General features: G+C 46.0%; 54 protein-coding genes (2 of these 54 cut by a window edge). 27 read left to right on the forward strand and 27 right to left on the reverse strand.

Annotated features, from left to right (window positions below):
* The 12 genes from QMA41_RS08045 to pstS form a co-directional block, all read right to left on the reverse strand.
* Positions 1 to 439: the beginning of an OmpG porin family protein gene (locus tag QMA41_RS08045; RefSeq protein WP_064486493.1), read on the reverse strand. It extends 572 nt beyond the left edge of the window; only the first 439 of its 1,011 coding nucleotides appear in the window; the start codon lies at positions 437 to 439; the stop codon falls past the left edge of the window.
* A 181-nt stretch (positions 440 to 620) separates the two neighbouring features.
* On the reverse strand, positions 621 to 1,754 hold the full coding sequence (gene ugpC, locus QMA41_RS08050) for a sn-glycerol-3-phosphate ABC transporter ATP-binding protein UgpC (RefSeq protein WP_281629328.1): 1,134 nt from the start codon (positions 1,752 to 1,754) through the stop codon (positions 621 to 623).
* 54 nt (positions 1,755 to 1,808) lie between these two features.
* On the reverse strand, positions 1,809 to 2,441 hold the full coding sequence (gene pgmB, locus QMA41_RS08055) for a beta-phosphoglucomutase (RefSeq protein ID WP_006961324.1): 633 nt from the start codon (positions 2,439 to 2,441) through the stop codon (positions 1,809 to 1,811).
* Positions 2,434 to 4,776 carry a glycosyl hydrolase family 65 protein gene (locus QMA41_RS08060; protein WP_006961325.1) on the reverse strand — a complete coding sequence of 781 codons (2,343 nt, stop codon included), beginning with the start codon at positions 4,774 to 4,776 and terminating at the stop codon, positions 2,434 to 2,436. Before QMA41_RS08060 ends, pgmB begins: the two co-directional genes overlap by 8 nt.
* A gap of 18 nt (positions 4,777 to 4,794) precedes the next feature.
* On the reverse strand, positions 4,795 to 6,213 hold the full coding sequence (locus QMA41_RS08065) for a carbohydrate ABC transporter permease (protein ID WP_281629329.1): 1,419 nt from the start codon (positions 6,211 to 6,213) through the stop codon (positions 4,795 to 4,797).
* On the reverse strand, positions 6,206 to 7,300 hold the full coding sequence (locus QMA41_RS08070; RefSeq protein WP_006961327.1) for a sugar ABC transporter permease: 1,095 nt from the start codon (positions 7,298 to 7,300) through the stop codon (positions 6,206 to 6,208). The genes QMA41_RS08065 and QMA41_RS08070 overlap by 8 nt, the downstream gene beginning before the upstream one ends.
* Before the next feature lie 11 nt (positions 7,301 to 7,311).
* Entirely contained in the window at positions 7,312 to 8,550 is a 1,239-nt protein-coding gene (locus QMA41_RS08075) for an extracellular solute-binding protein (protein ID WP_006961328.1), read from the reverse strand.
* A 163-nt stretch (positions 8,551 to 8,713) separates the two neighbouring features.
* Positions 8,714 to 9,691 (reverse strand): LacI family DNA-binding transcriptional regulator, encoded by a 978-nt coding sequence (locus QMA41_RS08080; protein WP_021457422.1) that lies wholly within the window; start codon positions 9,689 to 9,691, stop codon positions 8,714 to 8,716.
* Positions 9,692 to 9,891: 200 nt separating this feature from the next.
* A complete protein-coding gene (gene pstB, locus QMA41_RS08085) occupies positions 9,892 to 10,698 on the reverse strand; it encodes a phosphate ABC transporter ATP-binding protein PstB (protein ID WP_281629330.1) in 807 nt (268 codons plus the stop codon).
* A gap of 35 nt (positions 10,699 to 10,733) precedes the next feature.
* Positions 10,734 to 11,570, reverse strand: coding sequence for a phosphate ABC transporter permease PstA (gene pstA, locus QMA41_RS08090; RefSeq protein WP_281629331.1), 837 nt, complete (start codon positions 11,568 to 11,570; stop codon positions 10,734 to 10,736).
* Positions 11,570 to 12,496 carry a phosphate ABC transporter permease subunit PstC gene (gene pstC / locus QMA41_RS08095; protein ID WP_281629332.1) on the reverse strand — a complete coding sequence of 309 codons (927 nt, stop codon included), beginning with the start codon at positions 12,494 to 12,496 and terminating at the stop codon, positions 11,570 to 11,572. The genes pstA and pstC overlap by 1 nt, the downstream gene beginning before the upstream one ends.
* A gap of 47 nt (positions 12,497 to 12,543) precedes the next feature.
* Positions 12,544 to 13,587 carry a phosphate ABC transporter substrate-binding protein PstS gene (pstS, locus tag QMA41_RS08100; RefSeq protein ID WP_171347016.1) on the reverse strand — a complete coding sequence of 348 codons (1,044 nt, stop codon included), beginning with the start codon at positions 13,585 to 13,587 and terminating at the stop codon, positions 12,544 to 12,546.
* Positions 13,588 to 13,946: 359 nt separating this feature from the next.
* Here pstS and QMA41_RS08105 point away from each other — a divergent pair, with 359 nt between their 5' ends.
* The 3 genes from QMA41_RS08105 (at position 13,947) to QMA41_RS08115 (ending at position 18,280) form a co-directional block, all read left to right on the forward strand.
* On the forward strand, positions 13,947 to 15,341 hold the full coding sequence (locus QMA41_RS08105; RefSeq protein ID WP_281629333.1) for a HAMP domain-containing sensor histidine kinase: 1,395 nt from the start codon (positions 13,947 to 13,949) through the stop codon (positions 15,339 to 15,341).
* Positions 15,338 to 15,970 (forward strand): response regulator, encoded by a 633-nt coding sequence (locus QMA41_RS08110; RefSeq protein ID WP_281629334.1) that lies wholly within the window; start codon positions 15,338 to 15,340, stop codon positions 15,968 to 15,970. Before QMA41_RS08105 ends, QMA41_RS08110 begins: the two co-directional genes overlap by 4 nt.
* A 372-nt stretch (positions 15,971 to 16,342) precedes the next feature.
* Positions 16,343 to 18,280, forward strand: a complete 1,938-nt coding sequence (locus tag QMA41_RS08115; protein WP_281629335.1) for an endonuclease/exonuclease/phosphatase family protein — start codon at positions 16,343 to 16,345, stop codon at positions 18,278 to 18,280.
* A 46-nt stretch (positions 18,281 to 18,326) separates the two neighbouring features.
* Here QMA41_RS08115 and QMA41_RS08120 read toward each other — a convergent pair whose 3' ends face one another.
* Positions 18,327 to 18,980, reverse strand: coding sequence for an ankyrin repeat domain-containing protein (locus QMA41_RS08120; protein WP_281629336.1), 654 nt, complete (start codon positions 18,978 to 18,980; stop codon positions 18,327 to 18,329).
* Between the two features lie 307 nt (positions 18,981 to 19,287).
* Here QMA41_RS08120 and QMA41_RS08125 point away from each other — a divergent pair, with 307 nt between their 5' ends.
* On the forward strand, positions 19,288 to 20,163 hold the full coding sequence (locus tag QMA41_RS08125) for a LysR family transcriptional regulator (RefSeq protein ID WP_281629337.1): 876 nt from the start codon (positions 19,288 to 19,290) through the stop codon (positions 20,161 to 20,163).
* On the opposite strand, the gene QMA41_RS08130 is transcribed toward QMA41_RS08125, so the two are convergent.
* Positions 20,160 to 20,567, reverse strand: coding sequence for a hypothetical protein (locus QMA41_RS08130; protein ID WP_021457018.1), 408 nt, complete (start codon positions 20,565 to 20,567; stop codon positions 20,160 to 20,162). The genes QMA41_RS08125 and QMA41_RS08130 overlap by 4 nt on opposite strands.
* A 50-nt stretch (positions 20,568 to 20,617) precedes the next feature.
* Positions 20,618 to 22,291, reverse strand: a complete 1,674-nt coding sequence (locus QMA41_RS08135; protein ID WP_281629338.1) for an amidohydrolase — start codon at positions 22,289 to 22,291, stop codon at positions 20,618 to 20,620.
* A 231-nt stretch (positions 22,292 to 22,522) separates the two neighbouring features.
* Between QMA41_RS08135 and QMA41_RS08140 the strand changes: the two genes are divergently transcribed.
* The 5 genes from QMA41_RS08140 (at position 22,523) to QMA41_RS08160 (ending at position 26,567) form a co-directional block, all read left to right on the forward strand.
* Positions 22,523 to 23,980 (forward strand): sensor domain-containing diguanylate cyclase, encoded by a 1,458-nt coding sequence (locus QMA41_RS08140; RefSeq protein WP_281629339.1) that lies wholly within the window; start codon positions 22,523 to 22,525, stop codon positions 23,978 to 23,980.
* 38 nt (positions 23,981 to 24,018) lie between these two features.
* Complete coding sequence (locus QMA41_RS08145) at positions 24,019 to 24,489, forward strand: OsmC family protein (protein ID WP_281629340.1); 471 nt, start codon at positions 24,019 to 24,021, stop codon at positions 24,487 to 24,489.
* A gap of 121 nt (positions 24,490 to 24,610) precedes the next feature.
* Positions 24,611 to 25,807, forward strand: a complete 1,197-nt coding sequence (locus QMA41_RS08150) for a DEAD/DEAH box helicase (protein ID WP_281629341.1) — start codon at positions 24,611 to 24,613, stop codon at positions 25,805 to 25,807.
* Positions 25,804 to 26,127: a N(4)-acetylcytidine aminohydrolase gene (yqfB, locus tag QMA41_RS08155; RefSeq protein WP_281629342.1), complete on the forward strand. Its 324-nt coding sequence runs from the start codon at positions 25,804 to 25,806 to the stop codon at positions 26,125 to 26,127. Before QMA41_RS08150 ends, yqfB begins: the two co-directional genes overlap by 4 nt.
* Positions 26,127 to 26,567, forward strand: coding sequence for a GNAT family N-acetyltransferase (locus tag QMA41_RS08160; RefSeq protein WP_281629725.1), 441 nt, complete (start codon positions 26,127 to 26,129; stop codon positions 26,565 to 26,567). The genes yqfB and QMA41_RS08160 overlap by 1 nt, the downstream gene beginning before the upstream one ends.
* On the opposite strand, the gene QMA41_RS08165 is transcribed toward QMA41_RS08160, so the two are convergent.
* On the reverse strand, positions 26,560 to 27,324 hold the full coding sequence (locus QMA41_RS08165) for a transporter substrate-binding domain-containing protein (protein ID WP_006961345.1): 765 nt from the start codon (positions 27,322 to 27,324) through the stop codon (positions 26,560 to 26,562). The genes QMA41_RS08160 and QMA41_RS08165 overlap by 8 nt on opposite strands.
* A gap of 186 nt (positions 27,325 to 27,510) precedes the next feature.
* Here QMA41_RS08165 and QMA41_RS08170 point away from each other — a divergent pair, with 186 nt between their 5' ends.
* From QMA41_RS08170 to katG, 6 genes are all read left to right on the forward strand, one after another.
* Entirely contained in the window at positions 27,511 to 29,229 is a 1,719-nt protein-coding gene (locus QMA41_RS08170; protein ID WP_172856159.1) for a diguanylate cyclase, read from the forward strand.
* Positions 29,230 to 29,361: 132 nt separating this feature from the next.
* A complete protein-coding gene (locus QMA41_RS08175; RefSeq protein ID WP_019275285.1) occupies positions 29,362 to 29,946 on the forward strand; it encodes a TetR/AcrR family transcriptional regulator in 585 nt (194 codons plus the stop codon).
* 81 nt (positions 29,947 to 30,027) lie between these two features.
* Positions 30,028 to 31,059, forward strand: a complete 1,032-nt coding sequence (locus QMA41_RS08180; RefSeq protein ID WP_277685267.1) for an NADP-dependent oxidoreductase — start codon at positions 30,028 to 30,030, stop codon at positions 31,057 to 31,059.
* A 12-nt stretch (positions 31,060 to 31,071) separates the two neighbouring features.
* Complete coding sequence (locus tag QMA41_RS08185; protein ID WP_281629343.1) at positions 31,072 to 31,689, forward strand: glutathione S-transferase; 618 nt, start codon at positions 31,072 to 31,074, stop codon at positions 31,687 to 31,689.
* A gap of 187 nt (positions 31,690 to 31,876) precedes the next feature.
* Positions 31,877 to 32,002, forward strand: a complete 126-nt coding sequence (locus QMA41_RS08190) for a hypothetical protein (protein ID WP_269148055.1) — start codon at positions 31,877 to 31,879, stop codon at positions 32,000 to 32,002.
* An 11-nt stretch (positions 32,003 to 32,013) separates the two neighbouring features.
* On the forward strand, positions 32,014 to 34,191 hold the full coding sequence (gene katG, locus QMA41_RS08195) for a catalase/peroxidase HPI (RefSeq protein WP_281629344.1): 2,178 nt from the start codon (positions 32,014 to 32,016) through the stop codon (positions 34,189 to 34,191).
* A 346-nt stretch (positions 34,192 to 34,537) separates the two neighbouring features.
* Here katG and QMA41_RS08200 read toward each other — a convergent pair whose 3' ends face one another.
* The 4 genes from QMA41_RS08200 to QMA41_RS08215 form a co-directional block, all read right to left on the reverse strand.
* Positions 34,538 to 35,416, reverse strand: a complete 879-nt coding sequence (locus QMA41_RS08200; RefSeq protein WP_064486512.1) for an NAD(P)-dependent oxidoreductase — start codon at positions 35,414 to 35,416, stop codon at positions 34,538 to 34,540.
* A gap of 131 nt (positions 35,417 to 35,547) precedes the next feature.
* A complete protein-coding gene (locus QMA41_RS08205; protein ID WP_019275279.1) occupies positions 35,548 to 37,008 on the reverse strand; it encodes a hypothetical protein in 1,461 nt (486 codons plus the stop codon).
* 200 nt (positions 37,009 to 37,208) lie between these two features.
* Entirely contained in the window at positions 37,209 to 38,795 is a 1,587-nt protein-coding gene (locus QMA41_RS08210) for a hypothetical protein (RefSeq protein WP_281629345.1), read from the reverse strand.
* Between the two features lie 187 nt (positions 38,796 to 38,982).
* Positions 38,983 to 40,641, reverse strand: a complete 1,659-nt coding sequence (locus tag QMA41_RS08215) for an ABC transporter substrate-binding protein (protein WP_281629346.1) — start codon at positions 40,639 to 40,641, stop codon at positions 38,983 to 38,985.
* 258 nt (positions 40,642 to 40,899) lie between these two features.
* Here QMA41_RS08215 and QMA41_RS08220 point away from each other — a divergent pair, with 258 nt between their 5' ends.
* Complete coding sequence (locus tag QMA41_RS08220; protein WP_281629347.1) at positions 40,900 to 42,297, forward strand: alpha-amylase family protein; 1,398 nt, start codon at positions 40,900 to 40,902, stop codon at positions 42,295 to 42,297.
* 63 nt (positions 42,298 to 42,360) lie between these two features.
* On the opposite strand, the gene QMA41_RS08225 is transcribed toward QMA41_RS08220, so the two are convergent.
* A complete protein-coding gene (locus QMA41_RS08225; RefSeq protein WP_281629348.1) occupies positions 42,361 to 42,939 on the reverse strand; it encodes a hypothetical protein in 579 nt (192 codons plus the stop codon).
* 207 nt (positions 42,940 to 43,146) lie between these two features.
* On the opposite strand from QMA41_RS08225, the gene QMA41_RS08230 reads away from it, so the two are divergent.
* The 4 genes from QMA41_RS08230 (at position 43,147) to QMA41_RS08245 (ending at position 46,776) form a co-directional block, all read left to right on the forward strand.
* Positions 43,147 to 43,794 (forward strand): HAD family phosphatase, encoded by a 648-nt coding sequence (locus QMA41_RS08230; protein WP_281629349.1) that lies wholly within the window; start codon positions 43,147 to 43,149, stop codon positions 43,792 to 43,794.
* Between the two features lie 315 nt (positions 43,795 to 44,109).
* A complete protein-coding gene (yghU, locus tag QMA41_RS08235) occupies positions 44,110 to 44,967 on the forward strand; it encodes a glutathione-dependent disulfide-bond oxidoreductase (RefSeq protein WP_043010023.1) in 858 nt (285 codons plus the stop codon).
* A 286-nt stretch (positions 44,968 to 45,253) separates the two neighbouring features.
* Entirely contained in the window at positions 45,254 to 45,643 is a 390-nt protein-coding gene (locus QMA41_RS08240) for a VOC family protein (RefSeq protein ID WP_040121820.1), read from the forward strand.
* A 152-nt stretch (positions 45,644 to 45,795) separates the two neighbouring features.
* Positions 45,796 to 46,776, forward strand: a complete 981-nt coding sequence (locus tag QMA41_RS08245) for a rhodanese-related sulfurtransferase (protein ID WP_019275205.1) — start codon at positions 45,796 to 45,798, stop codon at positions 46,774 to 46,776.
* A gap of 115 nt (positions 46,777 to 46,891) precedes the next feature.
* Here QMA41_RS08245 and QMA41_RS08250 read toward each other — a convergent pair whose 3' ends face one another.
* Positions 46,892 to 47,839: an endonuclease/exonuclease/phosphatase family protein gene (locus tag QMA41_RS08250; RefSeq protein WP_281629350.1), complete on the reverse strand. Its 948-nt coding sequence runs from the start codon at positions 47,837 to 47,839 to the stop codon at positions 46,892 to 46,894.
* Positions 47,840 to 47,939: 100 nt separating this feature from the next.
* Positions 47,940 to 48,326, reverse strand: a complete 387-nt coding sequence (locus QMA41_RS08255; protein WP_064486521.1) for a helix-turn-helix domain-containing protein — start codon at positions 48,324 to 48,326, stop codon at positions 47,940 to 47,942.
* Between the two features lie 89 nt (positions 48,327 to 48,415).
* Here QMA41_RS08255 and QMA41_RS08260 point away from each other — a divergent pair, with 89 nt between their 5' ends.
* The 3 genes from QMA41_RS08260 to QMA41_RS08270 all read left to right on the forward strand — a co-directional run bounded on the left by QMA41_RS08260 (position 48,416) and on the right by QMA41_RS08270 (position 50,842).
* On the forward strand, positions 48,416 to 48,898 hold the full coding sequence (locus QMA41_RS08260) for a DUF2938 domain-containing protein (protein ID WP_281629351.1): 483 nt from the start codon (positions 48,416 to 48,418) through the stop codon (positions 48,896 to 48,898).
* 145 nt (positions 48,899 to 49,043) lie between these two features.
* Complete coding sequence (locus QMA41_RS08265) at positions 49,044 to 49,424, forward strand: hypothetical protein (RefSeq protein WP_006961363.1); 381 nt, start codon at positions 49,044 to 49,046, stop codon at positions 49,422 to 49,424.
* 17 nt (positions 49,425 to 49,441) lie between these two features.
* Positions 49,442 to 50,842: a class II fumarate hydratase gene (locus QMA41_RS08270; RefSeq protein ID WP_198561991.1), complete on the forward strand. Its 1,401-nt coding sequence runs from the start codon at positions 49,442 to 49,444 to the stop codon at positions 50,840 to 50,842.
* Between the two features lie 37 nt (positions 50,843 to 50,879).
* On the opposite strand, the gene QMA41_RS08275 is transcribed toward QMA41_RS08270, so the two are convergent.
* Both QMA41_RS08275 and QMA41_RS08280 read right to left on the reverse strand, forming a co-directional pair.
* The gene (locus QMA41_RS08275; RefSeq protein ID WP_021456993.1) at positions 50,880 to 51,029 is read right to left on the reverse strand and encodes a hypothetical protein; all 150 of its coding nucleotides are present in this window, start codon (positions 51,027 to 51,029) and stop codon (positions 50,880 to 50,882) included.
* 89 nt (positions 51,030 to 51,118) lie between these two features.
* On the reverse strand, positions 51,119 to 51,469 hold the full coding sequence (locus QMA41_RS08280; RefSeq protein ID WP_021456992.1) for a hypothetical protein: 351 nt from the start codon (positions 51,467 to 51,469) through the stop codon (positions 51,119 to 51,121).
* 184 nt (positions 51,470 to 51,653) lie between these two features.
* Between QMA41_RS08280 and QMA41_RS08285 the strand changes: the two genes are divergently transcribed.
* The 3 genes from QMA41_RS08285 to QMA41_RS08295 are packed head-to-tail and all read left to right on the forward strand — an operon-like array spanning position 51,654 to position 54,630.
* Positions 51,654 to 52,604: an HlyD family efflux transporter periplasmic adaptor subunit gene (locus QMA41_RS08285; protein WP_281629352.1), complete on the forward strand. Its 951-nt coding sequence runs from the start codon at positions 51,654 to 51,656 to the stop codon at positions 52,602 to 52,604.
* A 5-nt stretch (positions 52,605 to 52,609) separates the two neighbouring features.
* Entirely contained in the window at positions 52,610 to 53,533 is a 924-nt protein-coding gene (locus QMA41_RS08290) for an ABC transporter ATP-binding protein (RefSeq protein ID WP_281629353.1), read from the forward strand.
* Positions 53,530 to 54,630, forward strand: coding sequence for an ABC transporter permease (locus QMA41_RS08295; protein ID WP_281629354.1), 1,101 nt, complete (start codon positions 53,530 to 53,532; stop codon positions 54,628 to 54,630). Before QMA41_RS08290 ends, QMA41_RS08295 begins: the two co-directional genes overlap by 4 nt.
* Before the next feature lie 37 nt (positions 54,631 to 54,667).
* Here QMA41_RS08295 and QMA41_RS08300 read toward each other — a convergent pair whose 3' ends face one another.
* Positions 54,668 to 55,036 (reverse strand): glyoxalase, encoded by a 369-nt coding sequence (locus QMA41_RS08300; RefSeq protein WP_040121828.1) that lies wholly within the window; start codon positions 55,034 to 55,036, stop codon positions 54,668 to 54,670.
* A gap of 79 nt (positions 55,037 to 55,115) precedes the next feature.
* Positions 55,116 to 56,048 carry an endonuclease/exonuclease/phosphatase family protein gene (locus tag QMA41_RS08305; RefSeq protein WP_006961371.1) on the reverse strand — a complete coding sequence of 311 codons (933 nt, stop codon included), beginning with the start codon at positions 56,046 to 56,048 and terminating at the stop codon, positions 55,116 to 55,118.
* Between the two features lie 269 nt (positions 56,049 to 56,317).
* Between QMA41_RS08305 and QMA41_RS08310 the strand changes: the two genes are divergently transcribed.
* Positions 56,318 to 57,671, forward strand: the 5' portion of a protein-coding gene (locus tag QMA41_RS08310; RefSeq protein ID WP_171339524.1) for an ATP-binding protein. The gene runs 587 nt beyond the window's last position; the window shows 1,354 of its 1,941 coding nt (coding positions 1-1,354); its start codon is at positions 56,318 to 56,320; its stop codon lies off the right edge, out of view.

A 57,671-nucleotide genomic window follows, 5' to 3' on the forward strand; every position in this document is an offset into this window, starting at 1 on the left:
CAATGGCGTAAGATTTATTCAGGTATATCTCTGTAATGTCATTCACTCCATCATGATCGGCACTAAACAGCTCTCCTGAGTAGTTAAACTCTCGAGCCATGTAGAAGCCAAAATCCACACCTGCCCAGTCTTCGTGGCGGAAGTTACCGTTCGCCAGTGAGTATTTGACTTTACCGCCATTGTTCAGCACTTCGCCGTTTTTGACTTCTTTCCACTGCTCGATTTCAACGTTGGTGCCAATCGTACCGTGCAGTTTGCTGTCTTCACGTGGCTCAGCATTCAATGCTGTTAACAACTCAGCTTTCGAATACTCGTTCTCTAGCGCGCTCAGCTTGGCTTTCAGCTCAGCTTCTTCAGGATTAATTTTTTCATTGGCGATTGCCACGCCAGAAAGTGTGAGTGCAAGAAGTACAGAGGATGCCACTACTGTCTTTTTCATGAGGTATACCTTATTATCTCAGTGTTACTGTCTGTCCCGCGCCAACGGGATAGTTTTTTGATGCCTGCGCCAACAGGCATTAAGTGCACATTCAAATCAGTCGAAAGCTGAATTTTGAATGCAGTAATCCAGAGCCCGCCGCCAAGCGGGCTTTTTTATTGTTGTTATGATTTAGGGGTAACTAGCTGGCTTGCTTAATTTGCGGTGGAAGCGTTATCAGGTCATCAATGGTTTTACCACGCTTAAACGCCAGCCCTTTGCTATCGAAAAGATGACACTTCTCAGCAGGAATTCGGATATTTAGCCTTTGACCGATTTCAACGTGAACAGTCCCCGGCACACGCACCAAGACTTCCTGACCGCCACGAACTAGTGTGGTGTAAAGCAGCGACTCTGTTCCCAGACGTTCTAGACCTTCAACAATAACACCTACTCCCTTCTCATCGAGGTGGATATCTTCTGGTCTGATTCCCAAAGTCATTAGCGCGCCCTGTGTTGCAGCAGTCGCGTCAACATCGGCTTCAAATGTGTAATCACCCACTTCTACCCTTGCCTGATCGCCAGTCGCCTCAACCAATGTTGCGGGCAGCAAGTTCATTTTCGGTGATCCGATGAAACCGGCGACAAACAGAGTTTGTGGGAAGTAGTACAGCTCCAGAGGCGAGCCGACTTGCTCTACCACTCCGGCACGAAGGACAACTATTTTATCCGCTAGCGTCATCGCTTCTACTTGATCGTGCGTGACATAAATAACCGTCGACTTCAGTTTCTGGTGATATTCCGCCAACTGTAGACGCATGCGAACACGCAGCGAAGCATCTAAGTTTGATAGCGGTTCATCAAGCAGGAACAGCTTAGGGTTGCGCACGATCGCTCGGCCAATCGCCACACGTTGACGTTGACCACCCGATAGTTGGCTAGGTTTCTGCTTCAGCAGGTTAGTCAGTTCCAGCATTTCCGCTACCTGGCGAACTGCTGAATCAATGTCTTCTTTGCTTTTCTTTGCCAGTTTCAGGCCGAAAGCAATATTTTCGTAGACCGTCATATGCGGATAAAGCGCATAAGATTGGAACACCATGCCGATGCCACGGTCTGTAGGCGAAAGGTTGTTCACCACTTCACCATCCAAGCACATCTCTCCTGATGAAATCTCCTCCAAGCCAGCCACCATACGTAGCATGGTTGACTTACCACACCCTGATGGGCCAACGAATACCGTGAACTCTCCGTCTTCAATGGTCAGGTTGGCATCCTTGATGATGTGTGCACCATCAGGATAGATTTTATTGATGTTCTTCAGTTCTAAACGTGCCATTGTTCTACCTACGTCTTTAATGAGGGCGAGCAAGCTCGCCCAATGTTATTGTTGCTACAGGATTTCAGCCAAAGTCAGCTTGGCAGTATCATCGAAGCGCCATGTCGCGTGACCAACTCGGTCGTTAGGACCAATACCGACAACACGCATTCCCGCTTCTTTTGCCGCGTCTACACCTGCTTCTGCATCTTCAACCACGATGCACTCGTCAGCGTTTACACCAACTTGACCCGCCGCATGGATGAACACGTCCGGTGCTGGTTTAGAGCGCTGCACTGACCAGCCGTCACCAATCGCATCAAACAGAGGCGTTAGGCCAAGGCGATGTAGGATAGGACGTGCGTTCTTACTTGCTGACGCCAACGCGACTTTGATGCCACGTGCATTTAACTCAAGTAGAAATTGCTCAATACCTGGTAGAACGTCTTTTGCAGAAATCGTATTCAGCAGATCCACGTAGTAATCGTTCTTACGCTTCATCAGCTCTGCAAACTTCTCTTCGCTGATCTCTTTACCGTTCAGGATGATGTTCAGAGACGCCTGGCGAGATACACCACGCAGCTGTTCGTTGATTTCGCGGTCGAAGTAGTAACCTTCTTCGTTCGCCATACGTTGCCACGCTTGGTAGTGCAGTTCTGCGGTATCTGTAATGACGCCATCTAGGTCGAAAATGAATGCCTTACACATTGAAAGTCACCTCTGTTGAATCGATAACACGTGGCTCGCCTGCAACTTCGATGTTTAGCGCTTGGCCGTTGAATTCAGGGCGTTCAATACGAACTTGCTCTTGATCTACCGTTACTTCCAAACGCTCACCTTTCCAGTAGATTGGGAAGTTCAGGCTGTCCCACTCTTTTGGAAGGTTAGGGTTAATACGCAGGTTGCCACCTAGCATACGTACGCCACCGAAACCGTAAACTACACACTGCCACATGCCGCCGATAGACGCCGCGTGAATACCGTGATCCGAGCTCTTCATGTTCTGGCCGATATCGATAGATGCAGCCTGTTGGAACAGATCGTAAGACAGCTCTGGGTTACCCACATCTGACGCCAATACCGAGTGCGTAGACAAGCTTAGCGATGAATCGTGTAGCGTCTTCGGCTCGTAGTAGTTCCAGTTCGCTAGCTTAGTTTCAAGGTCGAACTTATCTTCTTGCTGAAGGAACAGCACCATAATGTCCGCCTGCTTAGAAACCTGCATCTCGTTAACCTGCTCTAGATTGTAGTCCTGGAACAGACCACCAACGAATGGCTGCTCTTTGTACTTGGTCAGGTCAATTATTTCTTTCTGCAGGTAAGTGTCATCCTGTGGAATAACCTTATCTTCTTCACGTGGCTGTGGCAGGTAGATGTTGTCTACGCGCTCTAGCCACATCTTGCGAGCTTCAATTAGGTTTAGCTTGTCAGAAAGCTTAGCCAGTAGTTCTGGGTTAGACGTTTCTAGATCTTCGTAGTAACGAATCGCCAGCTTGATGTTCTCTACTGCCATGTAGTTAGTGAACGCATTGTTGTCGATGTGTTCTTTGTACTCATCAGGACCGATAACATTGCAGATACCCCACATGTCGCGATCTTCTAGCCACTCTAGACGGCTAGTCCAGAACGTTGCTGTGTCGAACATGATCTCGTAGCCCATGTCGTCCATGAACTTCTGGTCACCTGTGATTTGGTAGTACTGCCACAATGCGTAAGTGATGTCACATGTGATGTGCTGCTCGATAAAGCCAGACCAGATCTTGGTCGACTTGCCCGTGATGATGTCTACTGCGCCCCATACTGGCGTTACTTCTTCACCCGTTAGTGCTGATTCCCATGGGAACTGTGCACCGATGTAGCCGTTGTCTTTTGCTTTCTTACGAGCACCATCTAGTGTTTTGAAACGGTATTCTAGTAGGCTGCGCGCCACTTCTGGCATGGTGTAGATGAAGAACGGAAGCATGAAGACTTCTGTATCCCAGAATGAGTGGCCTTTGTAGCCTTCGCCAGAGAGACCTTTCGCGCCGATACCGAAACGAGAGTCATGCATTGGAGTAAAGATGTTCAATTGGTATTGCGCAAAACGGATCGCAAGTTGGTCGAAATCGCTACCACCAATTTGAATGCTCATGCCTGCCCAACGCTTATCCCACTCTGCTGCGCTCTCTTCTAAAAGCTCATCAAAGCTGCGGTCTGCATTGTTTTTAAGGTTAGTCAACGCATGGTCACGCAGAGCCTGAAGTTCGTATCCTTCAACGTCGAACTGCTTATCGCGAGACGTATGCACCACACCAACTTTCTCTGTACCGAACGTTTCGCCCGCTTTCAGATCGTGGTGGATGTTTAGCCATACTTTACGGCGGTCCATTTGCAGACCTGGGTCAATCTCAGTTTCCTGACCATCCACAAGGTAGCGGTGAGATGTTAGGAATACAAAGTCTACTTTGCTTTCTGTAGTGTGCTGCAGAAGCTCGATAAAACGCTTGTCGTAAATACGCTTTTCACCTTCGTGGAAGTGCTGTGCGCCTGAGTTAGAAAGCTGCGCGTCCACACCAGAGCGGATTTCGATTTTCGCATCGCTGTTCAAAGCTTTAACTTGAACGTCGAATGCCATTAGATGAAGGTTTGCTTGCGAGAAGAAACGGCGGAAGCGCATTTCGAAGCTCTTGCCTTCTGTGTTTGTCCAAGTGAATTCACGGATTAACTCACCGTTTTTCACGTTTAGACGACGAGAGTAGTTGCTTACCTCGCCTGTTTCTAGGTGGAAGCGACGGCCATCAATGAAGATTTCAATCGCACTCATGTCTGCAGAGTTTGGCAGCTCGGTCACTTCGTCTGCGTCAAACTTGTTGTAAGTACCCGCAACAAAAAGGTTGCGAACCTGTCCCACGTATTTTTCTTCCGTTGCACTACGCGCGCCCATGTAGCCATTTCCTTGGCTCATTACTACTTCACATTTACCTTGGAAAGCTGAGTCAAAAGCCGTCTCTTCAACGATCCAGTTTTTTAGTTCGCCTTGACCAGCGTTGTAGTTCATAAACATCTTAAATATCCCCGAAATTTAACCTTTAACAGCGGAAGAAATGTCGTTACCCACGAAGTAACGTTGGAAAACCATAAATACAATTAGTACTGGGATTGTTGACAGGAAAGCCCCCGCCAAGATCAGGTTCCAGTCACCTGCTACGCCATAGGCGTTACGTAAACTCAATAGACCAACGGGAAGCGTGAATGCATCAGCTGGGCTGTTGATCACCACCAGTGGCCAGAAGAAGTCGTTCCACGCACCTTGGAAACCAAGGATGGTCACCGACAAGATGGCTGGCTTCGCCAGTGGCATAAATACCTTCCAAAGAATCACAGCAGGGCTTGCGCCATCTACGATTGCCGCTTCTTCCAGTTCTTTCGGAATATTCTCGAAGAACTGTTTCATTATCAGAACCTGACCCGAAGCAACGACCGCTGTAATGACCGCCCATGACGTATTCAATAAGCCGATATCTTTATAAATTAGGTAGTTAGAGATGAAGGTTACTTGTCCCGGAATCATCATGCTGAACAACATGAAGGCAAACACAGCACGGGCACCAGTGAACTTCAATCGAGCTAAGGCATAACCAGCAGTACATGCAAAGAACAAGGTCAGAATTACCTTACCAATCGCAATGAAGAACGAGTTGATGGTCCAGCTCATGAACAGGCTCTTACCGGTTTCTAAGCTGACTGACTCGGTGTACACGCGAACGTAAGACTTAAACACGTAACCAATCACACCCGGTGCTGCGTTATCCCAAGCCGCTACACGGCCACGACGTTCCATCTTGCTTGGCGCTAGCGTGCTATCAATCAGCACTTGGCCGCGCGGCGCTTCTACTGTTAGCGGTAGCGTTGCAATCTCAGGACCTTGCCCTTGATACTTGATGGAAAATGCCCACGTTTGGCTGTGGCCTTGCTTAGTAAGTTCACGGCGACCACGCTTTTCTACAAACGTCACGTTGTCATTGGTGTCTACCAGTACTGGCTCGCTGACTTGTGCGTAATCAGCAGCAAAGTCGGTCACGATAGCCGCAGCCATACCTGTACCAGGGCGACGACGTGGCACTTCAATTTCAGGTATTTTCAGTTCCTTACCGTCTTCCACCGCGTAAGTCACGGTGAAGTTCACTTCTGCTCCCGGAGCGAAACCACCGAACATTGGCGCATCGTTACCTTCCTTACCGAGCTGGTAAGCTGCGCCCCAGTTGCTTGGTTGAACCTGAGCAAAGTTGAACTTAAATGGTTGCTCCAACGGGTCATCTTTCAGACTCGCCAAGAACGCCACCACGAAGGTCCCTAACATCACTGTAGTCACGAGTAGTAAGGCACTGTAAACCCAAGCTACTTTCGCCCAGCGACGACGCGCTTGAAACTTTGAAATCTCTTCCATAGATGCCATAGGTTTTGCATCCTCATGGTTGATTGCTGACATTTGGTTAGCCATCTGCTTTCTCCTTCACTCCAAAGATTTTCTGCAGATAAACCACTGCCAGCGTGATAAACGCCAATACCAATGCCGCTGCGCTTGCCATACCAATTTGCGGAGTGCCACCTGGTGGGAACGCATTGTGATATACGTAGTACGCCAGAGTAATGCGAGACTCTAATGGTGCTGCCGAGCCAAGCAGTGCCACTTGGTCAAACATCTGCAACGTACCAATGATTGAGAAAGTCACGACAACAAATGTCACTGGTGCAAGCTGAGGAATAGTAATGTTCCAGTGCTGCTGCCATTTGTTTGCACCATCAATATGAGCCGCTTCATAAAGCTCACCCGGAATGCCTTGTAAACCGGCTAAGAACAACAACATGAAAGTTGGAATCGTGGTGTAAATGTTCTGAATGACAATTGCCCACAGAGTCAAAGGCATTGGACCGACGTTATCACGAGTGTTGAGCCAGTTGACCTCAACCACGTCTTTCGTCACTTCAATCCAACCCACTGCACTCGCCACAAAAGTCGCTACGCCCGCAATGATGAAGGAAAGTATCGCCCATGCAGGGTCAAACCAACCGACAGGCAGACCTTTCATCCGGTCTTTCGTCACCAAAACAAACTGAGTCACAATGGCCACAAGCGCAAAGCAGCTCAGGTGCGGGTAGTGATTGACAACATCCGTCACAAAGCCATTTAAGTAACCGTTCTTTTGGTAGAACCAAATGAAGATCAAGGTGACAGCGGCACTCGACAAAATACTCGGTAAGTAAAATGCCGTTCTAAAGAAGCTTTTGGCACGAATTTTTGAGTTGACTAAAATTGCTAAGCCGAGTGCTAAGACAGTTTGCACACACGTTACAATCAGAGAAAACCAAACGGTGTTAGCCAAAGAAAGTAAAAACAGATCATCGGTCAGCAGTGCTTTGAAGTTTGCCAGACCAACCCAGATTGCATCGCTGAACAAGTCGTACTCAGTAAAACTGAAGTAAACCGTTCTAACCAACGCATAAAGAAAGAACACCACCAAAGTCAGTACAAATGGCCCAGCAAGGAGCCATCCATAAACTTGTTGGCGTAAACGTAAAGAGTTCATCACTCGCCCCGTTACTTCGCTGTCAGTGCATCGTATTTCGCTTGTGCCATTTTGATCGCTTCTTTTTGCGTCATCTGACCAAGCAACACTGAATTCAATGCTTCGTTAATCGGAGTCATCCATGCCGTGCCGTAATTTCCAAATGCGAATGGCTCTACATTTCCTTCAAGAGCACCATCAAACACTTGTTTTGCAAGTTCATTTTCTGCTTTCTGCTGCGCGAAGAACTCTGATTTACCAAGAGCTTCACGACTTGGCAGAGCAAGGCCTGAATCCAATACCCATTCCTGCGCTTTCTGGCTCGTCAAAATTTCTACCGCTTTTTGCGTTGCTTCGACGTTCTTACCATCTGCGTTAACGCCCCAAGCGACAGTGAACAATAAGTTGCCGCGTTCACCACTCACTGGATCTTTTGGCATCAAGGTCGTGCCGTAAGGCAGGTTCGGTGCCTTATCGCGTAAGTAGCCACTTATCCAGTTACCTTCTAACGCAATAGCCGTTTCTTCGGTACCGAAGCAACCACCACCCCAACCCTGACCAAGGTCCGTTGCCAGAATGCCCACTTTGTCTTCTGTTACTAATCCAGTGTAGAAGTTAAATGCACGTTCGAAGTTTTCATCCAGAATGGTTTTGCCTTCTTCATTGAATGGCTTCCAACCAGTTGAGAGTGCAAAAGGCGCAAAACGGGCATAATCAGGCATGACACAAATGCCTGATACCTCATCCGCTAAAGCATCTTTCACATCAAGAAGTTTTTTACGTAAGTCTTCCCATGAATCTTTATTCGTTGGATAAGCAACTTCCGCATCATCAAAGATGTCTTTGTTGTATTGCAGCGCAATGGTGTTGAAATCTTTAGCGACGCCGTACTGCTTGCCTTCGAGAGTAAACGCGGAGTTTAGGCTTGGAATAATGTTAGTACTGACTTTGTCGAGTTGTGGCGCATTAACAGCAACCTTACCCGAGCCAACTAACGCGTTGGCCATTACAACATCGATGTAGAAAGCATCTGGCGCGGTTCCTGCGGAAAGAGAGTTAGTGATAAACTGAGAGAAATCACCTTCCACTGCTTGATACTTAACAGTAAGCCCTGCTTTCTTAAAATCTTCGGTCAGAACTTCGTTCACTAACTTGTTCAGAACCACAACATCGTTACCACCCCATCCGGCGATGGTCACTTCTGTATTTGCGACTACTTTTGCAGAAAGGCCAGCAGCAAGTAGGGATACTGCTAATATTGTTTTTTTCATCGTGCCCTCAAATCTCGTTTCTTTAAATCTGAGAGTATTATGCGCATTTTACGTAAGCGCTTACGTTAAGTTGATCACATTACGCTTTCATGACGTTTAAGAATAAAAAAAGCATGACTTAAGTCATGCTTTTTGAGTGTTCTGTTAATTATTTGATCTATTTTTACGTCGTTTTACCCAATTTTAAGCCTACAGGAACGATAGAACCTACAGGTTGCTCTCGCAAAATCGCTTGTTCTAGCATGCTCGCTACGCGTTCAGCAATTTTATCCGTATCTTGAACAACGGTTGTCAGCTCCTTCGAGATCCCCGGTAACCCGTCGTAACCAACTACGGAAAAATCTTCAGGAATCGAGTAACCACGGTCTTTTAATGCCGCAATCACGCCCAAAGCGGTTTCATCACACTCACATACAAAACCTTGATAGCCTTCAAGCTGTTTACGTTCCATTTGCGTAAAGAAGCGATACGCCGCGATTTCTCCCAACGGTTCTGCACCAGTCCGTAGCTCTCTGACAGGTAAAGCGTTGCTTGCCATGACGGACATGTAACCTTGATGTCTGAACTGATAACCATCGCCATAAGTGGTTGGTGTGACAAAGCAAATATCGGTCAGACCTTTATCTACAAGGTGTTGTGTCGCTTCTCGACCACCATTGAAGTCATCAGGTGCAACCCAAAACGAACCTTCACTCATCCCAATACAAACGAAGGGTAATTCCATTTTCTTACACGCTTCAATTCTCGGGTCGTCATTGGTAATACCAAGGAGCACCGCTCCGCCAACCTGTTCAAGCTCCACTTCGCCAAAGCTGACTGGTAAAAGATTCCGACCTGAATTACGAATAGCCGCCGACAAAGATGGCCAAAGCATTCCGAGGTAACGAGACGCGTAAAAGTCATGTGGTCCCAGAGAAATAGCAATTGTATTCTTGTGGCTTCCGGTAAGTTCTCGCGCCGAGGTACTAGGGACGTAACCCAATTCTTTACATATCTCGAGTATTTTCTTTCTCGTTTTCTCGCTAATCCCGGGCTTATTATTCAAAGCCCTACTAACAGAAGCTATTGATACACCAGCGATTTTCGCCGCTTCATGTATCGTAGCCTTCTTGAGCTCTGCATCTGTTTTTGGTGCACTCACGGCGCTCTCCTACCACAAAACGTAAAATTTACGTTCATTATCTGCACCCCAACGAAAATATCAAGAATGATTTACGTAATTTAAGCTTGTTGTCATAGAAATAATCAATACACTCACTTATTAAACTTGGGTCTTAATGCAATTAAAAAGCCCGCTTCAATAGAAGCGGGCTTGAGTCTTAGCGACGTTTTCAGGGCAAATTAACCAAAGTCACCTGAGATGTAGCGTTTCGTGCGGTCTTTTTCCGGAGCGTGGAAAATCTTATCGGTTTTACCAAACTCCTCCAGCTTACCCAGATACATAAAGCCGGTGTAATCAGAGATACGCATAGCTTGCTGCATATTGTGCGTAACGATAACAATGGTGTACTTCTCACGTAGCTCAGTGATGAGTGTTTCAATCGCAGCGGTGGCGATTGGGTCGAGAGCGGAAGTAGGCTCATCCATCAGAATAACTTCTGGCTCCAACGCAATCGTACGTGCGATACACAAGCGTTGCTGCTGGCCACCAGACAAGCCATGCGCATCAGCGTCCAGCTTGTCCTTCACTTCTTCCCATAAATGAGCACGCTTGAGTGCTTTTTCTACACGCTGTTTAATTTCATCTTTAGAAAAACAGCCCTGAATCTTCAGGCCAAACGCCATGTTCTCATAGATAGACATTGGGAATGGCGTCGGTTTCTGGAAGACCATACCGACTTTAGAGCGCAATTCATTTACATCGGTGTCTTTGAAGATGCTCTTACCATCCAGCAAAATTTCCCCTTCCACGTACTGATTGCCGTAGAGGTTGTAGATACGGTTCATGGTACGTAGTAGCGTCGATTTACCGCAACCCGATGGGCCAATCAGCGCCGTCACACGGTTTTTGAAAATCGGCATAGAAACCGATTTCAACGCTGCGTCTAGGCCTTTGTTGTAGAAGAAGTTTAAATTTTGGATATCCATGCGATGTGTCGGGTTCGACACTGTTTCAAGAGATACCGAGTTATCAACCATTGTATTCATAGACGATCCGTTAAGCGTGTTGAGTGTTGCCGTGTTCATGCTTTTCTCGCTTTCAGTAACTGCGGCAACGACGTCGCCAATACATTAACTACCAAGATAAATGTTGTGATGATCAGTGCGCCTGCCCACGCCAGTTCTTGCCACGAGGCAAATGGGCTCATCGCAAACTGATAGATGGTAACCGGGAGGTTCGCCATCGGTTTGCCCATGTCTGTCGTCATGAAGCTGCTGTTTAGCGCAGTAAAGAGTAATGGCGCTGTTTCACCAGAGATACGTGCCACCGAAAGTAGTATCGCGGTAATAATACCTGGTGCTGCTGCACGGTAACTCAACTGAGTGATCACTCGCCACTTCGGCGCCCCCACCCCACTACCCGCTTCTTTTAGCGTTGGCGGAACCAATCTCAGCATTTCTTCTGTTGAAGCAACAATCACTGGCAATGCCAACACAGCCAGCGCAATCGCGCCCGCCCAGCAGGAATAACCGCCAGTCGGTACCACAATAATCGCGTAAACAAACAGGCCAACCAGAATCGACGGTGCACTCATCAACATGCCGTTGAGAAAACGCAGTGATTCGGCAATCTTGTTGTCTGGTTGTGCTTCTGCAAGCCATGTCCCTGCCAGAATACCGATTGGCGTAGCGATCAGGATGCCTAATCCTGTGAGCATCAAGCTACCAATAATAGCGTTTTTAAGCCCACCCTCACTACCTGGCCCAGGAGTCAGCTCCGTAAACGTCATGATGTTTAGCCCTTTAACACCTTCACCAACGAGCGTGTAAAGAATGCTGGCTAAAACGAAGACGCCAAACGCTGCCGACAACGCACAGAACGCCAGAAACAGTTGGTTCTTGAATTTTCTGAAATTCATTATGAGTTCCTCAGAAGACGACGAGCAAAGCCCATAACAATGAAGGTAATGATAAACAGAACGACACCGAGACCAATCAATGATGCAATATGAATCGGGTCTGTTGCTTCATTGAACTGCTGAGCAATCGTTGATGAGATTGAACTTGCTGGCATGAAGAACGAGAACTCAATACGGCTCGCTCCACCAATTACAAACGCGACCGCCATGGTCTCACCCAGTGCTCGGCCCAAACCAAGAATGCCAGCACTGACCGTTGCATTCTTCACTTTCGGGATAAGTACTTTAGTAATGACCTCGAACGGTGTTGCACCCGTTCCGTAGGCGGCTTCGCGTAGGACATCCGGAATCGATCTCAATGCATCTCGCGTCAGAGACGTCATGATTGGTAAGATCATAAACGACAGAATGATCCCCGCCGCTAAAAGACCAATACCAATCGGTGGTCCATTAAACCATTGGCCAATCAATGGAATGTCCACCAGATGCGTGCCAGCCCAAAGTTGGAAACCCTCAGAGAACCAAGGAACAAACACGAACAAGCCCCACATACCGTAGATAATACTTGGTACAGCTGCGAGCAGTTCAATAGCTTTGCTGACCGGTTGGCTTACCCATTTTGGTGCCAGCTCGGCAAGAAAGATTGCAGTACCTAGTGCAATAGGCGTTGCGATAACAATAGCGATGAATGAAGTGACCAGCGTGCCGTAAATCGCCGACGCTGCACCGAATTGACCCCCAATAGGGTCCCAAATATCTCTGAAAACAAATCCCGGACCGAATTCTTTAAATGCAGGCCAACCACCTTCAATTAGAGAAAGAACAATCCCCGTCAGAGTAATAAAAATCAATAAAGCGCTGGCAAAACTCAGTTTGCTGAAAATTGAGTCGCCATCGACTTTATTTTTTAACGTTAATGCTGTCATAACAATTTAATCAGCCCCACCAGTCGAGCTGGTGAGGCATAAGTTCATTAGCGAATGATCGTTTTACCATCAGATTTCAGACCTTGTTTCCAAGTGTCGTTCACCATGTTCACAACCTTGGTTGGCATCGGGATGTAATCGAGTTCTTCCGCAGCTTTACCTTGTGTGTAGCTCCATTCAAAGAACTTAACGATTTCTTTCGCTTTGCCTGCATCAGCCTGATCTTTGTGCATTAGGATGAAAGTCGCAGCAGTCATTGGCCATGAGTGTGCACCCGGCTGGTTGTTCAATAGCAAGTGGTAACCCGGAGCATTATCCCAATCCGCGTTTGCAGCCGCTGATTGGAAGTTTTCCATCGTTGGCATTAGGAAATCACCGTCGTGCGCTTGCATCTGGGTGTAAGCAAGATTGTTTTGCTTGGCAAACGCATACTCAACGTAACCAATTGCACCACGCGTACGGTTTACGAAGTTCGCAACCCCTGCATTACCGTTGCCGCCGATAGTGGTCGCTTTACTTGGCCATGTAATGTCTTTACCAACACCAATTTGCTCGTGCCACTCAGGGCTAACTTGGTCAAGGTACTCAGTAAAGTTGAAGGTTGTGCCTGAACCATCTGAACGGTGAACCACATAGATAGGTTGGCTTGGTAGCTCAACGCCTTCATTGATGGCTGCAATCGCTGGGTCATTCCAGTTCTTGATGTTACCTAGGTAGATGTCTGCCAGCACTTTACCTGTTAGCTTAACTTCACCGGCATCGATGCCAGGGATGTTAACAACAGGAACGATAGCCCCCATTACCATTGGAAATTGAATCATTCCTTCTTTGTTCAGCTCTTCGATAGTCAGAGGGGCATCCGTCGCGCCAAAGTCGACGGTTTTTGCTGTGATCTGACGGATACCGCCGCCTGAACCAATCGCCTGATAGTTGATCTGAACGCCCGTTTCCTTTTGGTACTGCTCAGCCCACTTAGCGTAGATAGGGTGAGGGAATGTCGCACCAGCGCCGTTAATCGTCGTGTTGGCAGCTACGCCAAAGGATGCGGCCGCCAGTACTGAAGTCACTAGAGCTGATTTGATGAATTTCACAATATATCTCCGATATAAATAAGCAAAAGGTAGGGCTAATTAAAATGAATTCTAATTAGCCCGTATTAGTTTTAGTGTTCAAGTAAAACTAAAAATATTGAAATAATTTCAACAGTCGATCGATGCTGACCAATCAACAAAGCGGAGATTAGAAATACAATATGACAGATTTATTAAAAAACGATGTCAACCGACTAGGCGTGAATAACAATTATAGAAATCAAATATAATCTGATAAGAAAACTTCACAGAATATTCTTAGGTAAATTCCAAATGTAATAAAATATATACTCAATGCTATTTATAAAATACTTAGATTAAGCATTGATGAAGGGTTCATGCTCAATTAAGATTAACCAATGGACATGTTGCTCATCTTCAAGATCTACCTGCTATACGGGTTGGCTTTTTTTGCCATCTTCTTTGCGATCCTGTTTCGCAATCTTAAAAAGAGCCGTATTGCTATTGCCTCTGCGCTTCCTACACTGGCACTGTTCGGCCTAATCCACGGTTTTCACGAATGGTCGGAATTGTACCTAGTCCTGTATGAGTACGATTTTCCCCTCACCCGCGATTTACACATCTTTATTGTGTTTAAACTATGGGTTTCTTACATCGCCTTGGGCGCTTTTGCGTGGAAGATGCTCGACCTTACCCGCTGGCGTCATACTCGCATACTCAAAGGGGGCACGCTTGCGGTCGTTACTCTGTTCGTGTTCAGCCTGTTTTATCGCTACGGTCAAAATGAATTTGCTGCTTATCTCAACAACACTGCGAACCAGATACGTTGGGTATTCGGCTTAGGCGCCGGTGCCTTATCCGGTTTTGCCATGATGAGCTACGCCAACATACTGGAAAAAGAAGGCCATGGCGCCTCGCCGCCATTCAAGCTTACGGGCCTAGCTCTCATCTTGTATGGTTTCAGCGCTGGTTTACTGACTGTCGATTATGGTCTGTGGGTACTGATATTGCGTACCGCTTGTGCACTCGCCATTTTGGTCACGCTTTGGTCCGCATTACGGGTGTTTGATGATGAGAAAAACAAGCAAATCGAAGCCGCAATTCAACAAACCCAGCAGGATGCCAAACTTAAAGAATTGGGCGAACTCACCTCTGCGGTTGCCCATGAAATAAAAACCCCGCTCAGTAGCGCAATGATGAGCTGCGATTTACTCGAGAATAGCTTGCCTGAAGGTGACACTTATAAACGGCACATCACGCGTATTCGTCAAGGCTTGGAACGTTCAGCGGAGATCAGTCACGAAGTATTGAACTACGCTCACCATAAGCCAATTGAACGTGAAAGCGTGTGTGTAGCAAACGTCATTCAGTCTGCGTTATCACTGAATCAATATCGACTGCAAGGCTTTCAGGTAGGGTTGAACCTCGATGAAGCACTGAGTGTCACTGGCGATGCAGGGCAACTGGAAGAAGTGATTACCAATATAATCAGTAACGCAATTGACGCCAGCCAAACTCACAAGCAGCTCTATATCGAAACGTATCAAGATAAGCTCGTCGCCATACTTTCCATCTCTGACTGGGGTACTGGCATGCCTCAGGAAAAGCTAGAGCAAGCTAAAACCCCTTTCTTTACTACGAAACCAAGAGGAGAAGGGACTGGGATGGGGCTCGCCATTAGCAACCAAATCATACTACAACATGGTGGAGAGCTACTGCTCAGGAACTCTAAAAAGAGTGACCAGATCACCGGCCTCACTGTGGAAATTCGCTTACCTAGGAATATCGAATGACATTGAAACTCCTACTCGCCGAAGATGACCAAGAACTGAGAGAAGTGTTGATTGAAGCACTGACTCTCGAGGCTTTTGAAGTCACGGCTTTCGATAACGCAGAAGATGCTTTAGACGCCGCCTCAGAAAGCCATTTTGACTTGGCGCTATTTGACGTTGTGATGCCCGGTATGACAGGAGTTGAAGCGCTAACCGCATTGCGCCGTCTTCACCCTAATATCGGCATTGTGATTACCACCGCCTTTGCCACAGTAGATGTCGCAGTAGACGCCATGAAAAAAGGCGCGGATGAGTTTCTGACTAAGCCGTTTAATTTGCCGACATTATCGGTAACATTAAAACGTGTCCACGCCGAACGTTCTCCGAAGACACCTAAGCAAGAGCGCAATAACGATTTGATTTTCGGTGCATTGTCGAACCCGATACGTCGCAGTGTCATCAAACAACTCAAAGTGCACCGCAAGCTCAAATTCATGGATTTATGTCGTGTGGTTGGTATTGAGGATCACACCAAGTTTAACTTCCACCTCAAGCAACTGGTTAACAGTGGTTTGGTCGTGAAAGAGGAAGGGAAAATTTATTCTCTCTCCCAACTAGGGTTACAAGTTCACTCAGGGATGTTGCAGTAAATTACAATACGCTTTAGAACAGAGTCTCAGATTGCAGCAAGGATGCTCTTCTCCACCAATATTATTTTTTTATTTCAGAAACATCGCTATTTCATTGCCAATAAATAAAATCAATAAACAAGATTTATATTAAACTCTCCTATTTATCACAACCAACTAACTCAAACGCTCAGGGAATATATTTAATATGATTCATCTCAGAACCAATAAATAATCCTTATGCTATTCAACCAAAATAATAACCGTGATATTCATGTTTGAGATCAAAATAAAAACTAATGAAGGTCGTTATTTTAGGTTAATAGCCAATAAGCAAAAAGTTAATATTCCATTTCTATTCTCAGATTCACATTTTACTGAGGATAGAAGGCTATGCTGCTTCCCAAACGTTTCACTTCATTATCGTTTAAACGCTCTTTTGTGACGATATCACTTATTGGTCTACTCATAGGTTGTGATGAGGAGGTCATTGTTGAGCAAGATACTCGCGATCTTGACATTAACCCACGAGCGACCAACTTCAATCTTACTATTGGTATGGATTTCGATAATCCGCCAACAGGCTCTAAGGTGAGCCCGCAGAATGTAGGCAAGACATACCCTGTTACTATCGAAGAGCTAGGCTCTCTACTAGACGTCCCCTCCTTTGACGGCTCAATAGCGAAATCATTGACTGGCCTTAACGCGCTTCGATTTTCCGATCTAAGAGCGTCAGAGCACAGAACAGTCAGCTTCTGGTTTAAGCTCGAAGAAACCCAGCCGGAGCAGGAAGTTCTCTCACTAATGAACGGTTCACACGGTGAAGCGAGAAGCCGAGAGCCCGTCTTATTGCTGAATACACAAGACGACACGCTAGAGCTATGGCGTAAGTACGAAGGTACGCAAATTCCAGATACTCAATTACCAAGCCAATTGTTTTCTGGAGTTAAGGTACCCCGCGGAGAGTGGGTACAACTCACTATGTCGAGCAACCAACACTCAACCAGCGTTTATCTCAATGGTGAGCGAGTAACGACAGGTGAACCAATTGCTTTGGCTTCTATGCACCTCGCGTTCGGGGCAAGTCCAGGGTATGACAGCCACTTGGAAGACATCCCTTCTGCTGATGTCACAATGGATAACATTCGTGTCTATTCACAGGCTATGGGAGCACAATATGCTAGAGCACTCTACCGCTATGATTTAGGCGAAAGACGTACACTGCCAGTCAATAACCCTGTTCCGTCCACAGGGGTTACAGGTGTAAGCGGCAAAGATACGCTGCTGCAATGGTCGCATCCTGATGAGTTTAAGGCACAGCAGGACGTCACTTACAAAGTGCTGGTTTCCGACCGCTCAGATTTTTCGAACGTACTTTATGAGTGGACGACAACAGACAAAGCACTTCAGACCCGCAGTTTGCTGCCAGAGACCCAATACTTCTGGCGAGTTGATGTTGAATCGTCTTCAGACAAAGTAACCGGAGACGTTTGGCAATTCACCACAGAAGCGGCGAATCAGAATCCGGACGAGCTGACAACCATGGCATACAACATCTGGCATGCAGGGTCGGCGCCGGATCCTCTGCGTAGCCAAGAATACGTTTATGAACAGATCATCCAGTCTGGTGCTGATGTGGTCTTCATGCAAGAAGCCTATGGTTACCAAGGAGCCTTAGCTAACCGATTAGGTTTCGAATACAGAACATCCGGTGCTGATGGTAACCTTGCTATCTTTAGTCGCTATCCGATAGAAGACGAGTTAGGAGATTGTGATAGCCACATTTGTGGTGTCAGGATTGATATGGGCAACGGTAAGCTTGTAGACGCTTATTCAATCTGGCTAACTTCGGGCGACGACATCGTCAACTTGTTACCGGATCCTGCATATTCTAATCAAGAATTGATCACCAAAGATGATTCAGCGAGAGCACAACCGCTCGAAGGCATTCTGACGCAAATCGAAAAAGACTCTGAACAAGGCATTCCAGTTATTGTTGGAGGTGACTTTAATACCTTGTCCTATGTAGATACAACGGCGGAAACCAATATCTTTGGTCGCGGTAATATCGACTTACCTACCATGAGAGTGGCAGATAGCCACAACTACGTTGATAGCTATCGCGAAGTAAACCCGGATGTTCTACACAATAAATGCATCACATGGACACCTTTCTTCAAAGGAAATTCAGGTGCTGGGAGAATCGATTTTATCTTATACAAGGGGGATAATCTGAATCCAGAAGAGAGTTACTGTCTATTGGACGATGGACACAGTGAAATGCATCCATCCGATCACGGCGCTGTGGTGACTCGATTTTCAATTCACTAATCACAGACATAAAAGCTGGCTTCATAGCCAGCTTTTCATTGGATACTTAACCCGACTTTTTAAGAACTTCAGCAATATGCGTTAATCCACGACTCTCAGCGTGTTGCAGAGCACTTTCCCCCTGGTTGTCTCTGATATTGGCATCGGCACCATGTTTTAAAAGCTCTTTGACGATCATCTGATAGTTTTCCGTATCTTTACCCAGTACCGCCACTTCCATTAATGCTGTCCAGCCAAGGTCATTAACATGATTGATGTTAGTCCGGCCATCTTCGAGCAAAATTTTAACGGTTTCAAGGTAACCTTTCTCAGCAGCAGGAATCAAAGCTGTGCCACCGTAATGATTGGTCGAAGCAAAATCGATGTCATACTTTAATAGCTCAACCAACGCTTTATTTTTGCCTTTAGCGCCTGCCATTAGAAACGGCGTGTAGTTAATATCGTCATAGCGAGAACGTTGTTTGAGATCGGCCCCTTGCTTGACCAACCAAGCAATCATTGCAGGATCATCATTTTCTGTCGCGATATAGACGGCCGTTTTTCCGTTGCTAGACAACGTATTAACACACTGCTGAGGGTGCTCTGAAGCATTTAGGCGGGCGATGTTGCCAAAGGAAACGCTTTGAAAAAAGTCACTGCAGTCGGCAGATAACGCTGGCGAGCTAAGCAGTAGCGCGGCTAAAGCAAATGGTGTTCTCATCGTTTCTCCTTACGATACGTCACTTCCTTCATTTCTGATGAAGTTGATCCCTTAAATAATTTTAGACAAGCGCGATAAAACAGCTATCAGAATGCTATTCTAGTGCTTTGTAGATTGAGCGGTATGAGCATAAAAGTCGATGTTGCATGCCGCTGGGAAACATCTGTATGGGAGCAACATCTCATCGCTCGCACTCGACATTAAGAGAGACATTCACGGTGATAATCAGAGCCCTAATCAACCATTCACAACAAATTTGGTATCTTTTACAATAAGCCCTGTTGCTCTTCTCTCTTGGAATTCACGGATGAACACCACGCACCTAAAAGCGCTCCTTCTAGCTATCGAAACAGGCTCTATTTCCGCAGCAGCGCGAAAGCTCGGCAAAAAGCAGTCTCAAGTTAGCCAATGGATCTCCGATCTGGAGATTGATCTTGGCGTCAGTTTCTTTGACCGCACAGGAAACAAAAGCACGCTTAGCCAACAAGGTGAACAACTGCTTCCATCACTGACTCATACACTGGCACAGCTAGAAAAGCTGGCTGAAAAAGCTTCCGCTTTGAGCGCAGGAGAGCCTACAACAATTCGTATTGGTATTGAGCATTACGTACCTGAGGCCCCTTTGTTAAATGCCATTCAACAGCTATTCCTATTACCTAACCTTCATGTAGAAATCTATCGCGATGAACAAGCAGGCTTACGAGACGCTTTACTTAATGGCGAAACCGATATTGTTGTCCAACATGAATCGAATCAGCTGCATCAGGCCGATGTGGAATACACAAAATTGGGCCATTATCTTGAAGGTCTGGTTTGCCACCATTCTCTCGCTCTTACTTCAGCTCAGCCCATATCGGTGGATGTATTAAGCGAGTACAAAGAGCTAATTTGGGGACAGTTAGGTGACGAGGAAGGCGAAGGATACAGTCCAGATTACGCGGTAATCAATGACCTAACCATGTTAATCAAGCTACTCGAAGCTGGACAAGGGTTTGCTTTTCTACCACTTGCGAACATCACTCAGCAAATTCAAGGTGGTACTTTGGTTAGATTGGCGTCTGAATTTGAACAAAGTGATATCCCCCGAAGGGTGGAATTGAGTTGGAGACCGGGATTGACTCTCTCTAAAACAGGTCATCAGATCATCGAGTCACTGAAGCAATGCCACGAGTTTCTTGCTTAATCGGAGACTAATGCGTCCCACCAGTCATAAAGGTATAACGCAATATAAATTGGAACCAAAGCCCAAAGAAGTGGGTCGTCGTAAACGTTTTCTGTCGTGCCAATCGTCGCGACGGCTAACATCATCAGCTCTGAAATACCTATAAAAAGCAACGCTTTAGTAAGATGAGCAAGCAAGCGATGGGATTGCTGATGGATATTGGTTTTCTGATACGTAGCTTCAAATACTCCCACAATCGCCGCCGCCATCAACAGACCGACCACCGCTAAAATGGACGACTGATTGCTTCTATCCATCTCCTGCATCGCATCAAACGTCAGCTCAAATAACATCGGTACCGCTAACATTAGAATGAATGCTTGTTTAACAGCAACTTCGGCTAAAAATATCGGTGATTTCAACACGCTAGTCCCTCAAAATACAACGCCGCACGTTTAACGTGCGGCGTTGTGACTTATTCGTCGATGTCGTAGACGATTTGACCGTTAAGAATCGTCATCCATATATCTGTCTTTTTGATTTTCTCGGCAGACAATTGGGTAATGTCACGCGACAAGATGGCAAAATCCGCCGCCTTACCCACTTCTATTGACCCTGTAATATCATCAAGACCTAAGCTTGTTGCCGCATTGATAGTATAGGCGTCTATCGCATCTTCAACACTTGGCAGGCCCGTTTTCCCCATGATTAGGCTATTGGCAATGCCCACCAGTGGGTTGATGTCGTGTACATTCCAGTCACTGCTTAAGGAGACGTTAGCCCCTGTGTCGAAGATGGCTTTCAGGTTCATCAAAGCACGTGTACGCTTGGCTCCAAGAAACGCTTCTGCCCATTGATGATCATGATAAGCAACGTAATCAGAGCCGACTTGAAAATCCGCAGTCACATTCAATTTCGCAAAACGTTCTACATCTTTAGAGTTCACCAACTCAACGTGTGTCAGTGTGTAATCCTTTGCACCGCCTTGCTGACGCATCGCTTCAATCGCATTGAGTGATTCACGAATCGCACCATCACCTATCGCATGTATGTGGGCACCATAGCCAATCTTATCCAATGCTTTGAGCCACTCTTCCATCGCCTCGGGTGGGATGTAGTTGATGCCGTAAGGCTCATCTGGGATGTAAGTATCCAGATAAGGTGCAAGCGTCTTCGCTGTCCCATTAACTAAAATGCCGTCACTATACATTTTGACCTGATCCACCAGCAGTAGCTGAGATTTGTCAGTCGCTAATACCTCAGACAAAAACGATAACTGCGGCTGCATTGAATCCGTCGGGTAAATCCAAGGTCTTAAGGAAACACGCGCGGTGAGGTCACCCCGTTTCTCGGCTTCCTTCCATACTTCATACCACCCACGCTTCCAGTAAAGTCGGCCATCACCGATGGTCGTAATACCGTGTGAGCGAGCTTCATCCAAACCAGTCATCATGCCTTCGTAGCTTTGATCGAATTGCTCTTCAAGGCTGTTCCACGCTATCTCCATCACAATATCGCCGGCATTATCCATCAAGATACCATTGAGCTCGCCTGTGTATTCGTCTTTGAGAATTTTCCCGCCTTGCGGCTCTGGCGAATTCTTGTTGATCCCTGCTTTTTCTAGTGCTGCAGAATTGACCCACATTGAGTGAGAAGTTTGCTCCATGATGATGACTGGCTGATCAGGAAAGACTGAATCAATGACCTCCAGAGGCGTACGTCTGTTGTCCTCTGCCAGTAATGCCTCGATCGAGAAACCGTAGCCCATCACCCACTCCCCTCGACGCGCGTCTTTACGACATGCTTTCAGGTAAGGGATTTGTTCTTCTAATCCCGCATCCATACTCAGCTCACACTGGCCTCCTGCTTCTGATGCAGCCTCGAAGACATGGTTGTGATTGTCGATAAAACCAGGCGCGATAAAGCCACCGTCTAAATCTATGATTTCCGTCGATGGGCGAGTGAAGCTCTGCATGTCTGAGGCTTTGCCTACGTAAAGAATTTTACCTTTCGAAATGGCAATTGAATCCGCAGTTTGATAGCCATAGATGCTGGCATTAGTTAGCACCATGTCGGCGGAATCCGCTGCGTAAGTATTGGCTGTCATAGTGAGACTCGCGAGTAGCGTCAGAGTGTAAGCGCGTTTCATTGGCTTGGGTTCCTTGTTATTCATCCCTAACGTTTCACAGTATAGGGGCTGTCTTAACGCACAGCCTAACAAGTCCTTGGATTTAGTGAAAAATAGTCACTATCAGAGTTTTGGGATAGCATTGATTGCACTGAACCAATCCATTGCTTTTAACGCAAGCCATCAGCCTAACCTATAGTTATCAGTATGCATTGCCACGTAGTAAGTGCTGAATAGGGAGGCTGTATCGCGATGGACAAAGGAAAATGGCGTAAAGCTTTTGACCTGTATGGCTATTCAGTCGCAACGCTGATTCTGGTGTTGCTGATCGTTAATTTTGTCACCTACTCCCTCTATCGCGTGCAGAAAGACAACATTTATGACTTGGGCGTAGGTTTTGCCCGAGATCAGAATGCAGCACTTATCAATCTGATCCGAAAAGACATTCGCATTATTGGCTCAAGCGTACATTTCTTCTACGCGACCGACGCCGAGCAGTGGCAAAACTTCCCATTATTCGTGCAAAGTGCACTGAAAGACGATATTGGCTCCATCACGTCACTTCAATGGATGCCAAGAACAGAATCTAATCCCGGCTCGCGAGAGGTAGCTAAGCCCGGAGAGTTTGTCGTAACCGAAGTATTCCCCAATAATGCAAGTAATGCCAAGCTCATCGGCTATCAGCCCCGAGATGCGCGTTTTGCCCACGCTTTAGATATCATTACAACCACACAAAGAGCGTTCATCTCTGACCGAATTCACTTACTGCAAAACGATTTTCAGTCCGTCAATGATAAAGACAGTGCTCTGGTTTATTTTCCGGTTTACAGCAAATCAGATGCAACGCAGCTGTCAGGCGTTATTGTCGGGGCCATTGACTTACAAAGTTACTTTAAGGCCTTAGCCTCTCGACTACCGGTCAAGCGATTTGAATATCAAATTGTCGATCAAGGTTTTGACGCCAGCGACGCACCAATCTTATATGAGAGCGAATACTGGTCGGAATCAGAAGGCCAAATTTATGTTGATTCCGTCAACGTGGCCAATCGCAGCTGGGATATTCGTGTCACCATCACTGACCAGCTGGATTACAACCAAATGGTGACACTGGCGGCAACATTTACACTCGGCCACCTCACCGCTTTCTTAGTCAGCTTTCTTGCCTTTAAACAAACAAGAGACAGGCGACGACTTAACGCCATTGTCGCAAAGAAAACACAAAAGCTCACCTACATGGCATATCACGACAGTTTGACTGGTGTTGAAAATAGGCGTGCGTTTAATGAAACACTCAAATACAAAGTCATTAATGACGAAATATTCACGCTGATTGGTTTTGACGTCGACCGGTTTAAAGGCATTAATGATACCTTCGGACACTCCGCTGGAGACAAAGCACTTCAGCATGTTGTTTCGCTCATCACACCTTTACTCAGCGACGCAGACAGTTTTTATCGTTTGGGCGGGGACGAATTCTTTATGATGGTGGAACACACAGATGCAGAGCAGGTAGAAACATTACTATCGAACATCACCAATGCAATCCGTTCGACACCATTACTCTTTGAAAATAAGACGATTGCCATCACCTTAAGCCTCGGCGCAGTAACAAGAAGTCGTGAAGATGTGGAAACCTTCATCAACCGCGTTGATGAGCAAATTTATCGAAGCAAAAGTGGTGGCCGAAATCAGTATTCATATACGGCTTAGTATGTAAAGATGCCCAGTGCGATATTCAAGGAGGAAAGATGTCAGACTACAGGGCAACTATTCGTTGGCAACGAGCCGAGCACGAAAAATTTAGTGACAATCAATACAGCCGTGGGCACCAGTGGGAATTCGATGGTGGTGTCAGTGTCCCCGCTTCAGCATCACCTCATGTGGTTCCATTGCCTTATTCGGTCGAAGAAAATGTCGATCCTGAAGAGGCATTTATTGCCGCTATTTCAAGCTGCCACATGCTGACTTTTCTGGGCATCGCTGCTAAACGTCGTTACGTCATCGACTCTTATGTTGATGAAGCCATAGGCATTATGGAAGAAGATGACAAAGGTCGAACCTCGGTAACGAAAGTAACCCTAAGACCTAACATCGTGTTTTCTGGTAGCAAGCAACCTGATTACACCCAGTTAGAGAAGATGCATCACCTCGCTCATCAACACTGTTTCATCGCCAACTCTGTTAAAACCGAAATCGTGACAGAAATTCTTACTCCCTAAATCGCTGCTGATCCGACAAGAATTAAGGCGGGTAGAGATCCCGTGATGGGTGTATTCATGCTAAACTCTGCGCCAAACACAGGGTTTACCCCGCTTCACTATTCAGATTCAGAGTGTACAGATGCCATTCTCTAAGCTCGGCTTAAGCCAACCAATTACCGACGCCATTCAGCAACTGGGTTATGACAAACCCACAACAATTCAAACCAAAGCCATTCCCGTGGTTCTGCGTGGCGAAGATTTAATTGCAGCCGCACAAACAGGTACAGGTAAAACCGCCAGCTTTGTATTACCAATGCTCGAAAAATTGAGTCAGGGCGAAACTCAGCGTAAGAAACGTATTCGTGGTTTGATTCTCACGCCAACACGTGAGCTGGCTGTACAGGTTGAAGAGAAGATTCGAGATTACGGCCAACACCTCGCTCTTACTTCACTTGCGATGTACGGTGGTGTGGATGAACAGGCACAGAAACAGGCCCTAATTGAAGGCGTTGATATTCTGGTCGCGACACCCGGTCGACTGATCGATATGTATGGCAAACGCGCCGTACATTTTGAGGAAGTAGAAATGTTGGTGCTGGATGAAGCCGACCGCATGCTCGATATGGGTTTTATTGACGACATCAACAAAATCCTTGACCGACTGCCAACCGATATCCAGCACTTGCTGTTCTCCGCAACTCTGTCGAACAAAGTTCGTGATTTGGCGAAAACGGCAGTACACGACCCTTATGAGATTTCCATCGCGGCCAACCAAGCGTCGAAAAAGAACATCGAACAATGGCTAATTGCGGTCGATAAAGACAAGAAGTCAGCGCTGTTAAGCCACTTGATCAAAGAAAATGACTGGGATCAGGCGCTGATCTTCATCGAGACTAAACACGGTGCTGCGAAATTGGCTCAACAGTTGGAAAAGCGCGGTATTGAAGCAGAGGCGTTCCACAGCGGTCGTAGCCAAGCGGTACGTTCTAAATTACTCGAAGATTTCAAAGCTGGAAAAATCCAATACATGATCGCCACTGGAGTCGGCGCTCGTGGTATTGATATTGAAGGGCTAACTCGTGTGATTAACTATGACCTGCCTTTCCCTGCTGACGAATACGTGCACCGTATTGGTCGAACAGGTCGTGCGGACGCACAAGGCGAGGCCATCTCCTTTGTCTCAAAAGATAACTTCAAGAATTTGTGCATGATCGAAAGCCGACTCGGCCACCTGATTGAGCGTCGCGAAGTTGAAGGGTTTGAACCGCGTAAACCTGTGCCTATTTCCATTCTCAATTACGTGCCTAAGCACAAGCGTCAAAACAAGGATTCATGATGAGCGCACCTACCAAAATTCTCTTTTTTGAGTTTCTTACTCCACTGATCACTTCTGGTAAGAAGACCATTACCATTCGTGATGAGTCAGAATCTCATTACGTGCCGGGTACTCAGGTTCAAGTATTCACTTTGGAGAAAGACGAAAAAGTGTGTGAGGTGAAGATCCTAGCGGTAGAGCCCCTTAACTTTGACGACATCAACGAGTTTCACGCTGAGCAAGAAGCAATCGAGCTGCCAAAGCTTAAGCAATTGATTCGCGAAATCTACCCAAACACCGACGAGCTATTCATGATTACTTATGAGCTAGTTGATGCATGATCGACTTTGATTTTCGCCCGGCCACACCGGGCGATTTCGGCTTCTTATTCTCTCTCAAAAAGAACGCAGAATACGAAGCGATAAAAGCCGTATTTGGTTGGGATGAAGAAGTACAACAGCGTATTCATCATGAAGAATGGCAGGAAGACCAGCCTACCATCGTGACTGTTGGCGGCCAGCCCGCTGGTAGCTTTTTGCTGCAAGATAAAGGCGAGCATCTGTATTTTTGTCGTTTCTTCCTTCTGGCCCGATACCACGGTAAAGGGATGGGAAGCAAAATACTGCAATACTGTATTGAGCTAGCCGACGCCCAACGTAAGCCGATCCAACTGTGTTACTTGCAAGGAAACCGTGTGGGCAGTCTTTATCAACGCTTCGGGTTCCAATTCACGTCCGAAGATAACGCTTTTGTCTACATGGAAAGAGAGCCTCTCATTTAACTCTCATGTTCTCAAAATAATCATATATGAGTGCTTCGTAACGCCCATCTTGCTTCATATCGAATAATACTTGATCAAAACGCTGGAGCAATTCGGCATGGCTGCGGTCTTTGGAAAATGCAATATAGCTGGGCGTTGCCTCAATAGGAGGCGATAAAATATCAATGTCGCTATCTAGCCCTTCTCTAACCAAAATGCTTCGGGCGCCAAATTCATTGTTTACCCAAATATCAGCGCGTTTTGTACGGACGAGATGAGCGCATTCGACAGTGCTGTTTCTCTGGAAAATAAGCCGAAAACGGCCCTCTTCTATCTTAGCGTCCATGCGTTTTCCGTAACTCACACCATTGACGACACACAAAGCGATTTTGGATACATCACCCGCTAAAATTTCCTCAGGTTTGTAGTCACTACCTTTGAGCGCCATCAAACTAATATTTTGGACGAAGAGCACATTTTGACTAAAATCTGCAAATTTTTCACGCTCAGGGTTTTTAAAGGCGGTGAAAATGCCATCCGCACGGCCACGCTTTACCAGTGTAAGGGCTCTAGCCCAAGGCAATACGGTGATGTTGACTGGTGTTTCCAGCTGGTGGAACACATACCTCACTAGCTCTACAGCAACCCCGGAAACCTGCTGCCCCTGCATTTCTATGTAGGGCGGGTATTCAAGTGTGACTAAATCAACTGGCCTTGCAGCACAAGGTTTTAGTGCCACTAGAGCAAGAATGATTGTTCCTAAACGCAACCACTTCATCCTGTCTCCTTCACATAAGCCAATGATTAAATGAGAAAGTTTTATGCAACCATAGAGCAATAACGTAATTGCATAACATTTAAGACCTTCTACACTTACATATCGTTAATATTAATATCACTAGACAATATCGTTTGACTTTTTACGTAAATCATCAGTTTTTGTAGCAGTTAACACGAGGATTCTATGGTTCGCTCTTCTTTAAGTCGTTTTCAATATTTCCCAATTCTCGCCCTTGCTCTTTCTATGGTAGTCGGTGGTTACTATTACGACAAAACCCTAGACAATTGGGTAACTGATATCGTCAGTAACTACATGTCTAATCTGCTTGACGACGTCTCGCATCAGATTCAAGAAAAAGAGCTCGACCTCTATGACATGAGCCAGCCTGAAATAGACGACTTCCTCGATAACCTTTCGCAATCCAGCTTTGAACAAAGATTTACCATCATACACAGCTCGGGAGCCGTGTTGGGAGACTCACAGCTTACCAACAGGGAGATTTCCCAGTTGGAAGATCACAGTAGCAGACCCGAGATAATCGCGGCTCTGTCCGGTGAAACTGGTTTATCGAAACGATTTAGCCAGTCCTTAAACCAAGAGTTACTTTATGTCGCTAAGAAGCTTGAACTTCCTGAAGACGACCATGGCCACGACTCAACTTATGTTCTCAGACTCGCGATGCCAATGACTTCGCTTTATGCCATGTCCGCCGACCTCAAATTAATTGAACACGCGCTAATGGCATTTTCGCTGGCCATTTTGATTCTCTTAACCTGGTTGAGTAACCGAAAAATCTACAAGCTTGTTAAAGAAGAAAGAGATCAACAGGAGTACCGTATTCAAAAAAGTACTCAGGAGATCGAGCTACTCCACCAACTTGCAAATATGCTCGCCGCTTGTAACAGCGTCAAAGAGGCACAAGTTGTCGTCGCAGACATCATTCCAAGAGTGCTAGGCAAAGTGAACGGTTGTGTTTCCATCATGCGTGACTCACGCAATCAACTCGAAGTTAAACTCGACTGGGGAGGAGAATGGCCCGCGAGTAAACTCTACGCCCCCAATGACTGCTGGGCATTACGCAAAGGTAAATACCACCTATCGAAAGAAAAACACCATAACCTCTCTTGCACCCATATGAGTAGTTCTTCCATTGAAGGGCTCACGTTGTGCGTTCCGCTAACCGCTCATGGTAATACTGTCGGCATGTTCCATCTCTATTTTGATGAACAATCTGAAGAAATATCCGAAGACATCAAACAACTCGCCTTCACGATTGCTGAGCATCTCGGATTGGCATTAGCTAACTTGAGCCTTCAAGAGAAACTCCGCTCGCAGGCGATGCGCGATCCGTTAACGGGGCTCTTCAATCGCCGTTACTTTGAGGAGATATTCGAAAAAGAATGGGCGAAAGCCTCTCAAGATGATTGCCCAATGTCCTTGCTGATGTTGGATTTAGATCATTTCAAACGTTTTAATGATAACTTCGGCCATGACGCGGGAGATTATGTTCTCAAGGAAGTCGCAAACTTGCTGAAACGCGAAATTGGCGACGAACATGTTGCCTGTCGTCTTGGTGGTGAAGAACTGGCGGTGATAAGCCCTAATTGCTCCATCAGCGAATCGATGGAGCTAGCGAATCAGATTGTCGACTCTGTCAGAGATTTGCACTTAGACATGAAAGGCTTATCTCTAGGTCAGCTTGGTGTCTCAATTGGGGTAACGACCTTCCCGGATTTAAATACCTCTACCACCGAACTCATTAAAGCGGCTGATACTGCCCTTTATCAGGCCAAAGACAACGGGCGGAGCCAAGCGGTACATACTCAATCAAAAGAATATCTTAAACAGCTAGAGACTGGCGCTCATTCTGAAAGCAGAGACGTGCTACCACTGAAACTCTAGGGCTTCATCTTACTTACTCTGCTTGCTCCTCTCACAGGAGCAAGCGCTATTTCCCACTCCATCGATCGTTCATGTTTTATAAGGATCAATAACCACTAGACGACTGGTCTAATTTAATCTATAGTCCGCTCCATGAATGAAAAAACAAACGACACTCGCCAACATATTCTCAATGTGGGTTACGAATTAGTAGTGAACAAAGGTTTCACCGCCGTCGGCTTATCTGAATTGCTTAAAACTGCCGATGTGCCAAAAGGTTCCTTTTACCACTATTTCAAATCCAAAGAGCAATTTGGTGAAGCACTTATTGAAGACTATTTCAGAAGCTACCTAGCTCGCATCAATGCGATTTTTAATGCTGATGAAGGTACTGGCAACCAACGTTTAATGGGGTACTTCTCTCGCTGGTTAGACGTAGAAAATGGCGTCTGTAATGCCAACCGTTGCCTAGTGGTTAAGCTCAGTGCCGAGGTTTCTGACTTGTCTGAACCGATGCGAATCACACTTGCAAGCGGTGCGGGACAAGTCATTGATTCCATTGCTCAGTGCATAGAATCCGGTATCGAAGACGGTTCGATAAAGGTATTGGATGCGCAGCAAGTCGCGACCCAGCTATACCAACAATGGCTTGGCGCAAGCCTCCTAAATAAACTGGTTCAGGATCAATCACATCTTGAACGTAGCTTAGAGACCACTCAGTCTCTACTTAGCGCTTAAGTTACCTATTCCCGTTTGGCTACACCAACGGGAATTTTTTGAAATTACAACTAGACGACTGGTCTAATAATAGGAAACACAATGACTAACAACGTAAACCGACGCATTGTCCTTGCTTCACGCCCTGTAGGGGCTCCTGTTACCGAAAACTTCCGTTTAGAAGAAGCGGAGAAACCGACGCCTGCTCAAGGTGAATTGCTGCTACGAAGCGTCTATCTGTCGCTCGATCCATACATGCGTGGCCGCATGAACGATGCGAAATCCTATGCAGACCCTGTTGCTATCGACGATGTAATGGTCGGCGGCACAGTATGTCAGGTTGAAGTTTCGAATCATCCAGATTACCAAGTGGGCGAATGGGTATTGGCTTTCACTGGTTGGCAAGATTATGGCATTTCAGGTGGTGAAGGCTTGATTAAAATGGGCATGAACCCAACTCACCCTTCCTATGCACTGGGTGTAATGGGTATGCCAGGCTTCACCGCTTACATGGGCTTGCTGGATATCGGCCAACCTAAAGCTGGCGATACCTTGGTAGTTGCAGCCGCAACAGGCGCGGTAGGCTCGATGGTCGGACAGATCGGTAAACTCAAAGGTTGCCGTGTTATTGGTGTTGCCGGTGGTGAGGAAAAGTGTCGTTATGCTAAAGAACAGCTCGGCTTTGATGAATGTATCGATCACAAAGCAGAAGATTTTGCAGATCAGTTAGCCAAAGCGTGTGATAAAGGCATCGACGTCTACTTCGAAAACGTTGGCGGTAAAGTTTTTGACGCTGTGATGCCGCTTCTGAACACAGGCGCTCGAATTCCACTGTGTGGCTTGATTTCCCAATACAATGCAACGTCTCTTCCTGAAGGCCCTGACAGAATGTCGATGTTGATGGCTCAACTGCTGATCAAGCGAATCAAAATGCAGGGCTTTATCATCTTTGATGATTACGCTCACCGCTATGAAGAGTTTGCAACCGATATGAGCCAGTGGCTTGCGGAAGGCAAAATTCACTATCGCGAGCATTTGGTGGAAGGTTTTGACAAGGCACCAGAAGCATTTATCGGCCTGCTTGAAGGTAAGAACTTTGGCAAGCTGGTTGTAAAAACCAATAGCCCACTGTAATCGGAGGTCAACATGATTAAACTGCATCATCTTAATCAATCTCGCTCCAAGCGTATTATCTGGTTGTTAGAAGAGCTGAGTATCGATTATGACATCGTGCCCTATCACCGCGACAGCGTGACCTTTCTCGCACCACCAGAGCTTAAATCTATCCACCCTCTGGGTAAATCTCCGGTGATTGAAGAAGACGGGCGCGTCATTACGGAGTCTGGCGCAATCACTGAATATCTTATCGACAAGTATGCGTCAGAAAAGCTTGCGCCAGCCAAAGGCTCTGATGACCATCTCGACTACCTACAATGGCTGCACTTTGCAGAAAGCTCTGCTGCCCTGCCGTTATTGCTAAAAATATTCGTGTCCAAAGATGGCGCTCAAATGAACTTTCTTCCGGATTATGCCGAGGTAGAGCTGCATAAGGTCATGAGTTATGTCGACCATCGTTTGGAAGGTAAGCGTTACCTAGTCGCCGATAAACTCACTGGTGCTGATATTATGATGTCATTCATTGTTGATATTCTAACTAACTTTGGCTTGCTTGAGCGCTACACCAATATTGCCCGGTATGCCTCACAACTTGCGAGCCACGACAGCTGGAAGACCGCCGAACAGCTTGAGATCAAGTTCGGTTAACCACTCCTGTACAGGGTTACCATTCTGAGATGGTAGCCCTGCTTCCCCTTTAAAAATTCCCCTGTTATTTTTTCCTCTTACGCCATCGATATCCCATGAGATAGAAAACATCTATCAATAACATAGCTACAACCAGTTTTATAAAAATCCACTCGCCATCTATTCTCAATGCTAGAAAGTCAGTCCAATGACGGACATTCAATCAGACGCTTTGCCAATGGAAGTCGTCTTTGGCTTTAAGCAAATAACGAATAATTCGATTGCCACCGACATAAGAAAAATCAAAGTGGCGACCGTGAATAAGCGACACTAAAGGAGCAAATCATGGAACACAAAAACGTGAATACTGGCGGTAAATGTCCTGTCATGCATGGCGGTGCAACTTCTTCAGACTCATCTAACGTAGCTTGGTGGCCAAACGCGCTCAACCTCGACATCTTGCATCAGCATGACCAGAAATCGAATCCAATGGGCCTGGACTTTAACTATCGTGAAGAACTTAAAAAGCTCGACGTTGAAGCACTAAAAAATGATGTTAAAGCACTGATGACTGATAGTCAGGACTGGTGGCCGGCAGACTGGGGCCATTACGGTGGCTTAATGATTCGTATGGCATGGCACTCTGCAGGCTCTTATCGTACAGGCGATGGGCGCGGTGGTGCAGATACCGGTAACCAACGCTTTGCTCCACTCAATTCCTGGCCTGATAATGCGAACTTGGACAAGGCTCGTCGCTTGCTTTGGCCTATTAAACAGAAATATGGCAATAAAATCAGTTGGGCTGATCTGATGATCCTTGCTGGCAACATGGCTTATGAATCTATGGGTCTGAAAACCTTCGGCTTTGCATTTGGTCGTGAAGACATCTGGCATCCAGAAAAAGACATCTACTGGGGTGCAGAAACAGAATGGCTAGCAGAAAGCGGTGGTGAAAACAGTCGCTATTCGGGTGAGCGTGACTTAGAAAACCCGCTTGCCGCTGTCATGATGGGCTTAATCTACGTCAACCCTGAAGGTGTCGATGGCAAACCAGACCCATTGAAAACGGCTCAGGACATGCGTGTCACTTTTGAACGTATGGGAATGAACGACGAAGAAACCGTCGCATTGACTGCTGGCGGCCACACGGTTGGTAAGGCACACGGTAACGGTGACGCTGCTAAACTCGGTGCTGAACCTGAGCGCGCAGAGCTAGACGAACAAGGTCTTGGTTGGAACAACCACACCTCTCGCGGTATTGGCCGTGACACCGTGACCAGTGGATTAGAAGGTGCATGGACAACCCACCCAACTCAATGGGATAACGGCTTCTTCCATCTTCTGTTCAGCTATGACTGGTCTTTGCAAAAGAGTCCTGCAGGTGCATGGCAGTGGGAACCAGACAACATCAAAGAGGAAGACAAACCTGTTGATGTCGAAGATTCAAGTATTCGTCACAACCCGATCATGACGGATGCCGATATGGCGCTGAAGATTGATCCTGAATACCGCAAGATCTCAGAGCGCTTCTACAACGATCCTGCTTACTTCTCCGACACCTTCGCTCGTGCGTGGTTTAAGCTGACTCACCGCGATATGGGGCCAAAGTCCCGCTACTTCGGCCCAGATGTTCCAGCTGAAGAGCTAACTTGGCAAGACCCTGTCCCTGCTGGTCAAAGCAATTACGATGTTGAAGCGGTCAAAGCTAAAATCGCCGCAAGTGGTTTAAGCGTTAGCGATATGGTTTCAACCGCTTGGGACAGTGCTCGTACCTATCGTAACTCAGACAAACGTGGTGGCGCGAATGGTGCTCGTATCCGTCTTTCGCCGCAAAATCAGTGGCAAGGTAACGAACCTGAAAAGCTCGCTAAAGTACTTTCGGTACTAGAAGGTATCGCCTCTGAGTCAGGGGTGAGTGTTGCCGATACCATAGTTCTTGCAGGTAACGTTGGCATTGAGCAAGCAGCGCGCGCCGCTGGTGTAGACATCTCCGTTCCTTTTGCTCCGGGACGTGGTGATGCAAGTGCTGCGCAGACGGATGTCGATTCATTTGATGTGTTAGAGCCTGTCGCTGACGGATTCCGAAACTGGCAGAAGCAGCATTACGCAGTAAGTCCTGAAGAATTGATGCTAGACCATGCACAATTATTGGGTTTAACAGCACCAGAAATGACGGTTCTAATTGGTGGTATGCGTGTTCTTGGGACCAACCACTCTGGCTCTCGCCACGGTGTATTCACAGATAATGTTGGTGCGCTGACGAACGATTTCTTCGTCAACCTGACAGACATGCGATACACATGGAAACCAACAGGGCGTAACTCCTACTCTATTGTCGAACGCAGCAGCGGTGACGAAAAATGGACAGCAACCCGAGTCGACCTTGTGTTTGGATCTAACTCCATCCTACGCGCTTACGCTGAAGTCTACGCTCAGGATGATAACAAAGAGAAATTCGTCTGCGACTTCGTAGCCGCTTGGACCAAAGTAATGAATGCTGACCGCTTCGATTTGAAACAGTAACTTGCACCGACGCCCCACGGTTTTTGTGAGTCCGTGGGGTAACAGGGAATCGATCTGGACAGATGTTTAACTCATCAACAATTTGGCAAAAAACTGTAGGTTGCACTAGTTTTAAGTATGTAACAGCAGTTAAGAAAAGAAGCGCATATACAGCTGCACCAATCCATTAACCTTAGATGTTACAAATGAGGAGAGTTGGCTATGAAAGGATTCGAATTCTTTAAGTTATTTGACACCAAAGAGCTGTTCATCTTCTACTGATACTGAGCAACCCGCTTGAGTCAGTACTGAAATCCATACGCCGATCGCTAACCTGCACGCATCGGCGTATTGTTTTATTCAGCGCTTATTGTTTTTTCGCCACCGCTTTCATCAATACAGAAGTATCCATACGTCCGTAGCCATCTTGTTGTAGCTCAGCGTATTGCTCATCGACCTTCTTCGTTAACGGTAAATCAAGTCCGACTCGTTCCGCTTCTTTTAGGCAGAACCCTAAGTCTTTACGCATCCAATCAATGGCAAAACCAAAATCAAACTTATCTTGTGACATTGTCACGGCACGATTTTCCATTTGCCATGAACCCGCTGCACCATGTTTGAGGGTTTCAACCACTTGTTCTACATCCAAACCAGATTTTTGAGCGAGTAGCAACGCTTCGCTAAGCCCTTGGAGAATACCGCCAATACAGATTTGGTTAACCATTTTACAGCGTTGACCCTGACCATTTTCTCCCAGCAACGTCATTTGTTTAGCGTACACATCCATCACTGGTGAGATTTGTTCGAACACCGCTTGGTCACCACCACACATAATGGTCAGCACGCCGTTTTCCGCACCCGCTTGACCACCAGAAACAGGCGCATCAATAAACTGATTGCCGTTTTCTTTTGATGCAGCCGCCAATTCAACCGCTAACTCAGCGGACGTTGTCGTATGGTCCACTAGCACGGCACCTACCTTCAATCCAGCAAGAACGCCATCTTCACCGTAAATAACACTGCGTACGTCGTCATCATTACCCACACAAACAAACACAACATCACAATCCTGAGCCGCTTGTTTAGGCGTCTCACACGCAATACCTTGGTATTCCTCAGCCCATTTGTCTGCTTTAGTTTTAGTGCGGTTAAACACTTTAGTAGAATATCCGGCTTTACTTAAGTAGCCCGCCATCGGATAGCCCATCACACCTAGGCCAATAAACGCGACTTTCTGCTGACTCATTCTGATTTCCCTTTATGATTTTGTAATTAGGGACACAGTCTACTAAACATTCTCTCTTTGGTTTACTACAAATACTCACTATCCAGTTAAAGAAGAGCCCCATTAAGGGGCTCAATCTCTAAAGACAACACTCATTTACACTTTGACCAAGTCTTACCTTTGTCCAAGGAACATTCCAACGAAGATGTACCATTGTGGTAATAAGTATTCTTCCACCAATCACCAATAGCATTTCTTGAAATTGAGATACCGTCGAATTTATAAGGTGTTACAGCCACTTGAGAAGACTTGGATCTCACCCATGTATGTGCCCCGTAATCTGAGTCGTCATTGAAATCTGAGGATATATAACTTAGTTGATCCAATGTACTACGGCTAAAACTATCGATCTTCTGTTCAATGTTTACCCATTCTGGATATTTAGGATCGGGATGATAACTAAAAATATGCTGGGCACGTAACATACCATCACGATAATTATTAACGACTGTCACTTCCAAAGATTGGGTGAAATTACTTCCCACATTATTGTTTTTGCAGCTATCCCAATCCAGTTCTTGCGTGCTTGAGCTGTTACTGACACGGTAAGTTTTCAGAGAGTTGGGTTGAACAAGCTGCTCAATTGACTCCGTGATATAACAGCTGTAGCTGGCGTTATCTTCGTTGATCCATAATGAAGCATTCTTAGTGTAATCAAACCCTGCTTTCTTTTTCGTATTTCGCTCTGTATGGCGGGTTAATAGCACTTCGGTCTTTAAGTCTTCTAACACTTCATATTCTGTGTGTACCAGCTTAGTTTCAGTGAGGACCGTTTTGACCTTATACCACTTATCGACTTTTTGCTTTGTATCTTCGTCCCAGTACTTCCAGTAGTAATCTATGTAGGCTTGATGAACCCCTGAGTTCTCCAGTTGAAGTGCTTTGGTATCACTGTACGACTGTCTAATCGCGGGCATCATCTTCTGAGCTAATTCGTACAGCTCTTTGTTATCATCCTTAATGAAATCGCCGTAAATTTTATCTACTGCGATGTTGTAACGGGCCGCAATACGATGATCGTGCTCCTTCACATTTTGAATAACCTTTTCTTGGGTGTTAACAGCTGATCTCAACGCCGTACAACTGGTGATACCGCTTTCATGCAGATCTTCCTGAATTTGATTCCACAATACCGTCGTTAGAGGAGTTGTGGATTTTATCTCATGCTCAGAACTCAGTGTCATCGCTGGAGGAAAAACAAGCTGATACGGTTTACTGATAGGCGTATTAGGAGCATCTGCATCAATCGCACCGACAGGGACATTTACGACAATAGGCGCGTAATCAATACAATCAGAGTTGCTACCAGACAAGGATAAGCGATAGCTGCCCTCAGAATTAGTCACAGCACTCGGCTCGCCAGAATCTAACTGACCGTTGTAGTTGATATCTAGGAACGCCGTCGCTCCAGAGATGTATCCATCAATAGCCACACCTTGAAGACTTCGTGTTTGTGATGAAGCGCTAGAGCTAGATGAGCCACCGTCGCCGCCTCCCCCGCATGCGACTATGCCTATAGAGAAGGGGACAACAGCAAGAAGTTTAAGATTCATTGCAAAATTTCCGATGAAAAGTGAAAGGCAAAAACGCGCCACTAAGGATTTAATGGCGCGTAGCGTTATAGCAGTGGTTAACGCATTGAGAATACTAACGGCTATGCACTTGGAAAAACATGTAAGAAATGGAGGAAAATAGTGCATGTTTTTTCATTCAAATAGCCTACTTTCTCACTTAACCCACAATTTTGAGTGACTCATTGCTGCCAAGACGCTGCTAAAGCCTTAAACACCGGAAGCCTGGTATCGTTAAGGACCTTATATTTATTGGTAAAGGCAAGCTGATACCCACATACATTCCATTGACCAGAGCCACTTTCTGAACACTCATAGACTGTATTGCCATCATCGTAGTCAGTTTCCTTAAACCAGGTACCGTCTGAGTACTTGATGGTTAAAACTTGCGGCGACTCATCCTGACTAAACTCAGCTTTCGATCTCACCCAAGATAACGAACCGTAACCCTGCTCTTCACCAAAATCGATATCTATATGAGAAAAACTTCCCAGCAAGTTTCCACCAACATTATCCAAATTACGATTCAAGTCGGCCCATTGATCATAAGGCGTCGTATCTTGGTCAAAAGTAAAACGGTGCCCAGTAATGACTGTCCCTTGATCCTGACTGCTGTTAATCGCCATCACTTCTATGTTTTGCTCATAATCATCTCGAGCAAAATCATTTTTGAGACAATCATCCATCTCGGATTCTTTCTCAGTACCAGATTGATTGGTTACAACATAAGTAAGCCATAAATTTGCATCGATCCAATGAGATTCCTCAATGGTTTCTTTAATTGAACAATTAAAGGAAAGATTCTCGATAGACTCTTGATTGCCCTGAGTTTCTCGACGCAGGCCGTACTCTCTCGTATAAGACAGATCACTATTCTCGGCTGTATATGTCACAAGATGCTCAAGCAATTTAGGGTCAACAAGCTCGCTCGTTACTTCATATGCTCTTGTTTCTACCTTTGAATCACTCTTTGTCACTTGAACTTTGTACCATTGGTCGTTCTGCTCACCATTGGTATCCTCTTCACTGCGCACAATGTAACTAACGTAAGCTTCTTCGGCTGCAGGGTTCTCTTGTCTTAACATTTTTGATTCACGATAAGACTGCTTAATTACTGGCATTAGTTTCTGTGTAAGCGCTTTTACTTCACTGTCATCTTCTTTTATGAAGTCGCTATACAGTTGCTTTACACTAACGTTATTCCGGCTCGCTACACCGTTTTCTAATTCCTGAATGCTATTGTCTGTAATGCCTTGCAACTGAATCGCAAGTTTTAGGTCTGCACAACTACTCATAGCATTATCTTCTACATCTAGTTTTAGCTTCATCTCGTTCCAAAGCATGGAAGTCAATGGAGTCGTTGATCTAACTTCAGAACCTGAAGTCGTCATCTTTACTGGAGGAAAGAACAACTGATACGGTTCTTCAATCGGATTGTTTGGATCGTCAGCATCAATGGCACCAACAGGTACATCGACCACGATTGGCACGTAATCAACACAATCTGCATTATCTCCGGATAGAGTAAGCTTATATCGACCATTGGCATCGGTAATACTCTTTGGTTCACCGCTATCAAGCTCACCGTTGTAGTTCAGATCAAGAAATGCAGTCGCACCTGAGATGTAGCCATCAATAGCGACACCTTGAATTGATTTAGATTGAAGAGAGGAGGGTGAAGTGGATGACGAGGTTGCTCCTCCGTCACCACCTCCACAGGCTGTCAAAAGTGTAGAAACAGTCGCGATAGTTATAATTTTGGAAGTCATGATAATAAGCCCTGACACATATTTCCTATGGGTAAAACTGCACCGCACAGAGCAAGTGCATCCTGATGTGTAATCATTGGTAACACGTGCCGATGGTATAGGCTTTGATAGGCATAAAACATGAAAGGGTTTAACGAAAACCATGCATGTTTTATTAACCATCCATTATCAAAAAAGTGATATTAACTTATTGTTTTCCCTTATCAATCCAAAGCTTATAGAACTCACTCAGTCCAGATTTATTCGTTTCAACACCATGAACTTCAAGGCTACGTGAAATCTTTTCTTTGCCATGGAACAGAGGCAAAAGCAGGTTATTGTCATACAAAGCCTGCTCAACTTTCCGCAATGAGTAGACGTACAAAATATCGCTCATTGCGTGCTTCACTTGCTCATAATGAACATCCATTTCTGTTTGATCATAAATGAATTTCAGGCCGGAGCTAGCAAGAAGCCAGTCATACAATCCAAACTCTTCAGGCTGCTCTATGACTTCTTCAATAAATAGAATATCGGCATGACCGCTGACTGAACTTGGATTACTGATATCCTCTAACTCGAGAATTTCAAGGGTTAGTCCGGTTTCTAGAATTGTACTTTGTATCCACCCAGCGATCTTTTGCAGACAAGGAATCGTCAGACGAGGCATGGTCAGTACTAAGTGTCCACTTAAGCGCGGTGGAGCGTCATCAGAAGCACTGTCAAAGCAAGGCGCAAAACCTATATCATTAACAACAGTTTCTGAGTCCAAATTAGCTCGGCAACGACGTAAGTACTCAACAAGTTCAAGGAGGTCGTTTCGGCTGATTCCTGCATCAGGCCTTGTGTTGATGGCAAGGTAAGATAAGGCATTGATAGTACTCTCCTCGCAATCTCCATCCTTATTGAAACTGATGCTAAAGTCACTCAGCTCTGAAGAAGACGACAAGGTGATCTTATCTAGTAAGGCAGATTGCGCATAGTAATTACGATGTCGTTTTAATACCAAGCGCTCTCGATCCCAATCCTTCAGATAGAAAGGACCACTTCCTATATAGGTACTTAGACCACTTGAGAAATACGCTGATTTGAGGCGATAAATCGAAGCATGAACCAAACATAAAACATGCAAAAACAAAGCATTAGGTTGCTGGAGCTCAATAGTTACTTGCCCTGCACCAAGGATGCGTATTTCAACGACCTGCTCAAAGAGATACTTCACCGGTCCATCGGTAACCTTGAGCTTGTTAAGACATTCAGCAACATCAGTGGCTTCTAAATTTTCCCCGTCATGGCAAACTATCCCCTGACGCAGCCACAAATGAATAAAACGTCCTTCCACTTTCCAACAATGCGCCAGTCCCGCTTGAATACGTCCTGATTCATCTTGCACCAACAAAGTACTATAAATGCTGCGGATTACCTGCATTTCAGCGATACGGTACGTCTTGGCTGGTTCCAGTGTGTCTACCCATGGATATTCAGTGATTAGCAAGCTATCGCAACGCTCATTGGCACTCGCACGAGTTGCTGTTGCTTCAGCCATGGCTTTTACTGCAAGGTGCCCATAAAGCTCCATCAAGCGAGAAATACAAGAAAAGCGCCCTTGTTCTAGCTCTTTATAAAAGATTTGCTCTAGTGCTCCCTGCAGATTATGCAAGATCTTAAACTGACTGAGCTTTCCTCTTCCCTTAGAGGGAAGCCAACTGATCCAACCTATCTCAGACAAGCTTTTCAGAATATTAGAAGTGTTTCTTCTCGAAGTTGATAATGCTATCTCCAGTTCATCGATCGACAGATGATATGTTTTCCCTGCCTCATATTTTATAAGCAGTAGCTGGAGTCTGCGTAAGCTTACGTCGTTCAATGGCCACCTTAACTCAACAAATAATAAATGACGGTTTCGTCAACGTTATAAAAAAGTGCTCGAGCTGACATTTTGTACAACTTTCGAACAATTCGTTCAAAAAACAACCTTAATCCCTGCAAAGTTCTACTCTACTAGAAATTTTATAAATTGGACCCCTACAGAATGTGACCGTAATTCAGTCTTCTATTTCGAGCACTACTAATAGCAAGCCATAAAAATATCATTAGCCTGAATATCAATAACGAGAAACACCCTATGAAAAAAATAACAACTTTACTCGCTGCCACCGCTGCGCTCAGCGTACCGCAAGTCACTTATGCCGATGCAATCCTGCATGCATTCAACTGGAAATATTCGGATGTAACGAATAACGCCCAGCAAATCGCTGCGAACGGATTCAAAAAGGTTCTGATTTCACCCGCTATGAAATCTAGTGGCACCCAATGGTGGGCACGCTATCAGCCTCAGGATTTTCGTGTTATCGATTCTCCTCTGGGCAATAAGCAAGATTTAGAAGCGATGATTGCTGCACTTAAAGCGCAAGGTGTAGACGTTTATGCCGATGTCGTTCTGAATCATATGGCCAACGAAGCGTCAAAGCGTAGCGACCTGAATTACCCTGGTACTGAAGTGCTTAACGACTACTCTGCACGCTCAAGTTATTACGCCAACCAGACATTGTTTGGCGACTTGAGTCAGAACCTGTTCTCTGGCAATGATTTCCACCCTGCCGGTTGTATCACCAACTGGAACGACCCAGGTCACGTTCAGTACTGGCGACTTTGTGGTGATAATGGCGATACCGGATTACCAGATTTGGATCCAAACAATTGGGTGGTGTCACAGCAGAAGAAATACCTTCAGGCACTTAAGTCGATGGGAATTAAAGGCTTCCGCATCGATGCTGTCAAACACATGAGTCAGTACCAGATCGACCAGATTTTCACATCAGACATTACGTCTGGAATGCATGTATTTGGCGAAGTCATTACCAGTGGTGGTAAGGGCGATAGTGGCTATGAAGCCTTTTTGGCCCCTTACCTGAACAATACCAATCACGCTGCTTACGATTTCCCTTTGTTCGCTTCTATTCGCGGCGCTTTCTCTTTCGGTGGCGGATTAAACCAACTTCATGATCCTCAAGCCTACGGTCAAGCGTTAGAAAACTCACGCGCCATTACCTTCACCGTGACTCATGACATTCCAACCAATGATGGCTTCCGTTATCAAATCATGGATCCTAAGGATGAGCAGCTAGCTTACGCATACGTTTTGGGTAAAGACGGTGGTACGCCACTTGTCTATAGTGATGAGCTACCAGATAGCGAAGATAGAGATAATGGTCGCTGGGCTGACGTCTGGAAAGACGCCACTATGATTAACATGCTCAAGTTCCACAACTCGATGCAGGGTAAATCAATGACCGTCTTACACAGCGACCAGTGCACGCTGGTCTTCAAACGTGGTAAGGAAGGCGTAGTCGGCATCAACAAGTGTGGCGATGCGAAATCCGTTACTGTGGATACGTACCAACACGAGTTCAATTGGAACGTTTCGTACAAAGATACGCTAACGGGAGATACAACTGTCGTGAGTTCACGTAACCATACGTTTAACATTCCGGCACGCACAGCAAGAATGTGGATGCTGTAGTTTCCGCTGAAATGACAAAGGTCTGGTGAATACCAGACCTTTTTTATTGGTAAACCTTTAATATTACTTGGCTAATTCGTAGTTTTCCTGCATTTCCTGAGGAGCAATACCGTATTCGTAATCAGCAAGATAACCATCTTTGTAGACTTTCATTCCATGCTCATCCCAGCTCACTTTGATAATGGCGGTTTTGCCATCTTCACTGCCGAGTAATTTCAGCATCTCGTCATCAATCTTGATGGCTTTGATGGTTTTAATTCGCTTGAACGGCTTAAATTCTGTCGACGTTGGCAGCTTTCCGTAGGTTTTCTGCCAAGTTTCTTTTGGCACTAACCACTGATTATAGACTTCACCCACAATCGGCTCTGGCATACTGGCTATCACCACGCTGTCCGTCATCACGTTGCGCGTTTCAAGGCTATAACCGTCTTTACCATCTGAGACGTAGGTAGGGAAATCGCTTCCCAGCTCTGATGCCTCAGGCAAACGGCCCAATGTTGCGGATTTTTTCACGTACAAATCCGCAGACTCAAATTTGTTCATGATTTCAGGGATGTTTTGAAATTCAACCGGTTTGGCAATTGCTGCAAACGGAACAGACAATGCAGCGCTTAACGCTGCTATAGTGAAAATGTTTTTCATGAGAGTACTTTGGTATAGAACAGTTGACGATAAAGTAAATAACAAAACAATAAATAGCAAACGATTCAATCACTCCAAATATCGGATTGTGACCTTCCCCTAACCTCACCTTAACAATCGATAAATCCACGTCATATCAGCGCTTTTACTATAATTTAGAAGTGTGCAAGAATGAGCGCCCGAACCGTTAAGGATTATGCTGTACCCATGAAAATTCAAGCCGCTATCTTTGATATGGATGGCCTACTGTTAGACACCGAGCGTGTATGCATGCGAGTCTTTAAACAAGCCTGTGTAAACGTCAACCTGCCTTTCTATGAAGACGTTTATCTCTCCATCATCGGGCGTAACGCCGCGGGCATAGACAAGATCTTTCGAGCTGCCTATGGGGATGATCTCGACAAACTCCACAATGAGTGGCGTCGCAACTACGACGCTATTGTCAAACACCAACCAATCCCAGTAAAAGAAGGCGTTGTAGAACTGTTGGAATGGCTTAGAGAACAGCAAATTCCAACCGCAGTGGCAACCTCTACTCACCGTGACGTCGCAGAAATTAAACTGCGCCTTGCGGGTTTAGACAAGTACTTTGATAGCCTGACTTGCGGCTGTGAAGTATCTGTCGGCAAGCCTGACCCAGAAATCTATCTATTGGCTGCCGACCGTCTCAATGTTGAAGCTGAGCACTGTATCGCATTCGAAGACTCCAATAACGGGGTAAAAAGTGCGGTCGCCGCCAACATGACCACCTATCAAATCCCCGATTTGCTCGAACCCTGTGAAGAAGTGAAAGCATTGGGACATAGCATTCAACCGTCACTACTTAACGTACTGGCAGAATTGAAAGCCCAATAAAAAACAGCCCTGCATATCACTTGCAGGGCTGTTTTGTATCATGTGCGTTATTTTTCGATACGCATTACCGCTTCTAAATGCGCTCTCATTTCGGTTTCCGCAAGGTCACCACTCGCGTTATTAACTAAAATACCTGCTGGCACCCGCTCAAAATACTTTTGTAATACGGAAGTGACTCTCTAGGTTATTCTTATACCCAGAAACAATTTTTCAGAACCTTTGGTTCTAATGAGAATACCCGTTGGGGCTTTTATCTTTTTGAATCTGTCCCAAGATAAGGAAGTGCCGGATATCAATTTTGGATAAGGAATAACAATGACTAACCAATACGTACCACCAAAAGTTTGGAAGATGGAAGATGAAAATGGCGGCCAGTGGGCCAGCATTAACCGACCGGACTCAGGCGCCCGTCATGAGCAGGCGCTCCCTGTGGGCTCACACCCAATCCAGCTTCATTCAATGGGCACACCAAATGGCCAGAAAGTGACGATTATGCTTGAGGAGCTTCTCGCGCTTGGTGTCAGTGAAGCTGAGTATGATGCTTATTTGATAAAAATTGGCGACGGTGATCAGTTTGGTTCTGGCTTTGTCGAGGTGAACCCAAACTCCAAGATCCCAGCATTAGTTGACCGCTCAGGTGACAAACCAATCAATGTATTCGAATCAGGTAATATTCTGCTTTACCTTGCCGAGAAATTTGGCCATTTCTTACCAACAGATGTTGCAGCGAAAACAGAGGTCATGAACTGGCTGTTCTGGCTTCAGGGCTCCGCACCGTACTTAGGCGGTGGTTTTGGTCATTTCTACGCCTACGCGCCAGAGAAGTTTGAATACCCTATCAATCGCTTCTCAATGGAGGCGAAGCGTCAACTGGACGTGTTGGACAAGCAGCTGGCAAACAACACCTTTATCGCGGGTGAAGAGTACAGTATTGCAGACATCGCTATCTGGCCTTGGTACGGAAACTTAGTGTTAGGAAATGCCTATGATGCAGGTGAGTTCTTAGATGTCGACAGTTATAAACACCTTAAGCGTTGGGCTGAAGCCATTGAAGCTCGCCAAGCAGTCCAGCGTGGTCGTATCGTCAACCGCGCTTGGGGCGAAGAGTGGGAACAGGTTCCAGAACGCCACAGCGCTGAAGATATCGATAAGGTACTTAAGCTCAAACCTTAAGCTATAAAGCACAACAATAAATCCTCTCACTCAAAATGAGAGGATTTATTTCGTTCCACCGCCCCAACAAGATCCACTAATTAGGAAAACGCCGTCGGCAATCACATCCTCTTTTCTTGCACTACAACTCCACCAGAGTTAAGTGTCACGAATCCATAGCCACATCTCGCTTTTCCCAATCAATATCGTCAACAATGAGGAAAAATCACCGATAGAAATCATCTCTTTTTTCCTTCCTAGCTCACGATTAGCATTTCCTATCAAACACACCGACTGAGATGCAATTATGAAAATTGAGCACGTTGCGCTCTGGACCAAACAGCTAGAGTTACTAAAAGATTTCTACATCAAGTATTTCAACGCGACGCCCAATCAAAAATACCATAACAGTGAAAAGAACTTCTCTTCTTACTTCCTATCTTTTAGCAGTGGTTGCCGCCTAGAGCTGATGCAAATGGACAGCATTCCAGAGTCAAAAGATGACCTTTATGACCAGTTCACTGGTTTTATCCATATTGCCATTTCACTTGGTTCAGAACAGGCGGTAGATCAATTGACTCAACGTTTAGTTGCAGATGGTTACGAGATCCTCAGTAGCCCAAGAACGACGGGGGACGGCTACTACGAAAGCTGCTTCTTTGATCCAGACGGAAACCGAATTGAGCTAACGGTTTAGATAAACCTTTTGTCGTCAGAATATGGCAAAACATAGCTCGTCGATTAAACCCTAAAAACTGTCTGTATTTGTCGCTAGTACTCTCCGCTATACTTCGCCCGATTTAACTCAAAGCTCTGGATTTACGCTCCAGTTCGCTAAAAGGAAAAAACATGACAGATTACGTAGTATGCGCACTTTACAAGTTTGTGCGTCTTGAAGATTATGTGGAACTTCGTGAGCCGCTAAAAGCGCTGATGGAACAACATGAAATCCGTGGCACGCTCTTGCTTGCTAACGAAGGCATCAACGGTACGGTCGCTTCTAGCCGAGAAGGTATCGACACTCTTCTCGCCTGGTTCAAGCAGGATTCTCGCCTTGCGGATATCGTTTACAAAGAGTCATTCGACGCAAACCAACCGTTTAATCGTACCAAGGTTAAGCTGAAAAAAGAGATTGTGACGCTCGGTGTAGAAGGCATCGACCCTCGTCATGTCGTCGGTACTTACGTTAAGCCAGACGAGTGGAATGAGTTGATCTCAGATCCAGAAGTTTTCGTAGTCGATACTCGTAATGACTACGAAATCGAAATTGGTACGTTCAAAAATGCGGTTAACCCGAAAACAGATACTTTCCGTGACTTCCCTGAATACGTCGCTGAAAACATGGACCCAGCAAAGCACAAGAAAGTCGCTATGTTCTGTACTGGTGGTATTCGTTGTGAAAAGTCTACGGCTTACATGAAGGAACAAGGCTTCGAAGAGGTATACCACCTAGAAGGCGGCATCCTGAAGTATCTTGAAGAAGTGCCTGAAGAAGAAAGCATGTGGGAAGGCGATTGCTACGTATTCGATGGCCGTGTCGCGGTAAACCACCAGCTAGAGAAAAGTGGCTACGAGATGTGTAATGCGTGTCGTTTGCCGATTACTCAGGAAGACATGGAATCTGAAGCGTTTGAGAAAGGCGTTAGCTGCCCTAAATGTATCGACAAGCATACAGATGAGCAAAAAGCACGCTTCCGTGAGCGTGAAAAGCAAGTTCAACTCGCTAACAAACGCGGCGAAACGCACGTTGGAGGCGAGGCCGATCAGGTGATTGCCCAACGTCGAAAAGAAAAGATTGCACGTAAAGAACAGCAAAGAAAATCTAAGTAAAGCTTACTCGTTCTGAATTCAATCCCCTCTGCATTTTTGCGAGGGGATTTTTTTGCACGTTTGAAAGCACCGCCGTTCACTTAAGATGGCTAGCTAGCAATCGGTGTCGAACACATCACAGCACAAACCTAACTGTCACCGAGACAAACGCGTGGTCACTCGCCTGCTTGTCCCGTTCAAAACTTGGGTTGATAAGGTGAGCATCGAGCGTCGAATAGGACGTCACATCAGCCATTGAGTACTGCGAGTCGGGCTGAAACTCCTGCGACAATAAGATGTAGTCGAGCACGTTGCCTTTCGCAAAATGATAGTGTGTGGGTGGACGCTCTATCTCTGGCTGTTTTAAAGCGAAAATGTCCCAGCTGTCTCGCAGCATTAAGCCAGATTCGCCTTCGATAGTTTTGGTCAGTAAACCTGTGATGTCACTGCTGATCGGCTGATTCATATCCCCCATCAGAACAGTCGGGATCGGATGCTTCGCGTATTGTTGTTCCATCGCTAATCTTAACATCACCGCCTCCCATCCTCTTTGCTGGCTTGAAAGCCATTGGCCCACCAGCGGTTGTCCTTCACCTTCTTCTATTGCTTCGGTGGCTCTCTGAGATTTTAGGTGGCTAACATAAACAGCGACTTCACCGATATCTGGCACTTCTACCATAGCAAAGACTGGCTGACGGCTAAACTCCGGCTGCGGGATTGAATAGCCTGCTAGCGATGATGCCAGTAACGTGACCGCTTCAACATGCGAGATCGGGTATTTAGAAGCCAGAGCCACAACGGGGTGGGAATAGATGTAATCACTTTCTATGTTAGGGCTATCCACGCTGGCGAAATACGAGTACCCCATCTCTTCGAATAGCTGGCGGGCAGCATCGAGACTAAATACTTCCTGAACTCCAATAATGTCTGCATCGAGGCTCTGAATGGCATTTTTTGTCCATTGGCATTTAGCTTCCCAAGCGTCAGCGTCATAGATATTTTCAAAGTCATAAAACGCACCGGGTGGTTCGATGAAATTGAACAAATTGGCAGTGGCAAATGTAAGTCTTTTGTCGGTAAGCAAAGCGCGACCTTATTGGTTATAATTAGTGTTTAGTGTAACCACATCTCTTTCAATCTGCTGACTGATAAGCCTGTTAAGCAAACCAAGATGACTTTAACCGTCACAAGTAATGTTTCACCGACTTCATCATTTTCTGAAATGAAGGACAATCCAGATGTGACGGCTCCGGACAATTCGCAACGTGGTTGAGACTATCCCGCACTGCTTGCAGTCTTTTAATCTGAGCATCGATTTCATGCGTTTTCTTCGTGAGTAGAGCCCTGTCTATCGCCAGCTCATCTTTATCATCAAACATGGCTGATATCTCATCAAGCGATAAACCTGCTAAGCGACCCAGACAGATGATATTGAGCTTGTTCAGTACGCTTGGGGCATATTGTCTTCGTAAACCATTCCGGCCAATTGAACGAATCAGACCGAGTTTCTCATAGTACCTGAGTGTAGAAGGCTTGAGCCCAGACTGACGAGACACATCCGCGATATCCATGGTAATCACCCTTGACTTAAAGTCGACTTTAAGTTGTAGCCTAGTTGCAATCTATCAAAACCATCAGCGATTACAACGAGGATATTCAAATGGAAACTCATATCTTGCTTCAGGCGACTCTGATCGGAATCGGCGCAACCGTCATCATGGACTTATGGGGAATCATACAGAAACGAATTCTGGGCATTCCGCCTCTAAATTACGGATTAGTGGCGAGGTGGGTGGTTTGGATTTCAAAAGGGAAATGGATGCATCAGACCATTATGAACACTCCATCGGTTTGGGGAGAAAACGTTCTTGGCTGGCTGCTGCACTATCTCATCGGGGTGATATTCGCAATCGGACATGTTTATTGGGCCGGAGAAACGTGGCTTACCTCTCCAACGGTTGCAAAAGCTTGGCTTACTGGCTTTGTAACCCTACTCTTCCCTTACTTCATTATTCAGCCTTGCCTTGGGTTTGGCATAGCTGCAAGCAAAAAACCAAAGCCGTGGCTAGCGAGAACATTAAGTCTGCTCACCCACTCCGCCTATGGCGTCGGTTTATTCTTTTCAGCAATGCTCTTATCTTGAAGTGCCTCATTAGTCGCCGACAGCATTAAAAGAAAACTGCGCCTGATTGTGCGCCAGCGCACTGTCTGACATCCATACATCAAACAGGGTTGATTCGATTATTGAAAACGATAATAATTATCATTACAAAAAGTTTGAGGTCAGTATGGATAGCCAGAAACCGCTTTATAATGCTTTCTTTAAAGCACAAGACAGATTTGTTGAACGTTACACACCCTGTGGGTTCGAGCCCGATATCATTCACGATTACATTCATTGGGCGATGACCTTGTCTTCGTTCTATGAACAAGGTACCGAGAATGAGAACCCACTGCTGTGTGAACTTTACCTACGTCAGGTTTATTTTCATTTGATTGAAGCCATTCAGGATCCAGTGAGAAGTCGCACGTTCCGACGGGTCTGCCTCGACGCTATTCATACTCCCCTACTATGCTTAAAGCGCTACTACTACCAGTGGGAAGATGGCGACATTAAGTTTTTAAACCTACAACAACAATTGCAGCGCATCCAGACGCCGCACGATTAAATTCAAAAGGATCATCAATGACTCAATCTTCTGCCCCACAGACATTCCGTGTTGAAAAAGACAGCATGGGAGAAGTGAAAGTACCCACGAACGCTCTGTATCAAGCGCAAACACAACGCGCAGTCGACAACTTTCATTTCAGCAAACATACGATGCCAACCGCGTTTATTCAGGCGCTGGCATACGTGAAGCAAACAGCCGCTTTAACGAATGCTCAACTGGGTCTGATGGAGGGTGATATTGCGAATGCGATAGCCGACGCAGCGCAAACCATTATTGATGGTCAGCACTTAGAGCACTTCCCGATTGACGTTTTCCAGACGGGCTCTGGCACCAGCTCGAACATGAATGCTAATGAAGTGATTGCGACTTTAGCCAGTGATATTCTGGGCGGTGACGTGAACCCTAACGACCATGTCAATATGGGTCAAAGCAGCAACGACGTTGTTCCAACAGCGATTCAGGTCAGCGCAGCACTAACAGTCGAAAAACAGCTTATCCCAGCGTTAAATCATTTTATTGAGACGCTAAAGAGTAAGCGTAATGAAATCGGTCATGTTGTGAAAACAGGCAGAACGCACCTAATGGACGCCATGCCAATCACATTTGATCAAGAGCTTGGCGGTTGGCAATTCCAGCTTGAACAAGCGAAGCAAGGAATTGAACAAAGCCTGATTGGCGTTAAAGCTCTGGCCCAAGGTGGGACCGCTGTGGGCACAGGCATCAATGCTGACCCAAGATTTGCTAAAGCCTTTGCAGATAACCTCTCTCAGGCAACTCGCTTACAGTTCACTTCTAGCGAAAACTTCTTCTACAACCTAAGCAGTCAGGATGCCTTGGTCGCTCTTTCTGGTCAGCTCAAAACCGCTGCCGTAGCCATCATGAAAATCTCGAACGATCTGCGCTGGATGAATTCCGGCCCACTTGCTGGCTTGGGTGAGATTGAACTTCAAGGCCTACAGCCAGGCTCTTCTATTATGCCGGGCAAAGTAAACCCAGTGATCCCAGAGGCCGCAGCCATGGCAGCCGCACAAGTCATCGGCAACGACACCACCATCACCGTAGGCGGCCAATCTGGCAACTTCCAGCTTAACGTCATGCTGCCTGTGATCGCTCACAATGTACTGGAAAGCATCGAACTGTTAGCCAACAGCGCAATTGCTCTGGCAGACAAAGCGGTCGCGACCTTCAATGTCCGTGAAGACAACCTTCAAGTCGCATTAGCGAAAAACCCGATACTGGTGACGGCGCTCAACCCTGTTATTGGCTATTTGAAAGCAGCTGAAGTGGCTAAGAAAGCATACAAACAAGGACGTGCCATTATTGACGTGGCAGAAGAAGAGACGGACCTTGATCGCGCTACGCTAGAGCGTTTGCTAGATCCGGCGAAGCTGACTCAAGGTGGTGTTGCAGAATAAACCCGATAGCACACATCCTTGTGCTGTGTGCTCTGGTTTAGATCCAAGCCAGAGTAATAAGCAAAAATGGGACAGCAATCATTGATGCCATTTTTGCCAGTGACAACATCTCGCGAAGTACAATTTCACGCTTAGGTGATACCGTGTACTTCGCCTGATGCGCCACTATCGCTTGGGCATTGTTCATAATTCCTCAAACATGCACTTATGTTAGTGGAGGCGCAATTCTAAAGCCTTATCTGAGGGACCACAATGCCTATAGCCGTCAGAGTTCGGTTAAAACACCATCACATGATCCACCATGATCTTCCCTTCACGATAAACCAAGACCATTTCCGCGACATAATCTCCTTCAACTCGACTGAAACCTTGCCTCCAGACAAAAGCGGCTGAGTCAGGGCGCTTGAACAGTGCCACCTGAGTACGGTCAGTGAACACGCCTTTTAGTGACTGATACTGTTTCACGACACGCTCGAAATAATCGGGCTTTACGATATCGCGCAAGCGCGGGGTAAAATCCTGCACATGTTTCGCATGATTTATCTCCGTCGATGCCTGCATTAAATTATCCATGAGTGGATTGGCTAGGTCCCAAAGAGCTTGCTCACTCATTTGCTCAAAGTCCATTTCGACCTCTGTAGTAACTGTATGAAGGGAAAGAAGAAACCATGATAAATTAATCACTAGATTAATTTTGTATGAATTAAGTTTCTGTATCTATAGTTAATCGAGAATATATCCTATTTACACAGTCAATGGTATCGCTCCGCTTAGCGACACCTTCCCTTAACTTGCTGATTTGGAGTACTTTATGAAACGGTTCTTGATCGGATCTGTTCTGATTTCGCTGTTAACGGCCTGTACACAAGATGACTCATCCCAAGCACTTGGTACATTGGAGAGAGACCGTGTCACCTTCACTGCTACAGCCAACGAAATCATCCTTGCGTTACCCGCGACAGAAGGCTCACAAGTAAAGCAAGGCGAAGTGTTGGTGCAGCTTGATACCACCAGCCAAGAAGCGGTACTCGCACGTGCCGTTGCTGAACAATCCAAAGCAGAAGCTTACCTACTCAAACTGACCAATGGTGAACGCCCAGAAGACATCGCGGCTTCCCAAGCTCGCGTTAAACGTGCTGAAGCTCAATTAACTGAAGCTCAGAAGAATTACACCCGAAAAGCGGAGCTGGTTGAAAAGCGGCTGATCAGCCAATCAGAAGAGGACACGGCACTTGCCGCACGCGACTCCGCGAAAGCCGAACTGGACTCAGCCAAAGAAGAGTTTAGCAAGCTGACAGCTGGTTCACGCCTTGAAGATATCGAACAAGCGAAAGCCGAGCTCGCGGCTTCTGTTGCTGATGTGACTCTCCAGCAACAGAAGCTTAGCGAGCTCACCATTACCGCAACCCGTGATGGGGTATTGGATAACTTACCTTACAATTTGGGCGAACGTGTTCCCGTCAATGGCGTGGTCGCCGTCATACAGGCTAGTCGCGTGCCGTATGCGCGTGTTTATGTGCCAGCTAACCATCGCGTTGATTTTGTACCGGGGAAGTCAGTTTCGGTTACTGTAGACGGCGTTGAAAATCCAATCTCTGGGACAGTTCGTTGGGTTGCCAGCGAGCCCTCATTTACACCCTATTATGCGCTCACCGAAGACGAGCGTTCTCGCTTGATGTATCTGGCGGAAGTTGACCTTGAGTCCTCGGCACAGCGACTACCATCTGGCATCCCGGCACAAATCGACTTGTCTGGAGAGTAGTGCCAATGGAATATGCGATTAAAGCAGAGAATGTAGTAAAGAGGTTTGGAGATTTCACCGCCATCGACGACATCACGCTCAATGTACCCAAGGGCAGTATTTACGGCTTTCTTGGACCTAACGGCTGTGGGAAGTCCACCACCATCCGTGTGCTGACGGGTTTGCTAAGCCCAAGTGAAGGTGACGTCGATGTATTGGGGTTAGAAATACCACGCCAATCTGAACTTCTGCGCCTCAAAATTGGCTACATGACGCAAAAGTTTTCTCTCTACGACGATTTAACCGTAGAGGAAAACTTAGAGTTTATCGGTCAAATATTTGGTATGGGGTCCAAACACCTCAAGCGACGTATCAATGAACAACTGAAAACCTATGGCTTAGACCAGCGACGAAAACAACGTGTCGGTGGAATGAGTGGGGGCCAGAAACAACGCCTTTCTCTTGCTGCCGCTACTATGCACCAACCTGAACTCTTGTTTCTTGACGAACCGACTTCAGCCGTTGACCCAGAAAACCGCCGCGAATTCTGGGAACAGCTTTTTGATCTGTCTGACCAAGGCACTACGATTCTGGTTACGACTCACTACATGGATGAAGCGGAACGTTGCCACAGACTAGCCATCATGGAGGCAGGAAGAATTCGTGCTGACGGCGAGCCAGAACAGTTAATGGCCGATATGGGTGTCAATATTGTCGAAGTCAAAGCAGACAATTTGCGGGCACTGAAGGAATCCCTTCTTTTCAGAGAGGAAGTGCGCTCTGCCGCACAATTAGGAATTCGCCTGCGGGTTTTAATTCATCAACATATCCAAGACCCGATTGCATGGTTGCGCGAGCAGTTTCCTGAACTCATCGAAGCGGAAATGAATCTAGCCAGACCGAGCCTAGAAGATGTGTTTGTCACTGTCACAGGAGAAGGAAGACAATGATCCAGTCTATCGCTCGCATGAAGGCGATCATGTTTAAAGAAATCCGTCAGCTTTCCCGTGATCGCATCACCTTTGGCATGGTCGTGATGATTCCCCTGATTCAGCTGCTGCTATTCGGTTTTGCGATAAACACCGACGTACGCAATATTCCTATCGGTGTTGTAGACCAAAGTCAGAGTACCGCCGGACGTGTCATCACGGAATCGGTCAAGGTCACTCAGGTGGTTGACGTCAAAGCCACTTACCCAACCGCGGAACAGGCAGAACAAGCGATTCAGAACGGTGAAATACGTGCGGCTCTAATCATTCCGTCTGACCTGACGCAACGAATGACCCAAGATCGTGTGCTAGGGCAATGGGTGGTTGATGGTTCCGATACCATGATCAGTTCTGCGATTCTGGCACTGCAGAATATGCCATTAACGGACTTTGATTTTGATATCCGCCCTGAACAACAAAAGACCTTTGAAGTTGCTTTATTCTACAACCCAAGTCGTCGTTCTGCGGTGAATATCGTACCGGGTCTACTTGGTGTCATTCTGACAATGACGATGATTCTGTTTACCAGCGCAGCGATTGTAAGAGAACGAGAACGTGGCAATCTGGAACTGTTAATCACTACACCCATCCACTCTTTCGAATTGATGGTCGCTAAAATCGTCCCATATATTTTTGTCGGCCTGATTCAGGTGTTCATTATTCTGGGATTAGGTCACTTCATCTTTGATGTCCCGATTAACGGAGCCATTAGCCAGATCCTTCTAGGAACGCTGTTGTTTATCTCCGCAAGCCTTACTCTTGGCTTGGTGATCTCGACCATAGCGTCAACACAGCTACAGGCCATGCAGATGACCGTCTTTATCTTGCTGCCGTCGATACTATTGTCTGGCTTTATGTTCCCGTATGAAGCGATGCCTATTGCGGCTCAATGGATTTCTGAAGCTTTACCCGCCACACACTTTATGCGCTTAATTCGCGGTATTGTACTACGGGGCTCTGATCTAAGCGGTATGTGGCACGACACATTATGGCTGGCCTGCTTTACTGTGATTGGTCTATTGATCGCCTCAACGAGGTTCAAGAAGTCGTTGGATTAAAGGAAAGCGCCCCTCGATGATGAGGGGCGTTTTTACATTAACGGATATTTTGCGCGATTCGCCATAGCACGCCAGAAGGATCGATCAGACAAAACTCCAACATGCCCCACGGTTGTTCAATCAGCTCTGTCACTTTGCACTCAAAGTCCTTTTCGACACTGGACGCCTTAACATGCTCCAACCAACCCATCGCATCCTCTACCAGTAAATGCATCATCGTGTTTTCTGCATGTTCAACTTGATAGTAGTTTTGCAGCAGGAAAGCGGTGTTATCTTTTCGCATGTAAGCAACGTCACCAAAGACTGAAGCAACCTCAAATCCCAACGCCTGATAAAATCGTTGCGAAATTTCAAAGTCTTTGCTGGGAATAAAGGATTTAATTTCCGTAATCGCCAGATTTGCCATAGTTACCATCCAAAGGCTGATTAAGTTATTTGGAGGGTAACCTAGCTAAAATCTTCACACAACAAGTTGAGAATAATAATCAATAACCAATCTCAGTTTTGACTAGAAAATGGTCTGAACCAGCAGGATTAGGTGAACTTTGGCGCTGACAGATCTTTCTGCCTGCATTCACAGATTGTAGCCACAAGTGGTCAATTGCGATCATGGAAACCGGCGGCGTATTGAACGCTTGAGACCAATTGGGCCAGCTTGCGACTGGGGCTTTCTGGAAAGTTGGAAACAGTTTGGCAAAACGTAAACTAGCGGAGGAGAGATTAAAGTCTCCCAATACCATAACTTCATCGCTGGGATAGATTTCTATCAGCGACTCAATGGTCCTAATTAGTGCATTTCGCCTGTACCACAACTCTTTAGTCCTTGGTGAAGTCGGATGCGCCACAATGAGCGTCATCGCGCTTTGATTGTGGGGATACCAGGTCCCACGAATAATATTTTGTTCATCCGGCGTCATAAACACCGACATATTTTTTAACGGAGAAACACTCAGAATCATCTGGCTTGAGGGATAACCCACACCTTTCTGGCCGCCATAGAAGTAGGGATAGATGTCACTGAGCATCTTCAGCCTTTCACCAATTTCTGGCGCGACTTCTTGCATCACAACTAAGTCTGCAGGCTTGGTAAGCAAGTAATTGATGAACGCATTTACATCAGGGTTCTCATAGTAGAGGTTGAACTGCACTACTGAGACAGAATTCGCACAGCGAGACACCAAATTTTGATTGGACTTTGGAGCCATCAAGGTAAACGCACCTGCCAGAACAATACATATTGCACTTGGTGCCCATTTTAATCTTAAGGCAAAAATCAGTGCGAAAACGATGTAGACGATTAAAAACAGACTTGGGTAAGCAACGATGTTTTCCACCCACCAAGTTGCTTCTTTTAAAGAGAGCCCTGCCCACAGCAATGCTGGGCTGTAAACGATCAACCAGATTTTCCAACGCCTCACTGTAAGTCCTTTTAAAGTGGAGCTTTATTTAAGTATGTACCATCTCTGGCTAAATATGGTTTTTTATTATTTCAATCAGTTTTCTAGACTGACGAAGTACTTTGAGACGAGTGTTAATGTATGCCTGAACTCACTCATCAATTTGACTGAAAAAACAAGATAAATGGAATAATCGTGAATGAGCTGACTGAATGTCCGGATATCGATTTTCCTAATGCCACAATTAATACTAGGCTATTAGTAAGCAATTACACACATAATAACTTGCTATGAATAAACAACGTCAACTTGGCATCGACAAGCAACTTGTCATTGTCACGCTCCTCGTGAGTCTCGTTCTCGCATTCGTTATGGCGGGAGTAAACTTCTACGTTGATTACCAAGCGGAGCAAAACAACTTAGATAAACAAATGCTTCAAATTGAAGACAGCTACGTCGCAAGCCTGCAAAACAGCCTGTGGATTGAAGACCAAAAGCAACTCACGACTCAAGCCTCAAGCATCTTCCAGTTGCCTGCAGTCGATCGATTAACCATCATCGACAGCAAAAGTACTCTTATAGAATTAGGTAACGAAATCACAGGTAAAAAGGTGATTAACGTCTGGGATTTAACCTACCAACTCGGCAACAAGAGCTTTACGCTCGGGCAATTAAGAATTGAAACCGATTTAGCTCCTGTCTATCACGCATTGTGGCAAAAGTTCTTATTTCTGCTGGTGATGACCTTGATACAGACCTTACTCATTGTTTCCTGCTTATTATGGCTAACAATGAAACTGATCTTAAAACCCATTTCTCACCTTTCATCTGCAATGGCTGATTTCCATACCAGCCCGACTCCCGACAAACTGGTGATGCCAAAGCGATTGTTCCACGATGAGATCAGCCATCTGACAGACAAATACAATCAATGTGCAGAGCAGCTACGAGTCAATTACCAGCAAATCATCGAGTCAAAAGAAAAGGCAGAAATCGCTAATGTTAAGAAAAGTGAATTCCTAGCCAACATGAGCCACGAAATTCGCACCCCAATGAATGGGATCGTCGGCGTCGCTGAACTACTTAAAGAAACCAAGCCGAATGAAGTTCAGCGCAACTACGTCGATATTTTGCTGACGTCGTCCCATACCTTGCTCGATATTATCAATGACATCCTCGATTTTTCGAAAATAGAAGCCGGCCACTTCGAATTGGATCCTACCAAGTTTGACCTCAAATCACTTATCCAACAGCAAGCCAACGAATATAGCATCCGCGCCAAACAACAAGAGCTGTTCTTCGACTGCAATATAGACCCAGCTGTACCTCAGGAAATAGAGGCTGATTCTGTCAGGCTGAAGCAGGTCATCAATAACTTGATCGGCAACGCCCTTAAGTTCACCCATCGTGGATATGTTGAGCTCAACATCAAGCTGTTGGAAAACGAGACAGGCAACCAACTTCAGTTTGAAGTCAAAGATACGGGGATTGGTATCGCCAAAGACAAACTCGACTCAATCTTTGACAAGTTTCAACAAGCCGATGGCAGCACAGCCCGACAATACGGAGGAACGGGGTTGGGGCTGGCGATAAGCCAAAAAATCGTTGAGTTGATGGGTGGTAAGCTCCAGGTGACCAGTGAAG

The organism is Vibrio sp. St2 (assembly GCF_947311885.1).
Classification (GTDB): Bacteria; Pseudomonadota; Gammaproteobacteria; order Enterobacterales; family Vibrionaceae; genus Vibrio; species Vibrio coralliilyticus.

Excerpts from the sequence above, each read along its gene's own strand:
- QMA41_RS08225 (WP_281629348.1), bottom strand. The coding sequence starts at position 42,939 with ATGAAAAACATTTTCACTATAGCAGCGTTAAGCGCTGCATTGTCTGTT.
- QMA41_RS08165 (WP_006961345.1), bottom strand. The coding sequence starts at position 27,324 with ATGAAGTGGTTGCGTTTAGGAACAATCATTCTTGCTCTAGTGGCACTA.
- QMA41_RS08270 (WP_198561991.1), top strand. The coding sequence starts at position 49,442 with ATGACTCAATCTTCTGCCCCACAGACATTCCGTGTTGAAAAAGACAGC.
- QMA41_RS08280 (WP_021456992.1), bottom strand. The coding sequence starts at position 51,469 with ATGGACTTTGAGCAAATGAGTGAGCAAGCTCTTTGGGACCTAGCCAAT.
- QMA41_RS08265 (WP_006961363.1), top strand. The coding sequence starts at position 49,044 with ATGGATAGCCAGAAACCGCTTTATAATGCTTTCTTTAAAGCACAAGAC.
- QMA41_RS08060 (WP_006961325.1), bottom strand. The coding sequence starts at position 4,776 with ATGTTTATGAACTACAACGCTGGTCAAGGCGAACTAAAAAACTGGATC.
- QMA41_RS08205 (WP_019275279.1), bottom strand. The coding sequence starts at position 37,008 with ATGAATCTTAAACTTCTTGCTGTTGTCCCCTTCTCTATAGGCATAGTC.
- QMA41_RS08285 (WP_281629352.1), top strand. The coding sequence starts at position 51,654 with ATGAAACGGTTCTTGATCGGATCTGTTCTGATTTCGCTGTTAACGGCC.
- QMA41_RS08115 (WP_281629335.1), top strand. The coding sequence starts at position 16,343 with ATGCTGCTTCCCAAACGTTTCACTTCATTATCGTTTAAACGCTCTTTT.
- pstC (WP_281629332.1), bottom strand. The coding sequence starts at position 12,496 with ATGACAGCATTAACGTTAAAAAATAAAGTCGATGGCGACTCAATTTTC.
- QMA41_RS08150 (WP_281629341.1), top strand. The coding sequence starts at position 24,611 with ATGCCATTCTCTAAGCTCGGCTTAAGCCAACCAATTACCGACGCCATT.
- QMA41_RS08120 (WP_281629336.1), bottom strand. The coding sequence starts at position 18,980 with ATGAGAACACCATTTGCTTTAGCCGCGCTACTGCTTAGCTCGCCAGCG.
- QMA41_RS08185 (WP_281629343.1), top strand. The coding sequence starts at position 31,072 with ATGATTAAACTGCATCATCTTAATCAATCTCGCTCCAAGCGTATTATC.
- QMA41_RS08290 (WP_281629353.1), top strand. The coding sequence starts at position 52,610 with ATGGAATATGCGATTAAAGCAGAGAATGTAGTAAAGAGGTTTGGAGAT.
- QMA41_RS08145 (WP_281629340.1), top strand. The coding sequence starts at position 24,019 with ATGTCAGACTACAGGGCAACTATTCGTTGGCAACGAGCCGAGCACGAA.
- QMA41_RS08070 (WP_006961327.1), bottom strand. The coding sequence starts at position 7,300 with ATGAACTCTTTACGTTTACGCCAACAAGTTTATGGATGGCTCCTTGCT.
- QMA41_RS08210 (WP_281629345.1), bottom strand. The coding sequence starts at position 38,795 with ATGACTTCCAAAATTATAACTATCGCGACTGTTTCTACACTTTTGACA.
- QMA41_RS08260 (WP_281629351.1), top strand. The coding sequence starts at position 48,416 with ATGGAAACTCATATCTTGCTTCAGGCGACTCTGATCGGAATCGGCGCA.
- katG (WP_281629344.1), top strand. The coding sequence starts at position 32,014 with ATGGAACACAAAAACGTGAATACTGGCGGTAAATGTCCTGTCATGCAT.
- QMA41_RS08220 (WP_281629347.1), top strand. The coding sequence starts at position 40,900 with ATGAAAAAAATAACAACTTTACTCGCTGCCACCGCTGCGCTCAGCGTA.
- QMA41_RS08075 (WP_006961328.1), bottom strand. The coding sequence starts at position 8,550 with ATGAAAAAAACAATATTAGCAGTATCCCTACTTGCTGCTGGCCTTTCT.
- QMA41_RS08065 (WP_281629329.1), bottom strand. The coding sequence starts at position 6,213 with ATGGCTAACCAAATGTCAGCAATCAACCATGAGGATGCAAAACCTATG.
- QMA41_RS08190 (WP_269148055.1), top strand. The coding sequence starts at position 31,877 with ATGACGGACATTCAATCAGACGCTTTGCCAATGGAAGTCGTCTTTGGC.
- ugpC (WP_281629328.1), bottom strand. The coding sequence starts at position 1,754 with ATGGCACGTTTAGAACTGAAGAACATCAATAAAATCTATCCTGATGGT.
- QMA41_RS08240 (WP_040121820.1), top strand. The coding sequence starts at position 45,254 with ATGAAAATTGAGCACGTTGCGCTCTGGACCAAACAGCTAGAGTTACTA.
- QMA41_RS08140 (WP_281629339.1), top strand. The coding sequence starts at position 22,523 with ATGGACAAAGGAAAATGGCGTAAAGCTTTTGACCTGTATGGCTATTCA.
- QMA41_RS08110 (WP_281629334.1), top strand. The coding sequence starts at position 15,338 with ATGACATTGAAACTCCTACTCGCCGAAGATGACCAAGAACTGAGAGAA.
- QMA41_RS08125 (WP_281629337.1), top strand. The coding sequence starts at position 19,288 with ATGAACACCACGCACCTAAAAGCGCTCCTTCTAGCTATCGAAACAGGC.
- QMA41_RS08105 (WP_281629333.1), top strand. The coding sequence starts at position 13,947 with ATGGACATGTTGCTCATCTTCAAGATCTACCTGCTATACGGGTTGGCT.
- QMA41_RS08170 (WP_172856159.1), top strand. The coding sequence starts at position 27,511 with ATGGTTCGCTCTTCTTTAAGTCGTTTTCAATATTTCCCAATTCTCGCC.
- QMA41_RS08180 (WP_277685267.1), top strand. The coding sequence starts at position 30,028 with ATGACTAACAACGTAAACCGACGCATTGTCCTTGCTTCACGCCCTGTA.
- QMA41_RS08245 (WP_019275205.1), top strand. The coding sequence starts at position 45,796 with ATGACAGATTACGTAGTATGCGCACTTTACAAGTTTGTGCGTCTTGAA.
- QMA41_RS08295 (WP_281629354.1), top strand. The coding sequence starts at position 53,530 with ATGATCCAGTCTATCGCTCGCATGAAGGCGATCATGTTTAAAGAAATC.
- pstA (WP_281629331.1), bottom strand. The coding sequence starts at position 11,570 with ATGAATTTCAGAAAATTCAAGAACCAACTGTTTCTGGCGTTCTGTGCG.
- QMA41_RS08230 (WP_281629349.1), top strand. The coding sequence starts at position 43,147 with ATGAAAATTCAAGCCGCTATCTTTGATATGGATGGCCTACTGTTAGAC.
- QMA41_RS08200 (WP_064486512.1), bottom strand. The coding sequence starts at position 35,416 with ATGAGTCAGCAGAAAGTCGCGTTTATTGGCCTAGGTGTGATGGGCTAT.
- QMA41_RS08135 (WP_281629338.1), bottom strand. The coding sequence starts at position 22,291 with ATGAAACGCGCTTACACTCTGACGCTACTCGCGAGTCTCACTATGACA.
- QMA41_RS08275 (WP_021456993.1), bottom strand. The coding sequence starts at position 51,029 with ATGAACAATGCCCAAGCGATAGTGGCGCATCAGGCGAAGTACACGGTA.
- QMA41_RS08175 (WP_019275285.1), top strand. The coding sequence starts at position 29,362 with ATGAATGAAAAAACAAACGACACTCGCCAACATATTCTCAATGTGGGT.
- QMA41_RS08255 (WP_064486521.1), bottom strand. The coding sequence starts at position 48,326 with ATGGATATCGCGGATGTGTCTCGTCAGTCTGGGCTCAAGCCTTCTACA.
- yghU (WP_043010023.1), top strand. The coding sequence starts at position 44,110 with ATGACTAACCAATACGTACCACCAAAAGTTTGGAAGATGGAAGATGAA.
- yqfB (WP_281629342.1), top strand. The coding sequence starts at position 25,804 with ATGATGAGCGCACCTACCAAAATTCTCTTTTTTGAGTTTCTTACTCCA.
- pstB (WP_281629330.1), bottom strand. The coding sequence starts at position 10,698 with ATGAATACAATGGTTGATAACTCGGTATCTCTTGAAACAGTGTCGAAC.
- QMA41_RS08300 (WP_040121828.1), bottom strand. The coding sequence starts at position 55,036 with ATGGCAAATCTGGCGATTACGGAAATTAAATCCTTTATTCCCAGCAAA.
- pgmB (WP_006961324.1), bottom strand. The coding sequence starts at position 2,441 with ATGTGTAAGGCATTCATTTTCGACCTAGATGGCGTCATTACAGATACC.